Below are 53,468 nucleotides of genomic sequence, written 5' to 3'. Positions count from 1 at the left end.
TGACCCCGTCCAGGGCGACGATCAGCGGGTCCTCGCCGTCGTCGTACGCGGCCGCCGCCAGGTCCTCGGGGTGCGCGTACTCGTACGGCGGGACCTGGAGGACCAGGCCCTGGTGGTTCAGGCCGTTCGTCATCCGGTCCAGCTCGGGGCGCGGCGCCTCCATGAGGTTGATGCCACCGCGCTCGGCGGCGAGCTGCAGGGCCTCGCGGACCCGCTCGTCGTTGTCGATGAACTGCTGGACGTAGAGCGTCGACGCGGGGACGCCCTCACGCAGCGCCTCGACGACCGGGTTGCGGCCGACGACCAGCTCCGAGGTGCCCTTGCCGCCCCGGCCGCGCGGCGCGGGACGGCGTACCGTCTGCTTCGTCTTGGCGTTGGCGATGCGGTTCTTCTTGTGTCCCTTGCGCATCTCGGCGGGCGGGGTCGGCCCCTTGCCCTCCAGGCCTCGGCGCCGCTGGCCGCCACTGCCGATCTGCGCGCCCTTCTTGCCGGACATGCGGCGGTTGTTGGCTGCCATGGGTACCCGTCTCCGTAAGCTTCGATTCGTACGTACGTGTTATGCAGTGTGCCGCCCGGGGGGCCGGGCGGCACAGTCGATCTTGATTGACCGGTGGTCAGGACCTGAGCGTCCAGCGGGGGCCCTGGGGGCTGTCCTCGATCGCGAGACCGGACTGGTTCAGCTGGTCGCGGATGGCGTCCGCGGTCGCCCAGTCCTTGCGGGCCCGGGCCGACTCACGCTGGTCGAGGACGAGCCGGACGAGACTGTCGACGACCCCGTGCAGGTCTTCGCCCTTCTCCGCCGCGCCGGTCCAGTGCGCGGCGAACGGGTCGAGACCGAGGACGCCGAGCATGGCGCGGACCTCGGCGAGGCGGGCCACCGCGGCCTCCTTGTCGTCCGCGGCCAGCGCGCTGTTGCCCTGCCGGACGGTGGTGTGCACGACGGCCAGCGCCTGCGGGACGCCCAGGTCGTCGTCCATCGCCTCGGCGAAGGCCGGCGGGACCTCGGACGAGGGCTCCACCACTCCCCCGGCCAGCTCCACCACGCGCTGCGCGAACCCCTCGATCCGCGCGAACGCCTGCTCGGCCTCGCGCAGGGACTCCTCGCTGTACTCGATCATCGAGCGGTAGTGCGGGGTACCGAGGTAGTAGCGGAGCACGATCGGGCGCCACGTCTTGACCATCTCGGAGACGAGGACCGAGTTCCCGAGGGACTTCGACATCTTCTCGCCGCTCATGGTGACCCAGGCGTTGTGCACCCAGTACTGGGCGAAGTCGTCGCCGTAGGCCTTGGCCTGGGCGATCTCGTTCTCGTGGTGCGGGAAGATCAGGTCGAGGCCACCGCCGTGGATGTCGAAGGCCTCGCCGAGGTACTTGTGGGCCATCGCCGAGCACTCCAGGTGCCAGCCGGGCCGGCCACGGCCCCACGGCGTCTCCCAGCTGGGCTCGCCCGGCTTCACGGACTTCCACAGCGCGAAGTCCCGCTGGTCCCGCTTGCCGGTCTCGCCCTCGCCCCCCGGCTGACGGAGGTTGTCCAGCTCCTGGTTGGAGAGCTGGAGGTAGTCCGGGTAGGAGTGCACGTCGAAGTAGACGTTGCCGTCGGCCTCGTAGGCGTGTCCGCGCTCGATCAGCCCGCGCATCATCTCGATCATCTCCGGTACGTGCCCGGTCGCGCGGGGCTCGTACGTCGGCGGGAGGCAGCCGAGCGCGGTGTAGCCGTCGTTGAACGCGCGCTCGTTCTCGTAGCCGATCGCCCACCAGGGGCGGCCCTGGTCGGCGGACTTGGTGATGATCTTGTCGTCGATGTCCGTGACGTTCCGGATGAACGTCACGGCGTAGCCGCGGTATGCGAACCAGCGGCGCATGATGTCGAAGTTCAGGCCGGAGCGGATGTGCCCGATGTGCGGTGCCGCCTGCACGGTGGCACCGCAGAGGTAGATCGAGACACAGCCCGCGGTGAGCGGGGCGAAGTCACGGATCTGCCGGGCGTTGGTGTCGTACAGACGAATAGTCACGGCACCTAGGGTAGTGGGCCCGCGGGAGTGAGTGGGACCGGTCCGTGCGGCGCAGTGGGCCGGGCGCGGGATGCACTGCGGCTCCTCGCGCGGTTCCCCGCGCCCCCCGGGTGGGACCGGTCAGCTCCGTTCGACGACCAGCGCCGTCGCGATGGCCATCAGGCCTTCTTCCCTGCCCGGAAATCCGAGACCGTCCGTGGTGGCCCCGGAGACCGAGACCGGTGCCCCGGCCGCCGCCGAAAGGATCTTCTCCGCCTCGTCCCTGCGCTTGCCGATCTTCGGACGCGGCCCTACGACCTGTACGGCGACGTTCCCGATCAGGAATCCGGCGTCGCGGACGATCCGGGCGGCCTCCGTCAGGAGGGTCACGCCCGACGCGCCCGACCACTGCGGGCGGCCCGTGCCGAAGTGCCGGCCCAGGTCGCCCAGGCCCGCCGCGGAGAACAACGCGTTGCACGCGGCGTGCGCGACCACGTCCGCGTCCGAGTGACCGGCCAGACCCGGTCCCTCGCCCTCCCACTTCAGACCGGCGCACCACAGCTCGCGGCCCTCTTCGAAGGCGTGGATGTCGGTGCCGATGCCGACGCGCGGCAGGACGACCTCAGAAGCCATCGTTGAGCCTCCTGCGGGCCAGGACCGCCTCCGCGAGGACCAGGTCGAGGGGGCGGGTGACCTTGAAGGCCTCCTCGTGGCCGGGGACGACCACGACCCGTTCGCCGAGCTGCTCGACCATGCCGGCGTCGTCGGTGACGTTGCCGGTGACCGTCTCGTGGGCGCGCACCAGCGTCGCGCGGTCGAACCCCTGGGGGGTCTGGACGGCACGCAGGCGGGCCCGCTCGGGGGTGGCGAGCACCGGCTCCGGCTCGCCGGGGGCGGTGGCCGGCTCGACCTCCTTGACCGTGTCGGTGAGCGGGAGGGCCGGGACGACCGCGGGGGCGCCGTCGCGGACCGCCTGGACGACGGCGTCGACCGTGTCGACGGGGACCAGGGGACGGGCCGCGTCGTGCACGAGGACGATGTCGTAGTCGGGGGGCAGCGCGTCCAGGCCGAGCTTGACCGACTCCTGGCGGGACTCACCGCCCGGGACGACGAGGAAGTCGGTGCGGTCGGGCAGCGCGTGCGCGTCGAGCAGGGACTTGACCTCGGACGCGCCGTCGGACGGGGCCACGACGACGACCAGGGAGACCGCGCGGGATGCGGCCAGCGCGCGGACCGCGTGGATGAGCATGGGCGTACCGTTCAGCGCGCGTAGCGCCTTGGGAGCGCCCGGACCGAGCCGTACGCCCCGGCCGGCGGCGGGAATCACGGCGGCGGTACGCGGTTCCGTACCCCGTTCCGTACGCGAAGGACGCGAATCGTCAGACATCGGTTCCTGTCAGGTTTGTGTGCGGGCCTGGCGTGGGTATGGCCTGGGAAGTGCCGGGCGCGACGCCTTGACCGGACCCTTCCGTGACACTGGTCGAGCCAGCAGCCCGGGCCCGGCACGCTTAGTATCGGGGTTTCGCCGGGGTGGATGTTCCGCGAGCCGGCGCAGGGGTTTCCGTGAATTCCGGGCACGGACATGCCGCAGCGCCCGGCGACATATATGTCATCGGGCACCGCGGCATTCAGTGTGCGGAGTTTCGGTGTGTCGAGCTGGATCGCGTCAGGACGCGAGGACCTCGTCGAGCAGGGCCTCGGCCTTGTCCTCGTTCGTGTTCTCCGCGAGGGCGAGCTCGCTCACCAGGATCTGGCGGGCCTTGGCGAGCATGCGCTTCTCACCGGCGGAGAGTCCGCGCTCGCGCTCACGACGCCACAGGTCACGCACGACTTCCGCGACCTTGATGACGTCGCCGGAGGCGAGCTTCTCCAGGTTTGCCTTGTATCGACGGGACCAGTTCGTGGGCTCCTCGGCGTACGGCGCGCGCAGCACCTCGAAGACCCGGTCCAGCCCGTCCTGACCGACCACATCACGCACGCCGACGAACTCCGCATTGTCCGCTGGCACACGTACCGTCAGGTCACCCTGGGCGACCTTCAGCACCAAGTAGGTCTTGTCCACGCCTTTGATCTGGCGAGTTTCGATAGCCTCGATCAGCGCGGCCCCGTGATGGGGATAGACCACGGTGTCGCCAACCTTGAACGTCATGTGACAGGTACCCCTTCCGTGGCTATCCAGGGTAACACGGAAACCGGCGGTTCTGAATGGCGTTTTCGCAGGTCAGGGCATATCTCGGGGCTTGACAACAGCAACAGGAACGTGCTGCGGAGGCCTCCCGGAACCAGGTATTCGCAGGTCGGAGCGGCTCTCCGGGTGAGGAGAAACGTGCGCGTCACACACCTCCGGACGGCCGCCCAAGTGGCGGAACATCCCCATATGTCCGCTTCCAAGTGTACGACTTCCGGTACTCCGTTCGGCTGCCGATGTCGGATCGGAGACGTTTCCGGAATTGATCACAGGGGTCCGGCCGACGGTACGTGATCAATTTCCCCGACGGCCGCGTATTCCTTCACGGAAATTTTGCGCGCGGTGTCGCGAACGAGTTATGTGAATGCCTGACGAGCGCCCCCACAAGTGACCGAGGAGTCGCGTGTGGAGCCCTGAGGGTGCAGCCGCTCAAGAGAAGCAAGGGGCTTGGGGAGGGTCGGGTGCGGCCACGAGGGAACGGCTCGGTAACCTAAGGCCGCTGACAGACACTTAGGGCGGCTTTATTAGGGGGCCGCCCGTGCGTTCAAGGAGTTGCCGCCGCCGTGAGCAGCAGCCTTCGACGCGGCGCCCTCGCCGCCTCCGCCATCGCCGTCTCCGTAGCCGCGCTCTCCGCGTGCGGTGCCGGCAACAACTCCCAGACGCTGGAGATCAAGCCGGACAACGCCGCGACCAGCGTGGGCGACATCAAGGTCCAGAACGCGACCGTGATCACCCAGCCCGACCTCACGTCGACGGGCCCGGCCGTGGTCTCCGCGACCATCTTCAACACCGGCACCGAGCCCGAGACGCTCCAGTCGATCGTCGTCGCCGGTACCAACAAGGCCGCCGAACTGCACGCCACCAAGTCCCAGCCGCTGACCATCCCGGCCGGCGGCCGGCTGATCCTGGGCGGCGCGAACAACGCCTCCGCGGTGCTGGGCAGCAGCCGTGAGGCCGTCAAGGACGGCAACGCGCAGAAGGTCACGTTCACCTTCAGCAAGACGGGCGACGTGAGCCTGCGCGCGTTCGTCGTGCCGGCCGAGAGCTTCTTCACGGGCTGGGGCCCGAGCGCCGTCCCGTCGGCCACGGCGTCCTCGTCCGCCTCGGCCTCCGGCTCCCCGGCGGCGGGCGCCACGGCGAGCGAGAGCGCCAAGGGCAAGAACAAGGCGTCCGAGAGCGCCACCCCGAGCGACTCGGCGTCCGAGTCGACGAACGCGGGCTGAGCGGTCGTACGGCCAGCGCGAGAAGGGCGGCACCCCGAGGGGCCGCCCTTCTCGCGTCGGTCAGACGACCAGGTCAGCGGTTTACGGCTCGAACTTGTAGCCGAGACCGCGGACCGTCACCAGGTAGCGCGGCGCGCCCGGGTCGGGCTCGATCTTGGCGCGCAGTCGCTTGACGTGGACGTCGAGGGTCTTGGTGTCACCGACGTAGTCGGCACCCCAGACCCGGTCGATGAGCTGCATACGGGTCAGGACGCGGCCCGCGTTGCGCAGCAGCATCTCCAGCAGGTCGAACTCCTTGAGGGGGAGGTCGACCTTGGAACCGGAGACCGTCACCACGTGACGGTCGACGTCCATGCGGACCGGACCGGCCTCCAGGGCGGCCGGGGTGACCTCCTCCGGCTCCCCGCGACGGCGCAGGACGGCCCGGATACGGGCCACCAGCTCGCGGGAGGAGAAGGGCTTGGTGACGTAGTCGTCGGCTCCTATTTCGAGCCCGACAACCTTGTCGATCTCACTGTCCTTGGCCGTCACCATGATGACGGGGACGTTGGACCGGCCGCGCAGCTGGCGGCAGACCTCGGTGCCCGGCAGGCCGGGCAGCATCAGGTCGAGGAGGACGAGGTCGGCGCCGTTGCGCTCGAACTCGTCGAGTCCGTCGGGGCCCGTGGCCGCCACTGCGACCTCGAAGCCCTCTTTGCGGAGCATGTACGACAGGGCGTCGGAGAAGGACTCCTCGTCCTCGACGACGAGCACTCGGGTCACGGAAGGACCTCCGGGGCAGGAAGCGGTTCAAACGGGGACGACTCGGTGGTACCGGCCTCGTCATCGAGGTCGGGGTCGGGGTGCTGCGAGGCGCGGTCACGAGCCGCGCCCGCCTCCGGCAACCTGAGGGTGAACGTGGAGCCCTGACCTTCGGCGCTCCACACCGTGACCTCCCCGCCGTGCGAGGCGACCACGTGCTTGACGATGGCGAGACCGAGACCGGTACCGCCGGTGGCCCGTGAGCGGGCCGGGTCGACGCGGTAGAAGCGCTCGAAGATGCGCTCCTTGTCCTTGTCGGTGATGCCGATGCCCTGGTCGGTCACGGCAAGTTCGATCATGTCGCCGCCGGGCGCGCCGATCCGGCGAGCGGCTATCCCGACCCGGGTGCGGGCCGGGGAGTAGTTCACGGCGTTCTCGACCAGGTTGCCGAGGGCGGCGGCCAACTGGCCGCGGTTGCCCCAGACATGCAGGTCGGCGGTGCCGCCGGCGGCCATGGTGATCTGTTTGGTACCGGCCTGGTGGCGGCACCGGTCGATCGCCTCGGCGACGAGTTCGTCCACCCGGACGGGCTCCGCGTCCTCCAGCGGATCGTCGTTCTGCACTCTCGACAGATCGATGAGCTCCTGGACCAGGTTGGTCAGGCGCGTGGCCTCGATCTGCATACGGCCGGCGAAGCGCTGCACCGCCTCCGGATCGTCCGAGGCGTCCATGACGGCCTCGGAGAGCAGGGAGAGCGCACCGACCGGGGTCTTCAGCTCGTGGCTGACATTCGCCACGAAGTCGCGTCGTACCGCCTCGATCCTACGGGCCTCGGTGAGGTCCTCGACAAGGAGCAGGACGAGCCGGGAGCCGAGGGGCGCCACCCGCGCGGAGACGGCGAGCGCCTCTCCGCGTCCGGTGCCCCGCCGGGGCAGGTCAAGCTCGACCTGGCGTATCTCGCCGTCGCGCCGGGTGTCCCGGGCCATCTGGAGCATCGGTTCGACGGCGAGCTTGCCGCCACGCACCAGTCCGAGGGCGTACGCCGCCGAACTCGCCTTGACCACGATGTCGCCCTCGTCGAGGACCACCGCGGAGGAGCGCAGCACGCTCAGTACGGTGTCCACGCCCGGGGGCAGTACGGGGTCGGTGTGCAGAGAGGTCCTGGTCGGTCGCTTCTGGTCGCGTTCGCTCCAGCGGAACGCCAGCATGGCGATGACACCGGTGAGTACCCCGGCGATCGCTGCCGCTGCGGCGACCGCCGCGTTCACGTCCATGCAAACAGGTTAAGCAGGGGGTACGACATCCCCACAGTCCGCGAGGTGTCAGCTCGAACACTCGTCGCCCAGAGTTCACCTTGGAGCCAGTATTGGTTCATTTGCGATGGCAGAAACGGACGCGCGGGGATCAGAACATGGGAGCGTGGGGTTCGCAGCTGGTTTCGGCCACGGGCCCCGGCCCACGGAGCCCTAGAACACACGTACGAGAGGGAACCCTGATGCGGGACGCGTACCACGAGGAACTCGACTCGATCGGCGACAGCCTGGTCGACATGGCCAGGCTGGTCGGATCGGCGATCGGGCGCGCCACGACGGCGATCCTCGACGGCGACCTGAAGCTGGCCGAAAGCGTCATCGAGGCGGACCAGAAGGTGGACGAGCTCCACCACGACCTGGAGGCCCGCGCGATAGCCCTGCTGGCCCGCCAGCAGCCGGTCGCGACCGACCTGCGGATCGTCGTCACCTCGCTGCGGATGTCCGCCGACCTGGAGCGTTCCGGCGACCTGGCCCAGCACGTGGCCAAGCTGGCCCGGCTGCGCTACCCCGGGAACGCCATCCCCCACGACCTGCACGCGACCATCCTGGAGATGGGGCAGCTCGCACAGCGCCTGATGGCCAAGGCCGCCGAGGTGATCATCACCAAGGACGTCGACCTGGCGCTGCAGCTGGAGCAGGACGACGACGAGATGGACCTGCTGCACCGCACGATCTTCCAGCACCTGCTGGACGACCGCTGGCAGCACGGCATCGAGACCGCGGTCGACGTGACGCTGCTCGGCCGCTACTACGAGCGGTACGCCGACCACGCGGTCGCCGTCGCCAAGCGCGTGGTCTTCCTGGTCACGGGTGAGCACGCGGACGAGCTGCAGCCGGACATCCAGCCGGTGACGGGCATCGAGGGCGCGTAACGCCCTGGCGGATCCCCTGGCGATCCCCCCTGGAGGTCGCCGTGCCGGGTCCCCCGGCGGGTCGGGGCTCGCGAGGTGCGGGCCGGGCGGGCGGGCGCCCCTGTGCGCCGTTGATGCGCCCAGTGAAACGGGCATGAAATGGGCAGGGCACCACGCCCCGCCTCTAGGGACCTCTAGGAGGGATCCATGGCCGAATCCCCCAGCACCACGCCCGACCCCACCCAGCAGCGCGAGACCGAACAGCCCGGCGAGATCAAGAACCTTCTCGTCATCGGTGCGTGCGGGTGCGGCTCGGGCTGCGGCTGCGGCTGCCAGTCGGGCAGCCCCTGCCAGTGCGGCTGAGCGCACGTCCGACGAACGACGGCCAAGGGCCCCCGACTCCGGTCGGGGGCCCTTCGTCCTGGTCGCGCTCCGCCCTCAGGCGGGGGGGGCGGGCTCGGCCGTCAGGCGGCGGGCAGGGCGGCGAGCCAGTCGACGAGCAGCCGGTTGATCTCGTCGGGCCGTTCCTGCTGGATCCAGTGCCCGCAGCCGTCCAGGACATGTGAGGAGACCAGGCCGGGGAGCGTGACCGGGTACGCCTCTATGGCATCGGCCAGCCAGGTCGTGGAGGCGTCGAGGCCGCCGCCGGCGAACAGGGACGGCTGGGTGATCGGGGCGCCGTCGTACGCGGCGAGGTCCTCCCAGTCGCGGTCCATGTTCCGGTACCGGTTGAGCGCGCCGGTGAGTCCGGTGCGCTCGAACTCCCCGGCGTAGACGTCGAGGTCCCGCTCACCGAGCCACCCGGGCAGCCGGCCGACGGGGAACCGGTCCCTCAGGAGGCCCCCGGCACCGACGAAGTGGGGGTCGGGAGCGCCCGGCCCCGGCATGGTGTCGCCGGAGAAGGCGGCGTAGAACCCCGCGAGCCACCCCCGTACATCGGGCTCGATCTCCCCCTCGGCCCGCCCCGCCTCCTGGAAGTACGAGACGTAGAACTCCTCGCCGCCCATGCGCGCGAAGACGTCACTGGGCCGGGGGCCGCCGCGCGGCGCGTACGGCACGCTCAGCAGCCCCACGGCCCGGAAGACGTCCGGCCTGAGCAGCGCGGAGTTCGCGGCGATGGCGGAACCCCAGTCGTGGCCGACGACCACGGCCGACTCCTCGCCGAGCGCACGCACCACGAGGACGTTGTCCTCGACGAGTCCGGCCATCCGGTAGGCGTCCGGCGCGGCCGGTGCGCTGGAACGCCCGTACCCCCGCACATCGATGGCGACGGCGCGGTATCCCGCCGCGGCGAGCACCGGCAGCTGATGCCGCCACGAGTACCAGCTCTCGGGAAACCCGTGCACCAGCAGGACGAGGGGCCCGGCACCCTGCTCGACAAGATGAATCCGCCGTCCGCCACCGGAGACAACCCGATGCGTACCCTCCATGATCCCTCCTCGGTCTCGGCCTCGTCGCCTCACCACGGATCATGCGAGCACCGGGACCAGGACCACGAACACGTTTGCCGATCCGGCAAACCCGCGGGCCGTCACGAAGGGCTGCTGGTCACCCGCTACTTGACGTCGACGTAGTCGCCCGTGGCCGAGACGGCCGGAGTGGTGGCGGTGCCGGCGAACGAGTAGCGCCAGTAGCCGTCGGTCGTCGCCTTGCAGGTCGTCCTGAGGTTGCCGTGGCTGTCCGTGGTGATGGTCTTGAGGGTCTTGTAGGTGCTGGTCCCCTTCTTGCGGAACTGCAGCTTGACCTTCTGCCCGGTGTAGCCGGCGTACTTGTGGGTCTCCCAGTTCGCCCGGGTGAGGGCGCCGGTGACCGTGAGGGTCTTGCCCTTCCTGACCGGCTCGGGCGCGGCGTTGACGGTGAGCCTGGACAGGCGGCGGACCGTGGGAGAGGTCTGCCCGGCCAGTTCGGCGGTGCCGATCTTGCTCACGTCGGCCGGGTTCTGCGGCTTCTGGCCGTTGTAGGCGACCGCCCAGGCCACGGCGTGCCACTTCGCTCCGGCGTCCGCGTTGCGCAGGTCCGAGCGGGGGTAGATGTCGACCTTCCCCTTGCAGGACATGCCGGTGACGACCTTCTCGTACGACGACTCCGAGGAGGTCACGTCGCAGGTCGCCGCCTGGTCCCCGTAGAGGTCGCTCGTCGGCTTGCTGGCGGAGCCGCGGTAGAGGTCGAGACCGACGTAGAAGTCCGGAGCCGAGACGTCCACGTTGGTGGCGGTGAGGTTGAAGCTGTACGACACGTGCACGATGGCGTCCGTGCCGACGGACACCGTGGTCTTGCCGCCGGCGACCTTCACCTTGGAGAAGGTGACGGCCAGGGCGTAGGGCTGCTTGGCGGTCGCGGTGGTCGCCGTCGTCGCCGTGAAGGCGGTACGCCCGCCGGTGCCGCCGGCGGAGGTGCCGGTGAGCTGCCAGGGCCGTACGGAAGCCGGGGCATCGGCGGCGGTGGCGGTCGCGGCCGGAACGGCGACCAGGGTCAGCGCGGCGGCGCCGCAGGCGGCGGTGACGGCGGCGGTGGTGGTGCGAATACGCATGCGTTCTCCGTGTCAGGCGTTGGTATGTGACTGAGACACGCCAACCCGACGGAAGGTTGCGCCCGGCTTCACGATCCCCACCTCCGGCCGCCAACCCGCCCGCGCCCAGCGGGAGATGAGCAGCGCGGGCTCCTTGCTATGGTGCGCCAATGTCAACGATCAGGCAGTTCCAGGTCACCTTCGACTGCGCCGACCCCGCGCGTGTCGCCCGCTTCTGGTGCGAGGTGCTGGGGTACGTGATGTCGCCGCCCCGCGGATTTGCCACATGGGACGACTACGACCGCTCGCGGCCGCCGGAGGACCGGGGTTCGTGGTCCGCGTGCGTCGATCCCTCGGGTGCCGGCCCGCGGCTGTTCTTCCAGCGCGTCCCCGAGGGCAAGGTCGTCAAGAACCGGGTCCACCTGGACGTGCGGGTCGGCACCGGGCTGGTGGGCGAGGAGCGCCTGGCCGCGCTCGAGGCCGAGTGCGCGCGCCTGATCCCGCTCGGCGCCGTACGCGAGCGGCTCCTGCTCGACGAGAACGACTCGTGCATCGTGATGCAGGACATCGAGGGCAACGAGTTCTGCCTCGACTGACGGCTCATGGAGGGCGTCATCGATCCGATCCACCTGGCCGACCGGCCCGGCACCGGCGGACACAGCGTCTCCGTGGGCGTTCTGGGGCGCTTTCAGCCCGGAATCCTGACCGGACACGACTGCCTCGACTGCGAGATCGTCATCAGGGCGGAGTCCGTCGACGCCACCTCCTCGGTGCCCCTTCTCCCCGAGGACCCGGTGGACTGGGAGGAGGCCCTGGCGGCCCCGCAGCCGGGCCGGCCGGGTGGTTCGTGTCCGCACACCGCCGCGCGGGAGCACGGCATGCACGCGCTGAGGCACATCTACGCGTCGGGTCTCCTGGACGCGGGAGAGAGCATCAAGGCCGTGAGTGAGTACCTGGGGCACTCCGACCCGGGACCGACGCTGAAGGTGTACGCGCACCTCATGCCGAGCAGCCGGGACCGCGCCCGGAAGGCTCTCGGGCGAGCGCTCCGGCCGCAGGGCCCCACGGGCTGAGGTTCCAGGGAGGTTCCAGTACATGAAAATGCCTCCCATCCGTGCCGTTCGCGCAGGTGGGAGGCATGATCACGGAACCTACTTCTTCTTGCCCTGGTTCTTGACCGCCTCGATCGCTGCTGCCGCTGCCTCCGGGTCGAGGTAGCGCCCGCCCGGGGTGAGCGGCTTGAAGTCGGTGTCGAGGTCGTAGTGGAGGGGGATGCCCGTCGGGATGTTCAGGGACGCGATGTCGGCGTCCGAGATGCCGTCGAGGTGCTTGACCAGGGCGCGCAGGCTGTTGCCGTGGGCGGCGACCAGGACCGTGCGGCCGGTCAGGAGGTCGGGGACGATGCCGTCGAACCAGTACGGGAGCATGCGGACGACGACGTCCTTCAGGCACTCCGTCTGCGGGCGCAGCTCCGGCGGCAGCGTGGCGTAGCGCGCGTCGTCGAACTGGGAGTACTCGGCGTCGCGGGCCAGCGGCGGGGGCGGGGTGTCGTACGAGCGGCGCCAGAGCATGAACTGCTCCTCGCCGAACTCCGCGAGGGTCTGCGCCTTGTCCTTGCCCTGGAGGGCGCCGTAGTGGCGCTCGTTCAGGCGCCAGCTGCGGTGGACCGGGATCCAGTGGCGGTCGGCCGCCTCGAGGGCGAGCTGCGCGGTACGGATGGCGCGCTTCTGGAGCGACGTGTGCACCACGTCGGGGAGGAGGTCGGCGTCCTTCAGGAGTTCGCCACCGCGGACTGCCTCCTTCTCGCCCTTCTCGTTGAGGTTGACGTCCACCCAGCCGGTGAACAGGTTCTTCGCGTTCCACTCGCTCTCGCCGTGGCGGAGGAGGATCAGCTTGTACGGTGCGTCGGCCATGGGTCAGAGCGTAATCCACGTGTTCGGGGCGCAGAGCCGCCGCCCGGAGGCCGTCCCAGCCGTCGGACAGTTGACTGCTTTTGTTAATTGAGTGGCTCACCTGAGCAGGTCGAAAGTAAGGTCCGATCATCTCTAGCAGCACTTACGTCTTGCCCTGGGGGAGCCATGCCGTCCGTCGCCCTGCGACGCGCTGTCCGGGAGACCGTCGCCGGTCTGCCCCGTGAGTTCTGGTGGCTGTGGACCAGCACCCTCGTCAACCGGCTGGGCGCGTTCGTCGCCACGTTCATGGCCCTCTACCTGACGCTGGACCGGGGGTACAGCGCCTCCTACGCCGGTCTCGTCGCCTCCCTGCACGGCCTGGGCGGGGTCGTCTCCTCCCTGGCCGGCGGGGTGATGGCCGACCGGCTGGGGCGGCGGCCGACCCTGCTGCTCGCCCAGGGCTCCACCGCGGCGGCCGTCGCCCTGCTCGGGTTCGTGCAGGACCCCGTGGCGATCGCCGCCGTCGCCTTCCTCGTCGGCCTGGCCTCCAACGCCTCCCGGCCGGCGGTGCAGGCGATGATGGCCGACATCGTGCGGCCGCAGGACCGGGTACGGGCGTTCTCGCTGAACTACTGGGCCATCAACCTCGGGTTCGCCGTGTCGTCCATGGGGGCCGGGTTCATCGCCGAGGTCAGCTACCGCGCCGGGTTCCTGATCGAGGCCGGGATGACCGCCGTCTGCGCCGTCGTCGTCTTCTCCAAGCTGCCCGAGTCCCGGCCGGAGCGCGCCGCCAAGGGCAGCAGCGCCAAGGACGGCGAGGTCAGCCTCCGGACCGTGGTGCGGGACGGGCGGTACATGGCCGTCGTCGGGCTGTCCTTCCTCGTCGCCCTGATCTTCCAGCAGGGCTCGGTCGGACTGCCGGTGGCGATGGGCGAGGCCGGGTTCTCGCCGGCCGACTACGGCACGGCCATCGCCGTCAACGGCGCGCTGATCGTCGTACTCCAGATTCCGGTCACCCGCGTCATCGAGCACCGGGACCCGCGGTCGCTGCTCGTCGTCTCGTCCCTGCTCGCCGGGTACGGGTTCGGGCTCACCGCCTTCGCCGGGTCCGTCGGCGTCTTCGCGCTCACCGTGTGCGTGTGGACGCTCGCCGAGATCGTCAACGCGCCCACCCAGACGGGGCTGGTGGTGCAGCTCTCGCCGGTGCACGGGCGGGGGCGCTACCAGGGGATGTACACGATGTCCTGGTCGGCCGCCGCGCTCATCGCGCCGCTGCTGTCGGGTGTCGTCATCGACCGGTTCGGGGCGCGGTGGCTGTGGGGGGTGTGCGCCCTCGTGGGGACGGCGGCGGCTCTCGGGTACGGGCTGCTGATGCGGCGGCTGCCGGTGGAGCGGCCGGTGGCGGCGGCCGTGGCTTCGGCGAGTGCGGAGGCGGGGGTACGGGGCTGAAGCGCTGAGGTTCCGGCAGCGCCGGGCAGCACCACCCGGGGAGAGAGCCCCTGCCCTCGTACGACGAAGGGCAGGGGCTCTCCCACGGCTCCGTCAGTTCACGCAGCCCGGTACCAGGCCGGGGGAGCAGTTGGTCGGGATGTTGTGGGTGACCTTCGAGTCCATGACCGTGACCAGGGTGTCCGTGTAGACGCCCCCGGGGGCCGTCGTGGAGGCGTTGTCGCTGACGGTGCTGTGGTCGAGCGTGACCGTCCCCGAGGTGTTGTAGACGCCGCCGCCCTGGGCGGCGCCGTTGCCGTTCGCGCTGTTGCCGGTGACCGTGCTTCCCCTGAGGACGAGCACCGCGCCCGACGCATCGTTGAGGATGCCACCGCCCAAACCCCCCGGGCCGCCGACTACGTTGCCGTTGACCTCGGTCTTCTCCAGTGTCAACCGCTCCGAGTTGACGATCCCGCCGCCACCGCGGTTGACGGCCGTGTTGTTTGCGATCTTGCTTCCGCTGATCTTCATCCCGCCGTTATGGGTGGAGACACCACCACCGAGCTCGGTCGCCGTGTTACGCCTGATGAGGGTCGTGCGGACGGAGCCGTCGCCGCCGAGCTGGGCGAGACCGCCGCCCAGGACCCGCGCGTGGTTCCTGAAGAACTCGGAGTCCTCGACGTCCAGGGTCCCCGACGTGAACAGCCCGCCACCGCGTTCCGCGTTGTTGAAGGCCAGCCAACTGCGCCGGACGACCGCGGCGGCGCCCGCCTCCACCCACACACCGCCGCCGTCCCCCGTGGCGGTGTTGTCGCGCACGTCGACGTGCTCGAGCGTGAGCCTGCCCCCGTTGTCGACCTCGATGCCGCCGCCGTCCCCGGAGGCGCTGCCGCCGCGGACGGTGACGTCCTCCAGGCGCAGGTTGCCGGTGGAGGTGACGTGGAAGATGCGGAACAGGCCGGCCGTGGGTCCGTCACGGACGATCGTCGCGCCGTTGCCCCGGATCGTGAGGCTCTTGGCGATGGTCGGCAGGCCCTCGCCAGGGGAGTTCTCGGCGGTCAGATGGTAGATGCAGTCACGATGGAGGGACAGTGTCTCTCCTGCCGATGCGGTGGTGATGGCTGCGGCCAGCATCACCGCATCGCAGGGAACCTGCGTCCCGCCGCCCAGATCTACGGCGGTCGCCGGCCCGCCGGTCACGCCTGTGACGACCGCCGCCGCGACCGCTGCCATGCTGCTGAATCGGATGAGTCGCATATCTGTCAGATGCACCGTTCGCCACGAACCAAGACAAGTGTGATCATCGGATCACCCGCCTGCTTCAGATGTTTCCTCCGGTCGGCGGAGTCACGCACACCCGGCCCCTCACGGATGCATCCGTGCCCCCTTCAGCACCTTGTCCACCCCGTTCCGCGGTCCGTACACCGCGAGCCCCACCAGGTCCAGCTCCGCCGTCGGTACCGCCCGGACCGCCGCACGGTTGTCCCGGTCGTTGCCCGTGGCGAACAGGTCGGCGGTGAACACGGCCCGGGGCAGAGCCCGGCTCAGCGCCCGCTCGTGCGCCGCCCTCATCGTCTCCTTCGTGCCCTCGAAGACCAGCACCGGCTGCCGGAACATCGGCAGGTACGCCACCGAGTCGGCGTCCTCGTACGGCTCCCCGACCACCTCGGGGACCGTCGCACCCAGGCCGCTGACCAGGAACGCGGTGACATTGAGGCGCTGCCAGGGCTCCAGGTCGTCCCGGAGCAGCACGGCGATCTTGGTGTCGAATCGGACGTCGGGAGACGCGGGCGCGAGGGGTTCGGTGCTCATGGCACGAGACTGCCGATCGTCCCGCGGCCTCGTCTTGTACGTTGTTTGCATGGCCGCCCGGCAGCACCTCACGGAGGAAGTCACCGCCTGGCGCCCCCGGGTGCCGGGCGTCACCGAGGTCTTCCACGCGCACTTCACCGAGTACGCGTATCCGATGCACGTCCACGACGCCTGGACGCTGCTGATCGTGGACGCCGGCGCCGTACGGTACGACCTCGAACGGCATGAGCACGGCACCCCCGACGACACCGTGTCGCTGCTCCCCCCGCATGTGCCGCACAACGGCTCCCCCGCCACCGCGGACGGCTTCCGCAAGCGCGTGGTGTACCTGGACGGCACCCTCCTCGGCGACGAGCTCATCGGCGCGGCCGTCGACGGACCCGACCTGCGCGACCCGCTGCTGCGGCGGCGCGTCGGGCAGCTGCACGCCTCCCTCGCCCGCCCCGGCGACGAACTGGAGGCCGAGAGCCGGCTCACCCTCATCGGCGACCGGCTGCGCGACCTGCTCCGCCCCCGGCTCACGGCTCCGCCGAGGCCCCCGGATCCGGTCCTCGCCGGTGCCCTGCGCGAACTCCTCGACGAGCGGGTCGGCGAGGGGCTCGCCCTGGCGGAGGCCGCACGGCTGCTGCACGCCCACCCGGCCCACCTGGTCAGGGCGTTCAGCGCCGCGTACGGCATCGCCCCGCACCAGTACCTGATGTCCCGCCGGGTCGGCCGTGCCCGCCGGCTGCTGCTCGACGGCGTCCCGCCCGGTGACACGGCCACCGCCACCGGCTTCTACGACCAGGCCCATCTCACCCGGCACTTCAAGAAGCTGGTGGGGGTGCCCCCGGGGCGCTACCGGGACAGCGCACGCTGAGCCTCGTACAGGTTCCGCGGCCGTACCGCGTCCCAGGTGCCGTACAGCTCAAGGCGGGAGTGCAGGTCGCCGGTGAAGTCCGGTACGTCGATCTGGTCGAACTCGGTCACCTCGTTCAGGCCGACCGTCGCGGACCAGGGGGCGAGGCCGTCCAGCCGCATCAGGCCCGCACGGCCGTTGGTCACGCGCACGTTCCAGTGGGTGAAGCGGGCACCGAAGAGCGGTCCCGCGTTGGCGTCGCCGCCGTGGCGGCCGTCGTTGTCGACCGTGATGTCGGTGCGGACGTTGGCGAAGGGCAGGCCGCGATGGGAGTCGAAGGTGCCCATCCGCATCTCGCCGCGCGACCACACGTTGTGCGACGACAGGCCCTCGACGTTGATGCCGTGCAGCTGGGTGTCGGAGGGGGCCGGGACCGTGCGCTGTTCGACCGTGAAGTCCTCGACGAGGTTGTCGTGCGAGCCCTCACGGCAGAAGTAGGGGTGGTGCTCGCCCCGGCCGCCGACCCGGGTGCGGCGCAGGGTGCAGGCGGAGGCGGCGACCAGGCCGAAGCCGTTGTCGACGTTGCGGACCGCGACGTCGTCCACCCAGCAGTCGTACGCGCACTGCAGGACGACCCCGTTGTAGCCCTTGTCGAGGAGATGCGGGGACTGCGGGGTCTCGACCACGTCCAGGGTGAGCCCCTCGACTCCGGATCCGGTCAGCTCCCGTACGTGGGTGGTGAGTTGGGGGTTCCACTCGGGCCGGAGGTCCAGCGGGAGCGGGCGCTCCAGCGTCACCCGGTGTCCGCGCACGGCCGCGATCCGGACCGGCCATTCGTAGGGGACGTACGACAGCAGTTTGGTCTTGTCCTCCCAGGAGTACCCGGCCGGGCCGGGGCCGTCGCCCGACATGTGCCGGAGGAGGGTGTGGGCGGTGTCGTCCGAGACACGGAGCAGGACCAGCCGGCCTTGGCGCAGACGGGAGGGGTCGGCGACGGTGACCGTCCAGTCGCCGCGGCGGGCGGGAGAGACCGTGGTCAACTGCTCCCACTCGTCACGTTTGTTGCCCGTCCAGCCCTCGAACGGCCAGTCCCGCGCCTTGATCGCGGCGGTCAGGGAGTCCCAACGGGCCTTGGGCGCCAGCCAGATCAGACCGCCCGCCCAGGACCACGCCGATTTCGTGCCGCCGTAGCGGGAGCCGTAGGGGCCGATCAGCTCGGTGAGGTTCTTTGTCGCGTGCAGCGTCGTACGGCCGCTGCCGGCGCCGCGCAGCACCACGTCGTCGTAGGCGAGACGGACCAGGCCGTCGATGCGGAAGGTGCCGGGCGGGATGGTGACCGTGCCACCGCCGGCCCTGGCGGCAGCGGCGATGGCACGGTTGATCGCGGGAGCGCAGTCGGTGACGCCGTCGGCCACCGCGCCGTACGCGCGGACGTCGGCCACCACCGGAGGACGGCGGATCCGGGCCGCTCCGGCCCGGCCGATGTACGGGATCTGCGGGTGGGTGAAGGGGGTGCGGGTGAACTCACGCCAGAGGGAGGGGACTTCACCGCCCGATGCCCCCGCGGTGGCGGCCGAGGCCCGGCCGGGGGCGCCCGCCACGGCGGTCGCCGCGACCGCCGTGGCGCCGGTGAGGAGGCTCCGTCTCGTCATGCCGTGGTGCGCGGTGCTCATCGCGTACGTCCTTCCCATGGCGGCTTTGCGTGGCGGCTTTTCATGGTTGTGAACGTTGTTCATATCTGCGTTGGGCGCGAGCATGCCACGACACCCCGCCGTCTTGAAAGAGGCGTGCAGGGATCGATCAGGCCAGGTCTGGACCTGAACTCAGTCGGCGGGGCGTTCGATCAGGTGTGTGAACGCGTCCAGATTCCGCGTCGACTCGCCCCGGGACACCCGCCATGCGTACTCCTTGCGGATCGCGGCGGCGAAGCCCAGCTCCAGGAGGATGTTGAAGGCTCCGTCCGCCGCCTCCAGGACCTGGCCGAGCAGGCGGTCGATCTCGTCGGGGGTGACGCAGGCGAGCGGGAGCCGGGCGGTGACGTAGACGTCGCCGAGCCGGTCGACGGCGTAACTCACGCTGTACAGCTTGAGGTTGCGCTCCAGGAGCCAGCGGTGGACGGCCGGTTCGTTCTCGTCGGGGTGCCGGATGACGAAGGCGTTCAGGGAGAGGGAGTGCCGGCCGACCAGGAGGGAGACGGTCGTCCTCAGCTTGCGGGTGCCGGGCAGCTGAACGACGTAGTTGCCCGGCCCGGGGCTCTCCCACTCCAGTTCGGCGTCCTTCAGGACCCCCTCGATGACCTGCGCGGCCCTGTCCACATCACCCATGCGCCGAGCGTACGCGACGGCGGTGGGACTGGGTCGCGGCCATGTAGACGTCGGCGGTGGCGACGGCCGCGGTGTCCCAGCCGAAGCACTCGGCGTGCTGGGCGGCGGCGTCGCCGAAACGGTTCGCCAGGGACGGGTCGTCGGCGAAGCGGCGCAGCACGCGCGCGTAGTCGGCGGGATCGTGACCGCGCACCAGGAAGCCGGTCTCGCCGTCCCGTACGGCCACGGGCAGACCGCCGACCGAGGCGCCGAGGACGGGGGTGCCGGCCGCCTGCGCCTCTATCGCCACCAGGCCGAAGGACTCGCTGTAGGACGGCATGACGAGCACGGAGGCGGCCCGGAACCAGTCCGCGAGCTGCTCCTGTCCGACCGGCGGGCGGAACCGGACGACGTCCGCGATGCCGAGCCGCGCGGCCAGCTTCTGCAGGCCCTCCGGCTTGGCGAGACCGCTGCCGCTGGGGCCGCCGACGATCGGCACGACGATCCGGGAGCGCAGCTCGGGGCGCTCGTCCAGGAGCACGGCCACGGCCCTGAGCAGCACGTCGGGTGCCTTCAGGGGCTGGATGCGGCCCGCGAAGAGCGGGATCAGCGCGTCCTGGGGAAGGCCCAGGCGGGCGCGGGCCGCCGCCCGGCCGTCGGCGGGACGGAAGCGTTCGAGGTTCACGCCGGGGTGGACGACGGCGACCTTGCCCGGGTCGGCGCGGTAGTGGCGTACCAGTTCGTCGGCCTCTTCGGAGGTGTTGGCGATCAGCCGGTCGGCCGCGGACACGATCTGGGTCTCGCCGATCACGCGGGCGGCGGGCTCGGGCGTGTCGCCGTCGGCCAGGCTGGCGTTCTTGACCTTGGCCATGGTGTGCATCGCGTGCACCAGGGGAACGCCCCACCGCTGGGCGGCGAGCCAGCCGACGTGGCCGGAGAGCCAGTAGTGCGAGTGGACGAGGTCGTAGTAGCCGGGGCGGTGGCCGGCCCAGGCCTGCATCACGCCGTGCGTGAAGGCGCACAGCTGGGCCGGGAGGTCCTCCTTGGCGAGTCCCTCGTAGGGGCCGGCGTCGACATGCCGGACGAGGACCCCGGGGGCGAGTTCGACGGTCGGCGGGAGGCCGCCCGAGGTGGCCCGGGTGAAGACCTCGACTTCGATGTTGATCGCGGCGAGGCGCTGCGCCAGCTCGACGATGTAGACGTTCATGCCGCCGGCGTCGCCGGTACCCGGCTGGTGGAGCGGTGAGGTGTGCACGGAGAGCATGGCGACGCGGCGGGGCCTGCGGTGCAGCCGAAGCCGTGAGGGGGCCGCCGGAGAGCGACGCCCGAGCCTGCTGACGTACTGGCTCACGTGGCGGTCCTCCTAGTTGCGGGCATGCCTGTCGGAGGGTGTGGGGGACCCTCCGACCCACTGCAACGCGGAGGGGTGGATTCCCATTCCACGGAGTGGAGTTTTTACCGGGGTATTACCCGGCATCGCTCAACCGTTCGAGGGTGACGCACCCCGTGGCCCTGCCGGGGCGCTCTACCCTCGTACGCATGAACGCCCGCGCCGCCTCCCTCCCCCACTCTCGGCTTCGCTCGAGCGGGGGAACCCCCATCGTGGGGACGGTGACGCGCGGGACCACGAACCCCAATCGGCTACGCCGCATGGACCGGTGGATCGCCGTCACGCACGGCGCCGCGCTGCGTCGCGCCGCCGACCCCCTCGCCGTCGACCTCGGGTACGGCGCCGCCCCCTGGACCGCCGTCGAGCTGCTCGGGCGGCTGCGTACCGCCGCACCGCGCGCGCGGGTCGTCGGGATCGAGATCGAGCCCGACCGGGTCGCCGCCGCGAAGCCGTACGAACGGGACGGGCTGGTCTTCCGGCACGGCGGCTTCGAGATCCCGGTCGCCGGGCGGCCGTTGCTCGTCCGCGCGGCCAACGTGCTGCGGCAGTACGACGAGAGCGAGGTCGCCGCCGTCTGGGCGCGGCTGTGCGCGCGGCTCGCCCCGGACGGGCTGCTCGTCGAGGGGACCTGTGACGAGATCGGGCGGCGCCATGTGTGGGTCGCGCTCGGGCCCGAGGGGCCCCGGACGGTGACCTTCGCGACCCGGCTCGGCTCCCTGGAACGGCCGTCGGACCTCGCCGAGCGGCTGCCCAAGGCGCTGATCCACCGCAACGTGCCGGGCGAGCCCGTGCACGCGTTCCTGCGGGACTTCGACCGCGCCTGGGCGGCCGCCGCGCCCTACGCGTCGTACGGCGCCCGGCAGCGGTGGATCCGGGCGGTGCGGGACCTGTCCGGCGACTGGCCGGTGACGGACTCGGCGAGGCGCTGGCGGCAGGGGGAAGTGACCGTGACGTGGAAGGCATTGGCCCCCTCGGACTGACGCCGGCGGGCCGGGAACGATCTCGGTGAGGCGTTCGTCACAAAGGCGGGGAGATCGTCATGCCCGGGGGAAAAGCGGGGAGGAACCCAGCGGTCACTACCCCTGTCGGTTTGCGGCGTGACATGGCACGATCCCCGCGTATCGGAAGTTACTGACGGTCAATCAGTTCTGGGGGTCGGTCATGGGACCGGACAAGCACGGCGTCCGGGCGGGCGGGCGGCGCGGAATCCTGGCGACGGCCGTGACCGTGGTCTGTGCGGTGACCGTACTGGCGGCGCCCGGCACGGCGTTCGCGGCACCGAGCCCCACCCCCTCCCCGAGCGGCTCCGCCGGCGCCTCCGCGACTCCCGCGCCCGACAAGGACCTTGAGGCCGTACGGGAGAAACTGGACGATCTCTACCATGACGCGGCCGTCGCCACCGACGCGTACAACGCCGCCGAAGAGGCAGCTGACAAGCAGTCCGCCGAGATCGTCGACCTGGCCAAGAAGATCGTCAAGGGACAGCGGAGGCTCGACGGCCTGAAGGCGCGGGCCGGCCGGGCGGCGGCCGCCCAGTACCGCACCGGCGGGATGCCCGACAGCGCCAAGCTGCTGCTGAGCGACAACCCCTCGCAGTTCCTGGACGGGGCCGGCCGGGTACTCCAGGGCGAGCGGGCCACCAAGGCCCTGATCAGGGAACTGACCCTGACCCAGCAGGACTTGAAGCAGTACGCGGCAGACGCGGCCGACCAGTGGGACAGGCTGGAGGCGGGACGCAAGGCGAAGGCCGCCGCGAAGAAGAAGATCCAGCAGCGGATCGCCGCCGCCGAGAAGCTCCAGTCGACGCTGGAGAAGAAGCAGAAGGAGCGGCTCGCCGAGCTGGAGCGGGCGGCCGCCTACAAGGCGCAGACCGCCTGGCTGGACACCGGGATACTCGACGAGATCCACAGCAAGGCGTCCGCGGCGGGCCGCAAGGCGGTCGCGTTCGCCACCGCCCAGATCGGCAAACCGTACGTGTGGGGCGCGGAGGGCCCGGACTCGTACGACTGCTCCGGACTGACCTCGCAGGCCTGGGCGAGCGCCGGGCGGCCCATCCCGCGTACCTCGCAGGAGCAGTGGAAGCAGCTCAAGCACGTCGACGTCAAGGACATGCGCCCCGGCGACCTGATCATCTACTTCGACGACGCCAGCCATGTCGCGATGTACGTCGGCGACGGCGCGATCATCCAAGCCCCGCGCCCGGGGCGGACGGTGTCGGTCGGCGGCGCCGGGGCGATGCCGATCCTCGGGGTGGTACGGCCGGACGCCTGAGCACTGCCAGGAAGTTTAGGTGTGATGTCCCTTTCGTGAGCTGTGCCATGTGACCCAGTACACGCCAACCCCCTTGCAAACCCGGGCACCACGTGACCTTCGTCATCCCCGCCGGGCGGCCTTCTTGTCCAACTCCGGTACGGCACGCGGCATATGCCAAAGGCCTGAGACAGAGCGACGGGGCTCACACCATTCCGTTGCGGTGGCCAGTACCGCTATGGTCCCCGTCGGGTGGGTCGAGGTCCCTCGCCCCGCCATGCCCTCGGGGGGAGGGAAGGAACCCAACACGATGCCCGTACCCGTACCGCGGCAGAGAGCGATCCCGGCCGTGGAGAGTGGTCAGGCGCCGGTCGCCGTGCCCGCACAGGGCGGCGGCCCCCTCAAGGAAGAGGCCAACCGCACGGAAGCCGCCCCGCCGAACAGCGGCGGCACCACTCTCACCATGCTGCTGATCGAGGACGACCCGGCCGGCTCGCCGATCCTGCCCGAGTTGCGGGACGCCTCCGGCACCTCGATCCGTGTCCGCACCGCCCGCAACCTCACCGAGGCCGAGCGGCTGCTGACCGACGACGTCCACTGCATCCTGCTCGACCTGGCGCTGCCGGCGCCCGGCCGGGCCGACGACGACGCCGACGAGCTCGCCGTGCTCAAGCACGTGCTCAAGCTCGCGCCCCGGCACGCCGTGCTCGCGCTCACCGCCTCCGGTGACGCCGAGCGCGGCGCCGAGGCCGTGCGCGTCGGCGCGCAGGACTACCTCTTCCGCGATGAGCTGGACGGCCGGCTGCTGAGCCGCGCCATCCGGTACGCGGTGGAGCGCAAGCGTTCCCTCACGGTCGAGCGCAAGCTCGCGGAGGGGCGGATGCGGGCCCAGGAGAACCGCCGCCTGGAGCGGGGGCTGCTGCCCACACCGCTCCTGGACGGCTCCTCGCTGCGCTTCGCCGCCCGCTACCGCCCCGGCCGCTCGCGCGCGCTGCTCGGCGGCGACTTCTACGACACCGTGCGCACACCCGACGGGACCGTGCACGCCATGATCGGTGACGTCTGCGGGCACGGCCCCGACGAGGCCGCGCTCGGCGTGGAGCTGCGGATCGCCTGGCGGGCGCTGACCCTGGCGGGGCTGTGCGGCGACGAGCTGCTGGGCACGCTGCAGGAGGTGCTGGAGCACGAGCGCTCCGACGAGGAGATCTTCGCGACGCTCTGCACGGTCGACATAGCACCGGACGGCCGCCGGGCCGGGCTGTGCCTGGCCGGGCACCCCGCGCCGCTGGTCGCCCGGCCCGGACGGCCCGCGGAACTGCTGCCGTACGAGAACAACGGCCCGGCGCTGGGGCTGCTAGAGGGCGCCCGGTGGCCGCGGATGCAGGTGGAGCTGGGCGCCGAGTGGAGCCTGATGCTCTACACCGACGGCCTGATCGAGGGCCGCGTCGGTTCGGGCGGGGAGCGGCTCGGTCAGGAAGGGATGCTCGAGATGGTGCGCCGGCAACTGGGCCAGGGGCTCAGCGGGGAGGCACTGCTGCGGGCGGCGGTGAACGAGGTGCGGGAGCTGAACGGGGGCGAGCTGACCGACGACGTCGCCCTGGTGCTGCTGGATCGGCAGGCCTGAGCCGCGGAGCGAGCCGGCACCGCGCCCCTTCGGGGACGCGGTGCCGGACGCGCGCTCGGTAGGTGTCGGGGTCAGCGGCCGCCGTTGTACGGGCCGTAGGGGCCGTCGCTGCTGCTGCCGCCACCTCGGCGGCGGCCGAAGCCCCCGCCGGAGACCTGCCTGAGGGCGGGGCGCACGTCGACGAAGAAGACGATCGTGGCCACCAGGCCCGCCAGCTGCAGGAAGAGCATGGGCACCAGCAGGTTCACCGCGACCGCGATGCCGAGGATGATCAGCCAGAAGCCCTTGTTCTGCTTGTCCGCGGCCCGGTACGCGTCGTCCCGGAAGAGCGCGGCCATCACCAGCGCCACCACGGCGAGGACCAGCATGGCGAGGTAGAGCAGCCCCAGAAAGCTTGAGAAGCCCTGCATCAGCACAACGTCCACCACCCGTTTCGGCTTGTTCCTACGCGGCCACCGTACCCGCTGGGCCGATCCCGCTACCCCGATAACGGGCCGGACATCCGAGGAGTGCCCGGCCCGTGCGGTTCCCCGCCCCGCCGGTTACTTGGCCGGCGGGGTGGTCTTCTTGACCGGGGTCGCCTTGCGGGGCGCCGGGGCCTTCTTGCCGCCGGCGCCGGCGCTGGCGCTGGCGGTCGGGGCCTTCTTGACCGCTACCGGCTTGGCCTCGGCGGCCTTCGGCCGCTCCGCCTTCTTCTCGTCGGCCTTGACCGCGACCGGCTCGGGCTTGCCCTCGACGGCGATGGCCAGGTCCTCGATCTCCTCGGCCGCGTCGCCGCGCCAGGTCTTCACGGCCTGCTCGCCGTGCTCGGCGACCTTCTCGTAGGTCTCGCGGGCCTTGACGGCGTACTCGGCGGCCACGCCGACCTGGCGCAGGGCGAAGTCCTGGGCGGACTCGCCGAGCTTCTTGAGGTCGCCGTCGAGGGAGACGATGAAGTCGTTGACCCGGGCCTGGAGGCTGGCCTGCGCCTCCTTGGCCTTGGCACCGGCCTCCTTGGCACGGGAGGCGGCCTTCTCCTGCACGGCCTTCGGGTCGGCGTTGCGGACGGCCTCGATGCGGGCCGGGGCCTCGGCGCGCAGCTGCTCGACCAGGCCGGGGACCTTCCTGGCCTGCTGAAGGGCGAGGTCGGCGGTGCCGGCGGCGAAGTAGAACGGGGTCGGGTCACTGAGGGTCTTGCGCAGATCGTCGGTGATGGCCATGGTGATGGTCCTCCCGGATTCAGGTTCGGCTGAGGGTTTTGTGGTCCGCGGCGTGGCGGTCGGCGCGCTTGGCCGGCTCATCCGGCCGTCCGCCCCGGACCGATCTCGCTGCCGGCGTCACTGCCGGTACCGCTGTCGGCGTCACTGCCTATGTCACTGCCTGTGTCACTGCCGGCCTCGCTGCCGTCGCCCCGCCCACCGCCGGCCTCACTGCCGGCGGCACTCGCGCTCTCCTCGCCCGACCCGAAGCCGTTCTCCTTGCGGAACGACTCGTAGATCTGGAGCAGCACCTGCTTCTGCCGCTCGTCGAGAGTGGGGTCGGCGAGGATGACCGCACGGGTCTCCACCTCGTTCAGATCCCGCTCGGCGTCGAGGATGCCGGCGCGGACGTACAGCGTCTCGGCGGAGATCCGCAGGGCTTTCGCGACCTGCTGGAGCACCTCCGCGCTCGGCTTGCGCAGCCCGCGCTCGATCTGGCTCAGGTACGGATTGGACACCCCGGCGGCGTCGGCGAGCTGCCTGAGCGACAGCTGCGCGTTGCGCCGCTGTTCACGCAGATACTCACCGAGATTGCCGACGTTGAGCGATGCCATACCCCCACCCTGCCTCATCCTCGCTAACAATTGCAAGCACCCGCTTGCAAAAGTGTGCCCGCGTGTCGCCCCGCCGGTCCCGGGGCGAGAGGACTGTCCTGTCTCTGCGATGTGTAGGCAGTCCCGCTCTTCTGTAGGCATGTACAGCTGGGTCCCGGTCATGTGTAGGCGAGTTCTGGAGTGTTCCGGTCTTGTGTAGGTACGGCGAGCACCCCGCTTCTACGGTCGAAGTGGCTGGTCGATGTCGTACCGGAGGCCCGGGATGGATGCGGATGAGGTGTCGGCGGAGGACATCGAGCTGGAGTACGTCAGCACAGCCGGGGTCCGCGAACGGGGGCCTCTGAGCCGGTTGTGGCCGGTGCGGTTCGAGTCGGTACGGCCCGAGCGCCGGTTCCCGGTTTTCCGAGGCCAGGGCAACTGGTGCGGCTGGTACTGGTCGGCGACCTGCGGCGGGCATGTGGGCTATGAGTCGTGGCTGGAGCGCGACCACATGCCGATCCCCGTCCCAGGCAGGGCGCCAGTCAGCGCAGGCTGATGCAGAACGGATGCCCAACTGGATCGGTGAGGACCCGCGCCTTGTCGCCATGCGGCTGGTGATCCGGCTTGCCCGCACCCAGCTCCAGCAGCCGGATCTCGGCCACCTCCAGGTCCTCATCGACCTTGAAGCAGATGTGAAGCTGCTGAGGAACGATCTGGTCAGGCCAGCTCGGAGCCCGGTAGTCGTCGACTCGTTGAAAACCGATCAAGAGTCCGTGCTCACCGTTGAGGCCCGCGAAGTCGGTGTCCGACTTCGGATGCAGTTCAAGGCCGGTGGCCTGCTGATAGAACGCCGCCAAAGCCAGCGGATCAGGGCAGTCGAGCGTTATCGCAACCAGCTTCATCTGCAGGGACATGGCGCCTCCGGGCCGACCAGTGGACTTCCGCGATGAACACCCTAGAGGCGGCTGCCTACAGTTGAGCGGGACATCGACCGCCAGCCCGTCCCACTCAACCGTAAGCACTGCAGATCAGAGCTTCGCCCTGCCCACAGTTATCTGGGACAGGACACGTCGACCTGTCCCGCTGAAGGTGGGCCGGTCTCGGTCTGTCCGAATCGTCTGGTCCTGCGTCCCGGTCGACCTGGGCCGTCTACCGATCCGTCTCGCTCTTTCCGAGCCACCGCCGTGCCCGGTCCCTACGGTCGTCGTACCTGATCAGCGCGAGTGAGGGTGGCTGGTGGGGCCTGTACGCACGAGGCCCCTCCCGGATATGACCGAACGCGAGTACTTCGCCGGCGTCGGCCGACGTCCCGGCATGCTCGTCGGCAAGACCTCCTTCCACATGCTGACCGCGTTCCTGACCGGTTATGACCAGCACGCTCTCCGGCACGGTGGACCCGGGCTCACGGGCTGGCACGAGTGGCTCGCGGCCCGTCGCGGCCGCGGCCGCAACCACGCCCGGCCTGGCCAGGTCCTCCACATCGCCCTCCCGAACGGCTGGGACGGCTTCTGGAATCTTCCGCCCGAGGACGAACAGCACGCGATCAAGGTCCTGTTCGAGCTCCTCGACGAGCTCGCTGCCGAGCGCGCGGCAGCGCAGGACTCACAGACCTCGGGTGGGGTGAGACGCCGCGCCGAACCGCGTCTCACTCAGGACGAACCACTGCCGGTCAATACCTCGTCATGGTTCACCCCGACGGAGACGGGACCCCCGTCGTCTGAGTAGCAGAGCTCATGCGGGCCGTGGAGCCGGCTGACAGGCTCCGTTTCATGACGAGGGGCCGAGGGACGCTGACGGCGCTGCATCTCTTCCAGGTCTGGGCGGCGATGACGGCCACGGTGCCGACGCTCGGCTTCGCGCTGGTGCTGACGGGCTGGGGCGGCGGCACCGGGGCGGCCCTGCTGGTTCTCGCGCTGGGCACGCCGCTGCTGGTGGGCCTGCTGGCCCTCGTGGGCACCTCGGCCAGGACCCTGGTGCCGCTGTGCGGCTCGGTGGGCGGGCGGCTCGGCTGGGCGGCCCTGGTCTTCACCCTCGGCACCCTGGGCGTGCTGGCGGGTGTCGCCGCGTACAGCGGGGACGTCGGGCTGGGGAGTGCCGGGGCCCGGGTCGCGCTGACGGGGGTGCCGTACGCCGTCGCCGCCGCGCTCCTCGTGCCGGGCCGGTGGGTGCGGCTGGGCGCGGTGGCCGTGCTGGCGGCCGGTGTCGGCTACTGGGGCTTCGTCGGCCCGGCGCAGGCGGAGCGGCACCGGCAGACGGCGGAGACCGCGCGCTACCGGGAGCATGCGGAGCTGCTGTATCTGGGCGCTCCGCCGCCCGGAATGCGGGTGTCCGACGCCCGGGTCGGGGCCGCCTACTTCACTGTCGCGTACCGCGCCGTACGGGAGGGGTACGACCTCTCCTACACGGGGCTCACCGTGCGGCCGGCACGCTCCCCGGCACCCCGGTGCCCCGAGCCCGCGCGGAAGGCCGTGACCTGCACCGTGGACGCGCACGGCGAGATGCGCACGGTCGAGCGCATCACCGGCGGGGTCCGAGCCGTCACCCTCGCCCGCCGGCACGGCGGCAGCGAGGTCGAGATCAGCAGCCAGTCCCTCGACGAGGCCGGCCTGCGGCACGTCCTGGACACCCTGCATCCGCTGTCGGACACGGAACTGGAGAAGCTGATGCGCGAGAAGGCGATCACCCAGGGCTACTGAGCCGTGCCGGTCCTCACCCGCCGCCCCCGGTTCCTCCCCCGAGCACGCTCTGGCAGGACGCCCAGGCAGGCCGGCTCAGCAGGGGGCGGAAACGGGTGAACAGGGCGAGGAGATCCGGACCCCACGTCTCGCGGAAGGACGGGTCCACGCCGGCGAGGTCGAGTTCGTTGGCGGCCGTCAGCTCGGCGAAGTCCCGGCGGGACCCCGGATCCGGAACACGGGCGCGGCCGGTGAACCGGTCGTGGACCGGAGCGTCGGCGTCCGGGAACGCCGGGTACGTGGCTTTCCGGTCGCAGGAGCCGTAGAGGTACACCAGGGCTTCGGCCTCCGTGCCGATCACCGCGGCGAGTTCGGCACGACGGCCGACGGGCAACAGCGCCGTGGGGAAGCCGTCGGTCCCGTAGAACGCGTGGCACAGGCCCGCGAGCCGGAGTGCGGGACGCGCACCCCATGCGGCGAGCTGCTCCTCGACGCGTCGCAGATGCGCGAGCAGAGTCCCGCCGGGATGGGCGGTCCCGGCGGCCCCGAGGTCCCGCAGGAGGACGACGGCGGCCCGGCTCGCGGCGACGGGGTCGGGCACGGGCACAGACGCAGGCACATGTACAGGCACAGGCACGTCGGACACGATCGGGATCCTTGACCGTTCCCCGCCCGACGTCAACCACGCGTCCTCAACTGGGCGTTCTCAACCGCGCGCCCTCAACTGTGCTCTCTCAGCCAGGACTTCAGGGCGTCCAGGTCCACCGGTGTCAGGCCGAACTCGTGGTCCACGCGGTGGAGCAGGGCCGGGCCGCGGTGGTGGGTGGCCACCCAGGCGCGGTCCGCCTCGGTGATCTCGTCGTCGATCCAGATGAACGGCCGCTCGCCCGCCCACTCCACCAGCGGCCGCGTCTTCCAGTGCAGCAGGGTGGGCGGCTCGTCCTCGTCCGGCCACTCGACGACGGGCAGCGGGGGCAGTCCCAGCCACGGGGCGACGCAGGCGTTCGCGTCGTCCATCCAGGTGGTGGCCCAGACGAGCTGGCAGCCGAGTGCGGACAGCCGCGGGCCCAGCGCCGGGTCGATACGGGTGACCAGCGGGTTCAAGGGCGCGTGGGCGGTCTCGTAGGCCGGGTACCGGTGCCCCTCGGGGGCGCCGAAGGGGATGAGGGTGCCGTCGATGTCCAGGAAGATAAGCATCGGGGACACGATCCCTCAAAACGGCAGCGGCCTCGCGTGCACCACGTCCAGCCTGGTCACCGCACGGGTCAGGACGACGTACAGCCGGTGCAGCCCGCGTTCCTCGCCCTCCGCCACCGCCGCCGGTTCGACCGCCACCACATGGTCGTACTCCAGGCCCTTGACCAGGCTCGCCGGGACCACGGCCACCCTGGCGCCGAGCTGGTCCGCCTCGGCCGGTTCGATGCCCGCGGCGGTGAGCGCGGCACGTACGTCGGCGACCTGCGCGTCCGCCGCCACGACGCCCACCGATCCCTCGCGGGCCAGAGCCTCCCGCACCGCGGCGACCGTGGCGGCCGGCACGTCCCGCGTCGGACGGATGGTCAGTTCCCCGTCCGCGCGGTGGGAACGGGCCGGGGGCACGTCCGTGTCCAGGCGTGCCAGCAGCCGGTTCGTCAGGTCCACCACCGCCGCCGGAACCCGGAACCCGGTGGTGAGCGGCACGACCGCCGCGTCCGGTTTGCCCAGGTGGCCCAGTACGGTGTCCCAACTCCTTGCGGACCAGGGCGTGGTGGCCTGCGCCAGGTCACCGAGGACGGTGAGCGAGCCGAAGACGGCGCGGCGGGCGATCGCCCGGCACTCCATGGGGGACAGGTCCTGGGCCTCGTCGACGACGATGTGGCCGTAGCCCTCGGGGTGTTCGACGAGTCCGGCGATCTCGTCGAGGAGGACGAGGTCGGCGGCTGACCAGTGGGCGGACTTGTACGAGCGCGGTGGGCGGGGCCAGCGCAGGGCCTGTTGTTCGGCGGGGTCGAGGAGGCCGTCGGCCGCCCGCGCCAGCACCTCGGCGTCCGTGAGGAGTCCGGCCAGCACCTCCTCCGGGCGCACCTTCGGCCAGACGGTGTCCAGGCAGGCGCTCATCGCCCGTGACCGTTCCAGGCGACGGGTCCAGGCGGCCGGCTGCGGTCCGGCCCGCCGTTCGGCCTGGAGCTGTACGGCCCGCATCGCCCGTCCGCGCACCCGCTCCCGCCCGACGGCGTACGGCGGTTCCTCGCGCCGTACCGCGGCGACGATCCCGGTCAGCGCGGCGGCGGACACCCGCCAGGTGTAGGTGCCGTCGGAGAGGGAGAGGGGGTGGACGGCCTCCGTGGACACGTGGGCGTACAGGGCGCGGCGCAGGACCTCGGCCATCCGGGGGTCGTGCTTGAGCGCGGCGGCGCGGGCGGAGTCGGCGCCGGTGGCCGGATGGCGGGCGATCTCCTCGTGCAGGGTGGCCTGCCGTACGCCGGTCTCGCCCAGGGCCGGCAGCACCTCGGAGATGTACGACAGAAAGGTGCGGTTGGGGCCGAGGATCAGCAGGCCGGAGCGGCGGATGCGCTGGGGGTGGGTGTACAGGAGGTAGGCGGCGCGGTGCAGGCCGACGGCGGTCTTGCCGGTGCCCGGGGCGCCCTGGACGCAGACGGAGTCGGTGAGGCCGGCGCGCACCAGGTCGTCCTGGTCGGGCTGGATGGTGGCGGCGATGTCCCGCATGGGGCCGACACGAGGCCGTTCGATCTCCCGGGCCAGGAGGGTGCCGGGGCCGGACTCGCCCGTGGCCAGCCGCTCGTCCTCCCATCCGGTGAGGTCGGCGGAGTCGCCGCGGCTGCCCGGGGCCCAGCCGAACCGGCGCCGTACCGCGACGCCCTGGGGTGCGTCGGGGCCGGCCTGGTAGAAGGCCCGGGAGACGGGCGCCCGCCAGTCGACGACCAGGGGCGGGGCGGTCGGCTCCGCGCTGATCCGCAGCCGGCCGATGCGGTAGCTCTGGCCGGCGTGCTCGCCGGACCCGAAGCGCAGCTTGCCGAAGAACAGCGGGCCCTGGGGCAGCTCGCCCATCTCCTTGGCCCGGCTGCGCAGCCGGTACCCGAGGACCTCGGCGTCGGCACCGGAGGCGGAGACGTCCTCACCGGTGACGACGTGCTCGGCGGCGCCTTCGACCATGCGGGCGAGGGCGGCTCGGCAGGTGTCGTGGTACGAGCGTTCGCGGTCGAGTTCCTGCTGGGCGGGTTCCTGCTGCATGGAGGACAGCGTAAGCGAGAAAATGCAACCCGGTTAAATTTTTAACCGGGAAAATCCGGAGTCCCCGGCTGTTCCTGAGCCCCCTGGAGATCCCCCAAGGCCCTCTCCAGCCGTCCGAAGGCCCGCTCCGCCGCCAGCACCGCGTCCTCCCGCACCTCCTCGACCCGCTCCCCGGCCACGATCCGCCGCCAGTTGTCCTGCGCGAGGATCCGCTGTACGGCGATGATCTGGCCGGCGGCCAGCCGGGCGTCCAGGGTGCCGCCGAGGGCCTCGGCGAGCGCGGCCTCGGACCGCTCCAGATAGATGTGCTGGCGGGCGACGAGGGTGGCGGTGCTGTTGAGGAGGGTGTGGAAGGCGAGGACCTGGGGGTGGTCGTTGAGCCCCGTGACGGGGTCGTTGCGCCGGAGTCCGTCCAGGAAGCGGGCCCGCAGCGCGCCGACCGGGGACCCGGCCCCCGCGACCAGCCGAGCGGCCTCGGTCTCGTGGTCGGCGATCCGGTGCAGGACCAGGTCCTCCTTGACGGGGAAGTACCGGAACAGCGTCGGCTTGGAGATACCGGCCGCGGCCGCCACCTCGGCGACCGGCACCGCGTCGAACCCCTTCGCCAGGAACAGCCGTACGGCGATGTCCGACACGTCCTCGTACATCCGCCGCTTCTTGCGCTCACGCAGGCCCATCTCACCCATGGGTCGAGCCTACGCAGCGGCGGTCAGGCGAGGGCGCGGGCGAGGTCTTCCGGGCGCCGGCCCGGCAGGCCCAGGGAACCGGTCGCGGCCGCCAGGGTCATGGCGTACGAGTCCACCGCGCGCCGTACGTTCGGGGCGTCCAGGCCGGCCCCGGTGACCAGGCGGTCCAGGTCGACGTAGGCCGAGCGGACGATCTCGATCCAGCGGTAGACCCGCCAGTCCCGCTCCCAGTCGCGGGTGAACCTCGGCTCCAGCACTCGTTCCCAGCGGCGGAGCATCCGGTCCCGGATCTCCGGCCGGGTCGGGGTCAGGTGCATGTGCCGGACCAGGTCGTAGAGCGGGTCGCCGACCAGGGCCATCTCCCAGTCGATGACGGTCAGGGCGAGCGCGTCGTCACGGCGGACCAGGTTCCAGGGGTTCAGGTCGCCGTGGAGCAGGGCCGGGTCACGGTCGCTCACCCGGTGCCGGGCGAGGATCTCACGCAGCCGGGGGGCATCCGGAAGCCCGAGGAAGCGGGCCAGTTGCTGGGACTCCCTGGGGAGGCTGGCGACCAGGGCGACGAGTTGGTCGCACAGCCAGCCGTAGAAGACGCCCATTTCGTCGGCGACCGGGTCGACCTGCGTGTAGTCGACCCCGGTGAGCGCGGCGAGCTGGTCGACGAGCCCGTCCGCCTCGTGCGGACGCAGGCCGTGCACGGGGTGGTCGGGTCTGCGGCCGAGGTCGCCCGGTCCCTCGTAGGTGTGGATGGCGAAGCGGTCCCGGGAGTAGGCGCACAGGTAGCGCGCCCGGGTCTCCCCCAGGGCCAGCACACGGGGGGCCGCCACCGCGACCCCGGAGCGCTCGATCGCCCGCAGTACGGCGTGCTCACTGAGGTAGCTGCGCTCCAGGCGGCGGAAGTGCGGCACCTTGCGGCGGACCACCACCGGGAAGTCGATGTGGGGCACCCGGATGACCGAGTTGAGGTGCGCGGTGCCCTTGAAGACCTGGCCGGCCGGTGTCGCGCCCTCCAGGAAGAGCGCGGCCCGCACCGCGGAGTGCGGGAAGTCGGGGCGCTCGGGGACCCGCCGGTCCTGCTTCCACTCGATGACGTCGGTGATCCGGCCGCGCGGGGCGGGGCCCTCGGCGGGCGTGGACGCCGCCCAGCGGAACAGGATCCGCTCGATCTCCTGGTCGCCCGGGACCGTACGCAGCCGCAGTGGCTCGGCGGCCGTCTCCAGCGCCTGCCGGACCGCCGCGGTCGCGGCGTCCAGGCTGTTCTGGTCGAAGGACCCCCCGAGGGACCGCGCGGCCCGCATCACGTCCGGGTAGACGGACTGGGCGCGCTCGAAGTCCACGTAGTGCCGCAGGTCCTTGGCCGCCCCCTGGGTGGCGGCAGGCCGCACCGCCCGCATGGCCTCCGTCCACGTGTCGACGACCTCGTCCCACTGCTGGGCCGGGTACTGCATGCGGACCAGATGGGTGGCGAGGTCGTGCAGGGGGTCACCGAAGGTGGCCAGCTCCCAGTCGACGCAGGTGGGGGACGCGTCGCCGGACTCGGACACGATCAGGTTGTCCCGGTGGAGGTCGGCGTGGAGGAGGCTGTACGGACGCCGGGTCATCCAGGGCACCCGGTCGGCGAACCGGAGCAGGGCGTCCTCCGGGATGCCCAGCGCGGCGAACAGCCAGCCGAACGCCGGGCCGTTGGCCTGGCGGATCTGGAGGTCCGCCATCCGGGCCAGGGTCCGCAGGAAGGCCTGGCTGTCCGAGTGGTTCCGGGGCCACATCGACGGCAGCGGCGGCAGCGCGGCACCGCGCACCTGGGTCGTCCCGGCCATCAGCCGGGCCAGGGCCTTCAGCAGCACGGTGTCCACCGGCTTGCCGTTGGCGCAGATGCTGGAGAGCGGAACTCCCTCCACATAGCTGTGGATGGTGAAGCGATTCCCCTCGAAGAGGCACTCGGGAACATTGGGCAGCACGCCCTGCAGCGCACCCAGGATCCGGGCCTCGTTCGCCCACGTCCGGATCACCACGGACAGGGCGTCGGGTCTGCGGACCCGGACGATCACCGCGGTCCCGGGCGCCCGGCGCAGCAGCCGGGCCACCGGCTCGTTCAGCGGAAGGACGTAGTTCTGGTTGTGGAAGCCGCTGCTCGCCAGCCCCCGCTCCGCCGCATGCCCCCGGAACGCCTCGTACTCGTCGTCGAAGAGGGGTCTGCCGGCGTCTCTCCCGGTCACGACAGGGGGGACGGGTGGTGCACCCACTGGTCGCTCCGGGGTGGTTCGCGCGTGGTCCGCGGGGATCGAGTAGGGGAAACGGTATTGCCGGGTGACACGTACCACGAGCCGGGGCGCCGCGAAGTGACCCTGACGGGTGGTGGGCACTCAGCTGTACGGTCGCCGGTCGGTACGGTCGCCCGGGGTCGGTTCTGTCACCTTCCCCATTACGCACGAACCCGAGCGGTTGCTCAGTCGACTGCGGCAGAGTAGCGCAGCGGAGTCCTCCTCCGGATCATCTTCGGACGGTGTTCACCCGGCGAGGAGATTCCAGACTGCCTCGAACCATCTGGTGGTGTTGGCGACGAAGGTCGAGCCGGGTGAGGTCGGGTTCGCGTCGCGGACGTGGTGGGTGAGGGAGGCGCCGAAACCCAGGACGTCCACGGACTCGACCTCCGTGCCGTCACCGAGGGTGATCTTGCGCAGAATGGGCTCGTAGAAGCCGTGCAGGACCTCGTCGTGGTTGATGACGTAGAGCTTGAACGTCGGGGTGAGCTCGGCCCGGCGCACCTCCACCTCGACCTCCGGCACCAGTTCGTCGGCGTGCAGCTGTTCGAGGACGGCGAGCAGGGAGTCGGTGTGGACCTTGGTGATGGCGCGCAGCCGCTCCGGCAGCCGCGGATCGTCCTTGTCGTCCCTGGCCCGGGGGTACGGCATGGGGTGCTGCGCGGCCGGCAGGATCATCCGCAGGGCGATCCGCCGGGGTGAGATGTCGCCGGTCCGGATCCGCTCCGCCTGGATGCGGATGTGGGCGTCCATGCTCTCCGAGGTCAGCGTGTAGATGTCCAGTGTGACCTCGTCCTGCTCGAAGGCCTCGCCGATGAGCGGGCCGAGGGTCACCGGGTGGTGCCGGGAGCGGCTGGCCCGAGGGGCGGAGGACTGTATGTGCTGGCGCATCACGACCCGTGAGCGCTTGCCCCGGCCGGACTCGATCCAGCCCTCGCTGCTCAGTTCGCGCAGTGCCCGTCGCACGGTGTCGCGGGCGACCCCGAACTCCCGTGCCAGTGACTCCTGCGACGGCAGGGGGGAGTCGATGGGGTAGGCGCCGTCCGAGAGCCGGACCCGGAGTTCCTCCGAGACCCGCTGAAAGGCTCCGGCGCTGGTCGGCTGTTTCGTCACATCCCGTACGTACCGCTCCGCAACCCCCGGCAAACAACCCCCAGTCAGGCAACTCCTCAGTCAACTTTCGTGTTACTGGATCTAGTTGACCGGGCATCTTTCCCGCAAGTCGTCAACTTCTCAGTCAACTGGTCACCTTGGGAGGTTGACGGAAAGCCGTGAGGCAAGGGGGGTGAAGAGCCGTGACCGTCCGGGTGTTCGGAGTCGACCTGCAGATCGACAACCTCGGTCAACTGGCCTTCTGGGTCACCGGATTACTGGTGTCCCTGACGGCATGGCTGCGCAGGCGCCGACGGTGGGGGCGGGAACTGCCGGCTAGTCCCGCAGCAGCTCCAGCAGCGGCTCCAGCGAGCCGACGACCCGGTCCGCGCCGGCCGCGGTCAAAAGCTTGGCTTTCCGTTCGTTACGCGCGTAGCCCAGGAACGGCACCCCGGCCCTCCGGGCCGCCTCCAGGTCGGAGGGGGAGTCGCCGATCATCAGGGCCGCGGCGGGGGCGGCGCCCATCGCGTTGAGGGCGCGGTTGAGGCAGTGCGGGTCGGGCTTGAGGCGGTGCAGGTCCTGGGTGCGGCCGTAGATGTGCGGGGCGAAGCAGGGGGTGAGGCCGCGGTCGTCGAGGTAGGCGCGGACCACCCGGGGCGAGTTGTTGGTCGTCACCGCCATCCGGACGCCGCCCGCGCGCCAGGTCTGGATGAGGACGTCCGCGTAGGCCGTCGGCATCGCCGTCGCGGTGGCCCGCAGCTCCTCCTTGGTGAGACGTTCCTCCAGCTCGGTCACCAGGTCGCTGCCGGGATGCCTGCGGTCCACGGCACGCAGCACGAGGTGCGGGTCGAGGGAGTCGCGCTCGGTCTCCGTGACCAGGCCGCGCAGGCCCCGGCTCGCCAGCCACTCCACCAGGCCGTCGGCCACGGTCTCCGCCGAGTGCCCGGCGAACAGACGGCAGATCGGGCCGTCGAAGTCCCAGAGGACGACGCGGGCACTTCTGATCAGTTCCGCGAGCCTTTCGGTCTGGTTCTCGCTGTCGGTCGCCACCAGTTCAGTCTGCGTCGCATCAGAAGTCACTAGGAGAGTGTCAGGTCCGTGGTGATGGTTTCCCAGAGGGCGTCGAACCACTTCTGCGATTGCTCCACGAACGCGGCGTCCCGGTGACCTGCCCGCTTCTCGAAGGAGAAGAGCAGGGACTCGGAACCGACGGCGTCGTACATCTCCAGCGTTCCGCTGTCGGTGAGTTCCTCGCGGCGCGTGACCATGTAGTACCCGAACAGCGCCTCCACGCCGTTGAGCAGATACAGCTTGGCCGGCGGGGTGAACGGCAGGGCCCGGAAGGTGACGTTCACGTCGATCTTGTGGGTGGAGCGCAGGGACTGGAGGTTGTACTGGAGGACCTGGCCCTGCGCGTTGCGCATGCCCAGCCAGCGGTTGTGCACGGCGTCGTCGTCGCCCTCGACCGGGACCGGGAACGCGAGGTTGATGTCGCGGCCGGGGAGCAGGACGCGGACGTCGATGCTCTCCGGGTGGATCCGGCCCTCGTGGATCAGGCGCAGGGGCTCGGCGAGCGCGGGGAGCAGGCTCTGGGCGGTGAGACAGGCGGCGTCGATGCGGACGCGCGGGGCGGCGAACGCCTGCGTCATGCGGGGGCCGAGGCCGACCATCGTCGGCTGGGGCTCGCCGAGCGGCCGGGAAGCCGGCTCGGCGACGCGCGGCGGGCTGCCCTTGGTGACGTTGGTGAGGAGACCGTCGTCCTGCAGGACCCGCAACGCCTGGCGTACGGCAGGGCGCTCCACGCCGAACTCCTCGGCGAGCTCGGCCTGGGTGGGCAGGCGGTCACCGACCTTGAGCTCCCCCTTGCGGATGCGTCCCCGCAGGGTGTCGGCGATCTCCTGAGGTGTGCTGCCGGCGTTCACTGCCACGTTCTCCTGGGTCACGACCAAACGCTACAACTCTGATCCATCTACCGGGAGTTGTTTGAAGATTGGTTATAAGTCATAGCCAACTGGGAACAACTTAATCAGAGTTGGTTACCAACTTGATTAAGTTGGTGGAAGCTTTGCTTCCCGACGATGGGGGAACCGACATGCCCGCCGCTCTCACCCTCTTGTCCGCCGTCTTCGTCGTCGGCTTCGAACAGATGGTCCAGTCGAAGTATGGTGCCACTGGCATTATCGGTCTGCTGTTGCTCACCGTGGGCATCAAGGCCAAGAGTCCTGCGGTCAGCTCTGTCGGCGCGGTCCTGCTCGCCCTGCTGCTCACCGGTCCCGCACTGTGAGAAGAGGCCTCAGGCCGTCAGCTGCAGCTCCGAGCTGATCGTCTCCCACAGGGCGTCGAACCAGCGGGCGGACTGGTCCACGAACGCGGTGTCCCGCAGGCCGGCGCCCTGCTCGAACGCGAAGAGCATCGACCGGGTGCCCTCGGCGTCGTACGTCTGCAGGTGCTCGTGGCCGATCTCCCGCTCGTGGCGCCCCAGCGTGTAGTACGCGAACAACGCCTCCACCCCGTTGAGCAGGTACAGCTTGACCGGCGGGGTGAACGGCAGGGCCCGGAAGGTGACCCGGACGTCGATGCCGTGCGTGGCGCGCAGCGCCAGCAGGTTGTGCCGCAGCACCTGGCCCTGGGCGTTGCGCTGGGCCAGCCAGCGGTTGTGCACCGCGTCCTCGGCGGAGGCGTCCAGCGCTGTCGGGAACGCGAGGTCGATGTTCCGGCCCGGCAGCAGCACCCGCACGTCGATCTTGGCCGGTTCCAGGCGCCCCGCGTGGATGAGCCGCAGCGGCTCGCCGAGCGCGAGGTTGAGGGAGACCGAGGTCAGGCAGAGCGCGTCGATCTCCACCTCGGGGGCCGCGAAGGCCGCCTCTATCCGGGAGGCGAGGGCCACCATGGTGGGCTGCGGCGACGCCTCCGGGCCGACGGCCAACCGGACAGGGCCCGGATCAGGGGCGACCGTCGCCGGTGCGCCCTTCGACACGTTGGTGAGCAGGCGCTCCGACTGCAGGATGCGCAGCGCCTGCCGTACGGCTCCCCGCTCGACGCCGAACTCGTCGGCCAGCTTGGCCTGCGTGGGCATGCGCTGGCCCGGCCGCAGCACCCCTGACCTGATCCGGGTGCGCAGTACGTCGGCCACCGCATGGTGGGACACCTGAGGCCGCTGTGACCTCTCCCGCCCATTGGCGGAGGCGTGTTCCGGCTCCACGGACAAACAGTACAACTTCCCGCCATCTTTCGGCAGTTCACGGGAAGGTGGTTATGAGTCGCTTCCAAGCGGAGATAAGTAAAGTGGAGTTGGCCGCCAACTTCAGCAACATGGTCATACTTCATCGGTGGTTGGCCAACAGGGTTCCCTTCCGGAGGGGAGCCGGGAGCCCGGTCAACCAGGGCAGCCACCGAGGCGCACGACCACCGCACCGCACCTGAGCACAGTCACAACTGAACACCGACAACCGAACACCGCCGGACCCGCACAGCCACAACTTCACAGCTCGAACGGCTCGCTACGGATGAGCACATCGGAACAACTGAACAAGGTGATTCAGGCACTGCCACCGCACGGAAGGAGACCGTCTCAGAAGATGTCCGGGCACCAAGGCCGCCCGGGCGTGCGCAACAGGGCGTCGGCCTTCCGGACGGCGCCCACTCGCGTTTCCCGGACCCGGCCGAGGGCGTGCAGCCGCGCCACGGACTGGTCGCCGAGCCAGACGGTCGCCAACTCGGCGACGTCGAGGACGAGCTCCGGGTCCTCGGCGGTCGGGGCACAGGTCGCCCGGCCGGCGGACGCCGCCAGCCGGAACCGGCCGCCGGCCAGTCCCTGCCGGTCCACCACCTCGAGGACCAGCGCCCCTTCCGCGTCGTACGTCCGCGCCTCCAGGGCCCGTACGACGTCCAGGATCCGCACCCACAGCCAGTCCGCCTGCGAGGTGATCCGCGCGGCGCGCGGGTCGGGGAGGTAGTGCGGCAGCAGGTCGTCCGGTGACCGCCAGCCGCTCTTCACCCTGGTGATCCAGTCGATCGAACACAGGTAGTGCCACAGGGCGCGCTCGGCCGCGGGCGTGGCGCCGAGCAGCCATTTCACCGTCGCCGTCTCGTCCGGCTGCTTGCCGTGCCAGGTGTCGTCCGCCGTGTACGCCACCAGCCCCTCGACAGCACCGTCCGCCGACCGGTAGGCCGCGTGGAACGGCTCGGTCCAGTCGGTTTCGAAGCGGACCGCGCCGGTGCGCAGCTGCCACCACAGCTCGCTGCGGCTGACCGCGCCGGGCGTGCCCCGGCGGACCCGTTCGTGCAGCTCGGGGCCGAGCTTGCGGACGTCCTCGGCATCGAGGAGGTCGATCCGGGCGCCGTCCTCGGGGGCCGACCAGCGGGGGTCCAGGCCGGTGCGCCCGACCTCGACCGTCCACTCCGTCAGCGTGGTCGCCGGACCGAAGCCGTAACGGCCGTAGATCGGGTACTCGGCGGCGATCAGGGTCGCGACCACGTCTCCGCGTTCCTTCGCCGCCGCGAGGTCCTTGCTCATCATGCGGGTGAGCAGGCCGCGGCGGCGGTGGGTGGGCGAGACCGTGACGTTGGAGATGGCGTCGGCGGGGACGGTAGCTCCGCCGACGGCGGTGAGCTCCTGGTCGAAGGAGCGGAACGTGGCCACGCAGCGGGAGCCGTCGAAGGCACCGAGCAGCCTGCCCGGCACGAACTGCTTCCGCCGGGCTTCGAGTTGGTCGGCAGTGAGGGTGGGCTGCTGAAGGAAGCCGGTGTTCAGGGCGCGGTGCCAGTCCTCCAGCTCGGGTTCGGTCACGGGGCGGACTTCGACGGCGTCGGTCATGACAGCACGGTAGGTGTTCGGCCGGGGTGCTGCCGATCTAATTTCCAGGAGCCGGGCCCTACGTCAGCAGATCGTCGACCTGGGCCTCGCCCTCCCGGTAGCGCCTGGCGATCTCGCCGCTCGAGTCGTCCGCCGTTCGTTGCAGGCGCTGCCGCCGCCTCGACACCTCCTGCTCGTAGCGGACCAGGCGGCCCATCGCCGTCGTCAACTCCGTGTCCGTGCGGGCCTGGAGGTCGGAGAGTTCCACCTCCGCCAGCATGTCGGCGGCCAGCCGGCCGTACTCCTCGTTGTGCGGGGTGCCCAGGGTGACGTGCCGGGCCGAGGAGCGGTGCCGGGCCGGGGCGTCGGTCAGGATCTCCGGGAGGCGGTCCACGACGGCCGCCGCGCCCGCCGGGGAGCGGCGGGCCAGTTCCGCCCGCAGGATGTCGATACGGCCCTGGAGCAGCCGTCGGACATAGCTGAGGTCCGCCTCGTCGCGTTGCGCGTCCCGGCGCAGGACGCGCAGTTCGGGCAGGCTCAGGCAGGTCAGGTCGTGCTCCGGCGGCTCCGCGGGCAGTGCGATGCCCTCGCCGCGTTGTGCGGGCGGCCGGGGCAGGCTCTGCGTGCCCTGCGTCTTCAGTCGCCCGGTACTCGGTGTGCTCATACGCCTCTACCGTCCCCTCGACCGGTCTGTGGAAGCATGGTGCCACCCCAAGTGGCCGCAATGTGACCGAGTGCCCCCGAACGGCCGTAGATGTGAAGTTAAGGATCCATAATGGACCCCCCGTGGAGGCCTGCGGGGCACCGGGCATGATGGTCCGCATGCGAGCTGTGGTTCAGCGGGTGGACGGCGCCAGTGTGGTCGTGGACGGCGAGACGGTCGGCGCGATCGAGGGCGAGGGGCTGTGCGTGCTGGTGGGCGTGACCCACGACGACACCAAGGAGAAGGCGGCCCAGCTGGCCCGGAAACTCTGGTCGCTCCGGATGCTGGCCGAGGAACGGTCGTGCAGTGACATCGACGCGCCGCTGCTGGTGATCAGCCAGTTCACGCTGTACGGCGATGCCCGCAAGGGGCGGCGGCCGACGTGGAACGCGGCGGCGCCGGGCGACGTGGCCGAACCGCTGGTCGAGGAGGTCGTCGCGCAGTTGCGGGCGCTCGGGGCGACCGTGGCGACCGGGCGGTTCGGGGCGCAGATGCGGGTGTCACTGACGAACGACGGGCCGTTCACCGTCCTGCTGGAGATGTGAGCAGTTCCCGGCAGTCACGGGCCGGGCCGGCCATGCCGGGTTCCTCCGCCGTGCCGAGCGCGCTCCTGGCCAGGTCGTGGGCGGTGGCCCGGGCGGCCGCCGCCAGGGCGAGCAGGCCGCCGCCGGCCCGCAGGGCGGCGCCGCAGCTTCGGCGAGGAGCCCGCGTTCTCATCCGCGTTGCAGGTGAACCTCTGGCCTTGGCGAAGTCCTTCAGGGCCTGCTGCTGCACATCCGCGTTCCGCGAATCCAGCCACCACATTCACTCCCGGCAGGCGCGCGGCGACTCGGCGAACTCCTTCGGCGGTTTCGCCACGGGCGCCGCGCCGCCGAGGGCACGCCACCCGTCGGGGCGAACGCGTGCACCCCGTATCCACCTGGTCGCCGCCCGTTGCCCGTCAGGGGGTGTCAACGGCACGTCTCGAAGCGTACTTGCGGAGATTCACCGCTGGTGGACCGGTCCCCGCAGCGGGCCTACGGTTCGACGATCACTTCCTGCGCGGCCGCCGTGTCCCCCGCGACCAGCCGGGCGTCCACCGGGACGTTGCGCTTGACGAGTGCCAGGGCCACCGGACCCAGTTCGTGGTGGCGTGCGGACGTGGTCACGAAGCCGATTTTGCGGCCGTCCTCGCCGTCGTCCGCCAGCCGGATCTCCGTGCCGTGCGGCGGCAGGTGCACATCGCTGCCGTCCAGGTGCAGGAAGACCAGGCGGCGCGGCGGCTTGCCGAGGTTCTGCACCCGGGCCACGGTCTCCTGGCCCCGGTAGCAGCCCTTCTGCAGATGAACCGCGGTACCGATCCAGCCCAGCTCGTGCGGGATGGTGCGGTGGTCGGTCTCGAAACCGAGGCGGGGACGGTGGTTCTCCACCCGGAAGGCCTCGTAGGCGAGGAGGCCGGCCGCCGGGCCCGCCTTCGCCGCGTACGACTCCAGGTCCGCGCGGGGCAGGAAGAGATCACGGCCGTACGCCGTCTCGCGGACGACGGCTCCCTCCGGGGGCTCGGCGATCGAGCCGGCCGGGAGGTGCACCACGGCGAACTCGGCGGTCCGGTCGGCGACTTCCACCCGGTAGAAGAACTTCATCGACTCCAGGTAGGCGATCAGCGCCTCCGCGGTGCCGGGCTCCACGTGGGCCCAGACGGTGGTGCCGTCGTCGACCAGGTACAGCGCGTGTTCGATGTGGCCGTGCGCGGAGAGGACCAGCGCCTCGGTGGCCTCGCCGACGGGCAGCTCACTGACGTGCTGGGTGAGCAGGAGGTGCAGCCAGCTCAGCCGGTCCGCACCGGTGACGGCCACCACTCCCCGATGGGAGAGGTCGACGAAACCGGCGCCGTCGGCGAGGGCGCGCTGCTCGCGGAACAGGTCGCCGTAGTGGGCGGCGACGCCTTCGTCCACGCCCTCGGCGGGCACGGCGCCGGGCAGGGTCAGCAGGGGGCTCTTCATGGGAGTAAGCCTACGACTCGGTAATTGAAGTCTGGACGGTTGCGGCCTTGGCTCTCTTGCGGGCGCAGTCCTGGCAGCGGCCGAAGATCGCGAAGTGCTTCATGTCGGTCTCGAAGCCGAAATCCCGCCGCAGCTTGGCGGTGAACTCCGCGGCCACCGTCACGTCCGCCTCGATCACGTTCTCGCAGTCGCGGCAGACGAGGTGGATGTGATGGTGCCGGTCGGCGAGGTGATACGTCGGCGCCCCGTGCCCGAGGTGGGCATGGCTGACCAGCCCCAGCTCCTCCAGGAGCTCCAGGGTCCGGTAGACCGTGGAGATGTTGACCCCCGACGCGGTCCTCCTCACCTCACCGAGGATCGCGTCGGGCGTCGCGTGCTCAAGGGTGTCCACGGCTTCGAGCACGAGTTGCCGCTGCGGCGTCAGCCGGTAGCCGCGCTGCCTTAGGTCGCTCTTCCAGTCGGTGCTCACCACACCGAAAGTCTAGGACCACTCGGCCGTGACCACTTGGCGACTACTTGAAGAAGGCGATGCCGTCGTCCGGCATGTCGCTGGGGAGGGCCTTGGCCCAGCGCTCGACTTCCTCGGGCGTGACGACCTTCTTCAGGTGCGCGGACATGTACGGGCGCAGCTCGACCTCGGGGGTCTGCTTCTCGCCCACCCACATCAGGTCGCTCTTGACGTAGCCGTACAGGCGCTTGCCACCGCTGTACGGAGCGGAGGCGGCGGTGCGGGCCACGGCGTCCGTGACCAGGTCGATCTGGGGCTTCTTGTCGGCCATCTCGCCGTACCAGATCTCGATCACACCGTCGTCGCGGGTCATGGTGACCTCGACCCTGCGGTTGGCGTCGATGCGCCAGAAGCCGTGCTCGGTCTCCAGCGAGCGCACCTTGTTCCCGTCGTTGTCCAGCACCCAGGTCTGGGAGTGGTACTCCAGGAAGTCACGCCCGTCGTGGCTGAAGGTGGCCTCCTGGCCGAAGTTGCACTTCTCCGAACCCGGGAAGTCGTGGACGCCCGCACCGGCCCACTTGCCCAGCAGGAAGGCGAGCGGTACCAGGTCCTTGTGCAGGTCGGACGGAATCTCGATCATGACGGCGGTTCCTAGGCGGTGGGGATCAGCGCTGGCCCTGGTACAGCTTCTTCACGGTCAGTCCGGCGAAGGCGATGACGCCGACGCAGACCAGGACCAACAGGGTTTCGAAGAAGATCTCCACAGGTGCTCCTTGAGCGAGGGTGGGCATACGTACAAGAGCCGGGCCCCAGCTTACGCGGCCGGGGCCCGGGACTCCTGGCGAGGTACGCCCCCCGGGCTCAGGACAGCAGCTCGCTCTGCAGGGTGACCGTCTGCTCGAAGGGGACGGCGAGCGCGCCGCCCTTCCGGGACTGGACGATCACGCCGACGGTGTCGCCGGTGGCCAGGAAGGCCTGCCGGACCTGCGCGGCGCCGTACGGCTTCAGTTCCGTGTACGGGACCATCAGGACGTCGTCGCTGCGGGCCTTGCCCGGGAACTTCTGGTCGAGTTCGTACTGGTCGCCGTCGCGCAGTGCGTAGGCGGGCGACGAGTAGCTCATGAACTGGTGGTTGAGCAGATCCTCCGCGACGGCGGCCGTGTCGAACTGGAGGAGGTAGATCCGGGTGTGCGTGCCGTCGGTGGTGGTCCAGCCGCGTGCGGTGATGTGCCGCAGGCCGTGGTCGACGAGCTTCTGGCGCAGTCCGACGCGGTCGGCCGCGGTGAACTCCGCGAGGAACGTGCTGGTCGGCAGCCAGCCGTCGGCCCCCTTGAGCGCCGTGTCGGCGGTGGCGCCGGCCGGCGCCGGGAGGACCAGTTTCCGCAGGTCGGCGAAGTGGCTCCCGGCCGGGTTACGGACGTCGTCGTTCGGCCCCGGCTTCCCGGGCGGGAGCGGCGGCCGTACCAGGGTGGGGTACGTCCAGCGCCCGTCGGAGTGGCTGCCGAGCCCGGGCACATCGGTCCGGTCGGCCCGCGTGACGCCGTAGGCCGTCCCGGCCCCGGCGACCGCGAAGGCGGCGACGGCACAGACCCAGCGGAGCGTGGCCCGCAGCACGCGCCGGTCCTTCTTCGGGGGCGGGGGCGGGACCTCGCCGAGGCCCTCGAGGTCTTCGAGGTCCTCGGGGACCTCCGGCCGGTTCGTGTCCGTGGTCATACCGTCGCCCCCGGCTCCTTGATGCGGTCGAGCTGTGCGCGGAGCATGCCGGCCGCGCTCTCCTTGTCCAGCGGCTTGCCCCCGGTCGCCGTGGCGGTGACCAGGATGTCGCCCACGTAGCCGGTGCAGAACATCGAGTCGAGCTTCTCGTCCGAGTCCGTCGGCGGCAGGAAGCAGGAGGTCGAGTCCTTGTACCCCTTGACCTCCGGGCCCTTCCGGAACACCTTCAGCGCGTCGAGGAGCTCCTGCTGGACGGTCGCCATGGACCGGACCGTCCGCTGGTTCCCCATCCGGGCCAGCACGATCTCCATCGTGTACTGGTGGCCGGACGTCCCGGCCGTGTTCACGTAGCTGCGCATCGCCATGCCCTTGACCGGGTTCCGGTCGAGCTGCCGCTCCAGCGCCTGCCGCTGCGAACGCGGCAGGTCCTTGATCGACTGCTCGCGCAGCAGGGTCGCCTGCCTGCCGGACAGTGCGACGTCCGACCCGAACTCGGCCGTGTCCGGACCCCGCCGGTAGGTGTCGGTGCCGTACGGCAGCAGCATCCCCTGAAGGCCGCCGGGGCCGGCCGCCTTGCTGTCCTTGACGGCCTTCGGCATGCTCCACAGGGGAGCACCGGGGTCACGGTCGGCGCCCCGGACGGTGACGACGGTGCCGGCGATCCCGGCCAGCACCGCGGCGGCCAGGACACCGGCGCCGGCCACGTGGGCGATACGGCGCCGGCCACGCGTCCGCGTCTCCGCACCCGCGGGCTCCACATCATCGGCGACGCCCGCACCGACGGCACCCGGCTCGGCGACCGCCGCGTCGACGGCACCCGGCACCGCGGCACCCACGTCCGTGGCACCCGGCGCCGGGGCGGCTGTGAGGGCGGGGAGTTCGGGTGATTCCGGGTTCTCGGTCACAATCGCTCCATCTGCCGCTTCGCCAGATCCAGCACCTTCGTCCTCGGGATCGGCTTCGTGTCGTAGATCCAGATCTCCATGGCGATGTCCCCGCGCCACGCGTACGCCTCGGCGGAGTACTGGCTCACGCCGTAGAAGACGTCGGGCTTCCCGTGGACGTATGCCCTGCCGTCACCCGTGCCGGGGATCGGCCAGCTGTCGGTGTCATCGGCCTGGTCGGCGAAGTAGTACGCGTTGTCCGCCGCGTCGGCGGCCTCCGTACCCGTCTCCTGCTGGCGGTACTGGACCAGCCGGATCTCGACGTCGAGGTCGCCGTTCTCCCGCCAGTCGGTGACGGCCGCCCGGCGGAACTCCCTCGTGCCGACCAGGTTGCGGAAGGCTTCGGCCGGGTACTTGTACGTCTCCGCGAGCTCACCCGCGTCCATCCACCCGTCGCTGCCCGGCGGGTCCTGCCACGCGCGGGCCCCGTTCGGCCTGCTCAGCAGCAGCTTGCGCAGGTCGCCGTCGACCTTGACCTTCCGGTCCTGGGCCGCCGAGAGCGGCTCGGGGCCCGCGCCCTCGGCCTGCGCGACGGACGGCTGGGAGAGCGGCGGCAGGGCGGTGGGCTCGCGGCCGGCCTGGACCAGGTAGCCGACGCAGGTGCCGGCCACGACGCCGAGCACGGCGGCGGTGGCGATCAGTACGCCGGTACGACGGCGCCCTCGCGGTCTTTCGGGTGGTGTGTCTGGCGCGTCCAACGGACCCCCTGGGGAGACGGGAGCGCGGATTCCTTGATCCGCGCGTCACAGGAGACCCGTGGCCCACTCACTGAGTTGTACAACGATGAATCACGATCAGGACACCGCCGCGAGCCAGGCGGCAGCCGCCGCCATGAGCAGCAGCGTGCCGTTGAGGGCGACCTGACGGTCCCCCGTCCGCAGGTGCACCCGGATCGCGCCGAGTTGCAGAACGACGAACCCGATCGCGGCGGCCACGGCCGTCCAGGGGGCGACGCCGGTCAGCCGCGGGAGCACCAGGCCCAGCGCGCCGAGCAGCTCCACGGCCCCGAGCGCCCGCACGGCCGGCATCGGCATGCCGTCCACCCACGCCATCAGCGGCCGCAGCCGCTCCCGGCTCCGGACGGCCTTCAGCCCGCCCGCGTAGAGGTAGAAGAGGGCGAGCAGTCCGGCGACCGTCCAGTAGGCGGCGCTCATGAGGCGGGCTCGGTGGCGTAACGGCTCATCACCTCGGCGTTCGCCCCCGGGGTCAACGGCTCTCCGGACGCGTACAGGTCCCGCAGCTCCCGGAAGTACCCCACGTACAGGCCGGGGGTGAACGTACTGAGCATGACCGCCGGGGCGTCGGTGACGTTGGCGAAGGTGTGCGGGGCTCCGGACGGCACCATCACCAGGGTGCCCGCGGTGGCGTCGTGCTCGTCCTCCCCGACCGTGAACCGCACGGAACCGGAGACGACGTAGAAGCCCTCGTCGTGCCCGGCATGCCGGTGCTGCGGCGGCCCGGGGGTGTGCGGCGCGAGCACGGACTCGGCGACGCCGAGCCGGTGGCCGGTGGTACGGCCGTCCTCCAGCACCCGCATCCGTGTGGTGCCGAGGACGAGCACCTCGCCGTCGTCCGGGCCGACGACGGACACGGCGGGATCATCGCGGTGGCCGCGGTGGTCGTAAATCGTCATGCCCCGATTCGACGGCCGGGACCGTACGGCTGTCCAAGACCTGTTCCGCCCCCTCGATACCCGATCGGTATCGTGGCTGCATGGAGCGGATCGAGCTACGGACCCTGCGCTATTTCGTGGCCGTCGCGGAGGAACTCCACTTCGGCCGGGCCGCCGCACGGCTCCATATGAGCCAGCCCCCGCTGAGCCGTGCGATCAAGGGGCTGGAGGGCGAGGTCGGCGCGGCCCTCTTCGAGCGGTCCCCGGCCGGTGTCAGTCTCACGCCCGTCGGAGCCGTGCTCCTCGACGAGGCCCGCGCGCTCCTCGACCAGGCAGACAGGCTGCGGGTGCGGGTCGCCACGGCGACGGGTGCCGCCACGCTCACCGTCGGCCTCCTCGGCGACAGCACGGATCCCGGGGTACGCCGGCTCGCCCGCGCCTACCGCGACCGCCACCCCGGCGTCGGGATCCGCATCCGCGAGACCGACCTCACCGACCCCACCTGCGGACTGCACGCCGGACTCGTGGACGTCGCCCTCACTCGCGGACCCTTCGACGAGACGGGCCTGGTGGTGCGGGAGCTGCGGGCCGACCCGGTGGGCGCGCTGCTCCGCGCCGACGATCCGCTGGCCCGCCGGCAGAGCCTGACGCTGGCCGACCTCGCCGACCGGCAGTGGTTCAGGTTCCCGGAGGGCACGGACGGCCGCTGGCAGTCGTACTGGAACGGCGGAGTGGTGCGGGAGGGGCCGGTGGTGCGGGCGATCCAGGAATGCCGGCAGGCGGTGCTGTGGAACGGCACGGTGGGCATGACGACGACGGGCCACGAGCCGGGCGCCGGGCTGGTGACGGTGCCTGTCGTGGACATGCGGCCGAGCCGGGTGGTGGTGGCATGGGTCGCGCAAGACGCCAATCCTCTGCTACGGCCGTTCGTTCAGGTGGCGATCGACGCCTACCGCGACCACGACCTGGGGGATATCCCCCGCCCGGATCCTGGGGTGGACCGGATCGCGCCCCGGCCGGGGCGCACATAGCGTTCGGCCATGATGCAGACTCCGCGAAGGCTCCTCGCCCTGGCCCTCGGTGCCGCCGCCCTGCTCTCCTCCGGGGTGGCCGCCGCCTCATCGCCCAGGGACTCCTTACAGCGGGACACCGAGGCGATCCACGCCCTCGGCGTCAGCGGTGTGCAGGCCCGCGTGACCGCGCCCGACGGCCGGCAGTCGGTCGCCACCAGCGGCACCGCCGATCTGGACACCGGACGCCCCGTCCCCGCCGACGGCTACTTCCGCATGGCCAGCACGGCCAAGACGCTGGTCGCCACCGTGGTCCTCCAGCTGGAGGCCGAGGGCAGGCTGTCCCTGGACGACACGGTCGACCACTGGCTGCCGCACGTCGTCCGGGAGAACGGCAACGACGGCCGCCGGATCACCGTCCGCCAACTGCTCCAGCACACCAGCGGCATCCATGACGACCTGCCCGGATACACCACGCCGGAGGAGTACTACCAGCAGCGCCACGACGTCCACGGCCTCCGCCGGCTCGTCGCCCGTGCCGTGGCCCACGCGCCGGACTTCCCGCCCGGCGAGGGCTGGGCGTACTCCAACACCGGGTACGTCCTGCTCGCCCTGATCGTCCAGGAGGCCACCGGCCACCCCGCCCACCAGCAGATCGAGGACCGCGTCCTACGCCCGCTCGGCCTCGACCGGACCCGGTGGCTGGGCACCTCGCCGGCGCTTCCCCGGCCGCACGCCCAGGCCTACCAGTACTTCGGCCCCGGCTCCCGGGTGGACGTCACCGACCAGATCCCGGTGGACCCCGAGAACCTCTCCTGGGTCACGACCACCCGTGACGAGAACCGTCTCCTCCGCGCGCTGCTCGCGGGCCGCCTGCTCCCGGCGCGCCAGCTGGCCGAGATGAAGCGGACGGTTCCCGTGAACGCGGAGGTCCAGCAGCTGTGGCCCGGCGGCCGATACGGACTCGGCCTGGTCGAACGGCCGCTGAGCTGCGGCGGAAGCTACTGGAGCCACGAGGGCGGGGACGGCGGCTACATCACCCTCAACGGCGTCACCGGCGACGGCAGGCGCAGCGCGGTGGTCTCCATGTCCGAGGCCCGCGGCGACACCCCGGACCACATCCTGGCCCAGGAGAACGCCGCGAGCGCCCTCATCGACCACGCGCTGTGCGGGTGACTCCGCCGACGAAGGCCGACCAGGCACGGGCCCCGAAGACCAGCGCACCGCGCTCGGGGGCCTTGCTGTCACGGACGGGGACGAGGGAGACGAGGGAGGGGTGAATCGCGGCGACTTCGAGGCACTGGCCGCCGTCGGAGTTGCTGTAGCTGCTCTTGCGCCACGTGAGACTGCTCAAGTCGATGACCCGCACGGCACTTCCTCCAACCTACGCAAGATGAACGTCCGCGACTCGGCGGGGCTCAACGCCAGGTCACGTACGGCATCATAGGTGCGGTGGAGGCCCTCAACCCTGTTTGTTTCCTCTACCAGTTCGCCCCGTACGTCGTTTTCGGCATACGCGACGGTGCGGCCTTCGGACAGCCGCAGGAACATCACGTCGGTGCTCGCCAAGCCGTGCAGCCCCGTACCGAACGGCAGCACGTGCAGCGTGATGTTCGGGCGCTCTCCCGCTGCCACCAGGTACTCCAGTTGCTCGCGCCATTCCCAAGGGTCACGCAGTGAGTTGCGCAGCACGGCCTCCGAGAGGATGACGCGAAACGGTGGGGCGTGGTCGCCTTCGAGTACGGCCTGCCGTCCGATGCGCGCGACGACCTGCTGCTCCAACTCCTCGTCCCTCAAGCCTCCCGCCGCCAGCGCCTCCCGTACGTAGGCGGGCGTCTGCAGCATCCCCGGCGGACGGCTCACCGCGTAGTGCCACAGGCTCGTCGCCTCGGCCTCCAGGACCATGTACCGCCGGTACTGCTCCTTGAACTGCGAAGGATCCCCGACCGCCAGTTCCCACAGGGCCAGCAACAGCCCCGGCGCCCCGTAGTACTGGTCCAGCGCCTCGACGATCTCCGGGCTTCCCAGGCTCCGGCCGCTCTCCATCTTGCCGAAGTTGGAGGCGTCCCAGCCCAGTTCCCCGGCCAGCTCCCTCAGGCTCACTGCCCGCTCGGCCCTCAGGTGCCGTAACTCCTCCGCGAACCGTTGCCTGGGCTCCTGACTACGCCCCGTCACCACCCGCCTCTGCGGCACCGCACCCCTCCCTGGTACGCCATGGAATTTGTGGAATTAGCGCCGCCAGACGGGGAAGAACCGCTCGCCATCGGCGTGCCGACGCCACCTCCGGGCCATGCTCGTAGCAGCCTCGATACCCAGAGTAGTCCAACTGACGCATTTCGTATAGATGTTGGACGAAAGGAGCAAATGCCATGGAGCCCGGAACCCTGTTCTATGACACCGCCACCGACCAGGTCGGCGAGTACCGGGACCAGTTGGGGCCGTACGCGATGCTGCGTCCCGTCGGCGGCGGCAGGGAGTGGCAGGCCGATCCGGCGGTGCTGCGACCGGCCACCGACAGGGAGCGGCTCAGTGCCGGCGTGCGCGCGGCGAACGACCGCAGTACGTGGTGCGTGCCGTCGAGCCCGGACGACCTGAGCCGGCCGCCCCGGCCCGTCCCCGGCTGCGCCGATTGCGCGGATCTCGTCGGCAGCCGGGAGACCGCGCTGGTCGTGTACGACCACAGCGCGGCCACCGACGCGAACGTGCTGCTCCGGCAGCACCAGCGCGCGGAACACCAGCCTTGACGCCACCCGATTACGCTGCACGTATGGCGAAGAAGCTCGTGATCAAGGTGACGGCCGGGGCGGACGCCCCGGAGCGGTGCTCGCAGGCGTTCACGGTGGCGGCGGTGGCCGTCGCCAGTGGCGTCGAGGTGTCGATGTGGCTGACCGGGGAGTCCGCGTGGTTCGCGCTGCCGGGGCGGGCCGCCGAGTTCGAACTGCCGCATGCCGCTCCGCTGCCCGACCTGGTCGACTCGATCCTGGCCGGCGGCACGCTCACGCTCTGTACGCAGTGCGCGGCCCGCCGGGACATCACGGAGAAGGACGTCATCGAGGGCGTACGGATCGCGGGTGCGCAGGTCTTCGTGCAGGAGGCGATGGCGGAGGGGACGCAGGCGCTCGTCTACTAGGGCAGGCCCCGGGACCGCGCCTCAGGGGCGCGGGGAGCCCGCGTCGTCGTACCGCCGGCGGGCCGCCTCGACGTGGTCGAGGTGGCCGGCGGACCAGTCGACGAGGTGGGCGAAGAGCGGAGCGAGGGTGGCGCCGAGCTCGCTGATCTCGTACTCGACACGTGGCGGCACCTCGGGGTGGTAGGTGCGCACGACCAGACCGTCGCGCTCCAGCCGGCGCAGCCGCTGGGTGAGCACCTTCGGCGTGATGCCCTTGATACGGCGTTCCAGCTGGACGAACCGCTGACGGCCGAAGGTGTGCAGGGACCACAGGATCGGCGTGGTCCACCGGCTGAACACGATGTCCACGACCGGGGAGACCGGGCACGCCAGCTCGGGGTCGGACAGGGCGTCGGGTGCCGCCCGTCGGGTCTCGGTCGTCATGAGCCGCACCCCTCTGAGGTAGTCACTTTCCTCTAGGTACCTACTATACCGGCGCTGTTAGCGTCGCTGTCGTCGCGGAAGACCACCGGAAAATACGGGAGCTGGACATGATCGTGGTGACGGGTGCGACCGGGAACGTGGGCCGGTCGCTGGTGGCGGCCCTGGCGCGGGCCGGGGAACGGGTGACGGCGGTGTCCCGGGGGATCGCTCCCGTGCGCCTGCCGGGCGGGGTCGTGCGGATACGGGCCGACCTGGCCGAACCGGAGAGTCTGCGGCCCGCGTTGGCGGGTGCCGAGGCGCTGTTCCTGCACGACGGCGGCACGGGCGGACACGGGTTCGACGCACGGGCCGTGCTGGCGGGGGCCCGGGACGCGGGGGTGGCGCGGGTGGTGCTGCTCTCCTCCCAGGGCGTGGTGACCAGGCCGGACTCCCCTTCGCACGGCGGGGCGATGCGGGCGCTGGAGGACGCGGTGCGCGAGTCGGGCCTGGCCTGGACGATCCTGCGGGCCGGCGGCTTCGCGTCCAACGCCTACGCCTGGGCGGAGTCGGTGCGCACCGAGCGGACCGTGGCGGCGCCGTTCGGTGACGTCGGGCTCCCGGTGGTGGACCCCGCGGACATCGCGGAAGTCGCCGCGGTGGCGC

Annotated in this window: 62 protein-coding genes (2 of these 62 running past the window's edge); 20 read left to right on the top strand and 42 right to left on the bottom strand. The window is 70.9% G+C overall.

From position 1 onward, the window contains the following. The 5 genes from rlmB to ACZ4O3_RS39460 form a co-directional block, all read right to left on the bottom strand. Positions 1-517, bottom strand: partial view of a 23S rRNA (guanosine(2251)-2'-O)-methyltransferase RlmB gene (rlmB, locus tag ACZ4O3_RS39480; RefSeq protein ID WP_362724812.1) — the 5' portion only. Its footprint begins 425 nt before the window's first position; the window shows 517 of its 942 coding nt (coding positions 1-517); its start codon is at positions 515-517; the stop codon falls past the left edge of the window. A gap of 97 nt (positions 518-614) precedes the next feature. Further along, positions 615-2,012: a cysteine--tRNA ligase gene (cysS, locus tag ACZ4O3_RS39475; RefSeq protein ID WP_467727029.1), complete on the bottom strand. Its 1,398-nt coding sequence runs from the start codon at positions 2,010-2,012 to the stop codon at positions 615-617. Positions 2,013-2,132: 120 nt separating this feature from the next. Next, positions 2,133-2,624: a 2-C-methyl-D-erythritol 2,4-cyclodiphosphate synthase gene (gene ispF, locus ACZ4O3_RS39470; RefSeq protein WP_362724819.1), complete on the bottom strand. Its 492-nt coding sequence runs from the start codon at positions 2,622-2,624 to the stop codon at positions 2,133-2,135. Next, a complete protein-coding gene (ispD, locus tag ACZ4O3_RS39465) occupies positions 2,614-3,378 on the bottom strand; it encodes a 2-C-methyl-D-erythritol 4-phosphate cytidylyltransferase (RefSeq protein WP_362724822.1) in 765 nt (254 codons plus the stop codon). Before ispD ends, ispF begins: the two co-directional genes overlap by 11 nt. 279 nt (positions 3,379-3,657) lie before the next feature. Further along, on the bottom strand, positions 3,658-4,140 hold the full coding sequence (locus ACZ4O3_RS39460; protein ID WP_003953493.1) for a CarD family transcriptional regulator: 483 nt from the start codon (positions 4,138-4,140) through the stop codon (positions 3,658-3,660). A gap of 602 nt (positions 4,141-4,742) precedes the next feature. Between ACZ4O3_RS39460 and ACZ4O3_RS39455 the strand changes: the two genes are divergently transcribed. After that, positions 4,743-5,402, top strand: a complete 660-nt coding sequence (locus ACZ4O3_RS39455; RefSeq protein WP_467727027.1) for a copper chaperone PCu(A)C domain-containing protein — start codon at positions 4,743-4,745, stop codon at positions 5,400-5,402. 81 nt (positions 5,403-5,483) lie between these two features. Here ACZ4O3_RS39455 and phoP read toward each other — a convergent pair whose 3' ends face one another. Then, on the bottom strand, positions 5,484-6,155 hold the full coding sequence (gene phoP, locus ACZ4O3_RS39450) for a two-component system response regulator PhoP (RefSeq protein ID WP_018568744.1): 672 nt from the start codon (positions 6,153-6,155) through the stop codon (positions 5,484-5,486). Positions 6,156-6,160: 5 nt separating this feature from the next. Further along, complete coding sequence (phoR, locus tag ACZ4O3_RS39445; protein WP_362715719.1) at positions 6,161-7,417, bottom strand: two-component system sensor histidine kinase PhoR; 1,257 nt, start codon at positions 7,415-7,417, stop codon at positions 6,161-6,163. 221 nt (positions 7,418-7,638) lie between these two features. On the opposite strand from phoR, the gene phoU reads away from it, so the two are divergent. Both phoU and ACZ4O3_RS39435 read left to right on the top strand, forming a co-directional pair. Continuing rightward, positions 7,639-8,328: a phosphate signaling complex protein PhoU gene (gene phoU, locus ACZ4O3_RS39440; protein WP_362715716.1), complete on the top strand. Its 690-nt coding sequence runs from the start codon at positions 7,639-7,641 to the stop codon at positions 8,326-8,328. A 186-nt stretch (positions 8,329-8,514) separates the two neighbouring features. Then, positions 8,515-8,670 carry a hypothetical protein gene (locus ACZ4O3_RS39435; protein ID WP_362715713.1) on the top strand — a complete coding sequence of 52 codons (156 nt, stop codon included), beginning with the start codon at positions 8,515-8,517 and terminating at the stop codon, positions 8,668-8,670. A gap of 101 nt (positions 8,671-8,771) precedes the next feature. On the opposite strand, the gene ACZ4O3_RS39430 is transcribed toward ACZ4O3_RS39435, so the two are convergent. Then, on the bottom strand, positions 8,772-9,737 hold the full coding sequence (locus ACZ4O3_RS39430) for an alpha/beta fold hydrolase (protein ID WP_362715710.1): 966 nt from the start codon (positions 9,735-9,737) through the stop codon (positions 8,772-8,774). A gap of 125 nt (positions 9,738-9,862) precedes the next feature. Further along, complete coding sequence (locus ACZ4O3_RS39425; RefSeq protein WP_467727025.1) at positions 9,863-10,837, bottom strand: hypothetical protein; 975 nt, start codon at positions 10,835-10,837, stop codon at positions 9,863-9,865. Positions 10,838-10,986: 149 nt separating this feature from the next. On the opposite strand from ACZ4O3_RS39425, the gene ACZ4O3_RS39420 reads away from it, so the two are divergent. Next, entirely contained in the window at positions 10,987-11,412 is a 426-nt protein-coding gene (locus tag ACZ4O3_RS39420; RefSeq protein ID WP_362715705.1) for a VOC family protein, read from the top strand. A 6-nt stretch (positions 11,413-11,418) separates the two neighbouring features. Continuing rightward, positions 11,419-11,889, top strand: coding sequence for a DUF5959 family protein (locus ACZ4O3_RS39415; RefSeq protein ID WP_467727023.1), 471 nt, complete (start codon positions 11,419-11,421; stop codon positions 11,887-11,889). A 78-nt stretch (positions 11,890-11,967) separates the two neighbouring features. Here ACZ4O3_RS39415 and ACZ4O3_RS39410 read toward each other — a convergent pair whose 3' ends face one another. Next, positions 11,968-12,729, bottom strand: a complete 762-nt coding sequence (locus tag ACZ4O3_RS39410; protein ID WP_362715699.1) for a phosphoglyceromutase — start codon at positions 12,727-12,729, stop codon at positions 11,968-11,970. Positions 12,730-12,894: 165 nt separating this feature from the next. On the opposite strand from ACZ4O3_RS39410, the gene ACZ4O3_RS39405 reads away from it, so the two are divergent. After that, positions 12,895-14,157 carry an MDR family MFS transporter gene (locus ACZ4O3_RS39405; protein WP_467727021.1) on the top strand — a complete coding sequence of 421 codons (1,263 nt, stop codon included), beginning with the start codon at positions 12,895-12,897 and terminating at the stop codon, positions 14,155-14,157. A 93-nt stretch (positions 14,158-14,250) separates the two neighbouring features. Here the strand turns inward: ACZ4O3_RS39405 and ACZ4O3_RS39400 are convergent, their stop codons facing one another. Then, positions 14,251-15,369, bottom strand: coding sequence for a right-handed parallel beta-helix repeat-containing protein (locus tag ACZ4O3_RS39400; protein WP_467727019.1), 1,119 nt, complete (start codon positions 15,367-15,369; stop codon positions 14,251-14,253). Between the two features lie 132 nt (positions 15,370-15,501). After that, positions 15,502-15,999 carry a DUF2000 domain-containing protein gene (locus ACZ4O3_RS39395; protein WP_362715694.1) on the bottom strand — a complete coding sequence of 166 codons (498 nt, stop codon included), beginning with the start codon at positions 15,997-15,999 and terminating at the stop codon, positions 15,502-15,504. Here ACZ4O3_RS39395 and ACZ4O3_RS39390 point away from each other — a divergent pair. Further along, positions 15,998-16,807, top strand: a complete 810-nt coding sequence (locus ACZ4O3_RS39390) for an AraC family transcriptional regulator (protein ID WP_362715692.1) — start codon at positions 15,998-16,000, stop codon at positions 16,805-16,807. The two genes, ACZ4O3_RS39395 and ACZ4O3_RS39390, sit on opposite strands and share 2 nt — an antisense overlap. On the opposite strand, the gene ACZ4O3_RS39385 is transcribed toward ACZ4O3_RS39390, so the two are convergent. From ACZ4O3_RS39385 to mshA, 3 genes are all read right to left on the bottom strand, one after another. Continuing rightward, positions 16,786-18,459, bottom strand: coding sequence for a glycosyl hydrolase family 28-related protein (locus tag ACZ4O3_RS39385; RefSeq protein WP_467727017.1), 1,674 nt, complete (start codon positions 18,457-18,459; stop codon positions 16,786-16,788). The two genes, ACZ4O3_RS39390 and ACZ4O3_RS39385, sit on opposite strands and share 22 nt — an antisense overlap. Before the next feature lie 150 nt (positions 18,460-18,609). Beyond that, positions 18,610-19,110 carry a type III secretion system chaperone family protein gene (locus tag ACZ4O3_RS39380; protein WP_467727015.1) on the bottom strand — a complete coding sequence of 167 codons (501 nt, stop codon included), beginning with the start codon at positions 19,108-19,110 and terminating at the stop codon, positions 18,610-18,612. Continuing rightward, a complete protein-coding gene (gene mshA / locus ACZ4O3_RS39375; protein WP_362715682.1) occupies positions 19,103-20,440 on the bottom strand; it encodes a D-inositol-3-phosphate glycosyltransferase in 1,338 nt (445 codons plus the stop codon). Before mshA ends, ACZ4O3_RS39380 begins: the two co-directional genes overlap by 8 nt. 251 nt (positions 20,441-20,691) lie before the next feature. On the opposite strand from mshA, the gene ACZ4O3_RS39370 reads away from it, so the two are divergent. The 3 genes from ACZ4O3_RS39370 to ACZ4O3_RS39360 all read left to right on the top strand — a co-directional run bounded on the left by ACZ4O3_RS39370 (position 20,692) and on the right by ACZ4O3_RS39360 (position 24,353). Further along, the gene (locus ACZ4O3_RS39370; RefSeq protein WP_467727013.1) at positions 20,692-21,459 is read left to right on the top strand and encodes a class I SAM-dependent methyltransferase; all 768 of its coding nucleotides are present in this window, start codon (positions 20,692-20,694) and stop codon (positions 21,457-21,459) included. Between the two features lie 181 nt (positions 21,460-21,640). After that, the gene (locus ACZ4O3_RS39365; RefSeq protein WP_467727011.1) at positions 21,641-22,750 is read left to right on the top strand and encodes a C40 family peptidase; all 1,110 of its coding nucleotides are present in this window, start codon (positions 21,641-21,643) and stop codon (positions 22,748-22,750) included. A gap of 289 nt (positions 22,751-23,039) precedes the next feature. After that, complete coding sequence (locus tag ACZ4O3_RS39360; protein ID WP_362713486.1) at positions 23,040-24,353, top strand: PP2C family protein-serine/threonine phosphatase; 1,314 nt, start codon at positions 23,040-23,042, stop codon at positions 24,351-24,353. A gap of 71 nt (positions 24,354-24,424) precedes the next feature. Here the strand turns inward: ACZ4O3_RS39360 and ACZ4O3_RS39355 are convergent, their stop codons facing one another. From ACZ4O3_RS39355 to ACZ4O3_RS39345, 3 genes are all read right to left on the bottom strand, one after another. Then, on the bottom strand, positions 24,425-24,763 hold the full coding sequence (locus tag ACZ4O3_RS39355; protein ID WP_384987262.1) for a DUF2516 family protein: 339 nt from the start codon (positions 24,761-24,763) through the stop codon (positions 24,425-24,427). A 132-nt stretch (positions 24,764-24,895) separates the two neighbouring features. Next, on the bottom strand, positions 24,896-25,552 hold the full coding sequence (locus tag ACZ4O3_RS39350; protein ID WP_467727009.1) for a hypothetical protein: 657 nt from the start codon (positions 25,550-25,552) through the stop codon (positions 24,896-24,898). A 77-nt stretch (positions 25,553-25,629) separates the two neighbouring features. Continuing rightward, on the bottom strand, positions 25,630-26,145 hold the full coding sequence (locus tag ACZ4O3_RS39345; protein WP_362713490.1) for a helix-turn-helix domain-containing protein: 516 nt from the start codon (positions 26,143-26,145) through the stop codon (positions 25,630-25,632). A 262-nt stretch (positions 26,146-26,407) separates the two neighbouring features. Between ACZ4O3_RS39345 and ACZ4O3_RS39340 the strand changes: the two genes are divergently transcribed. Continuing rightward, the gene (locus ACZ4O3_RS39340) at positions 26,408-26,680 is read left to right on the top strand and encodes a hypothetical protein (RefSeq protein ID WP_467727007.1); all 273 of its coding nucleotides are present in this window, start codon (positions 26,408-26,410) and stop codon (positions 26,678-26,680) included. Here the strand turns inward: ACZ4O3_RS39340 and ACZ4O3_RS39335 are convergent. Beyond that, entirely contained in the window at positions 26,667-27,038 is a 372-nt protein-coding gene (locus ACZ4O3_RS39335) for a VOC family protein (RefSeq protein ID WP_467727006.1), read from the bottom strand. The genes ACZ4O3_RS39340 and ACZ4O3_RS39335 overlap by 14 nt on opposite strands. A gap of 355 nt (positions 27,039-27,393) precedes the next feature. On the opposite strand from ACZ4O3_RS39335, the gene ACZ4O3_RS39330 reads away from it, so the two are divergent. Both ACZ4O3_RS39330 and ACZ4O3_RS39325 read left to right on the top strand, forming a co-directional pair. Then, entirely contained in the window at positions 27,394-27,849 is a 456-nt protein-coding gene (locus ACZ4O3_RS39330; RefSeq protein WP_467727004.1) for a hypothetical protein, read from the top strand. A 44-nt stretch (positions 27,850-27,893) separates the two neighbouring features. Beyond that, a complete protein-coding gene (locus tag ACZ4O3_RS39325; RefSeq protein WP_467727002.1) occupies positions 27,894-28,820 on the top strand; it encodes a hypothetical protein in 927 nt (308 codons plus the stop codon). 13 nt (positions 28,821-28,833) lie between these two features. Here ACZ4O3_RS39325 and ACZ4O3_RS39320 read toward each other — a convergent pair whose 3' ends face one another. From ACZ4O3_RS39320 to ACZ4O3_RS39285, 8 genes are all read right to left on the bottom strand, one after another. Next, positions 28,834-29,400 carry a DUF6817 domain-containing protein gene (locus tag ACZ4O3_RS39320; RefSeq protein ID WP_362713496.1) on the bottom strand — a complete coding sequence of 189 codons (567 nt, stop codon included), beginning with the start codon at positions 29,398-29,400 and terminating at the stop codon, positions 28,834-28,836. Between the two features lie 119 nt (positions 29,401-29,519). Then, a complete protein-coding gene (locus tag ACZ4O3_RS39315; RefSeq protein ID WP_362713498.1) occupies positions 29,520-29,996 on the bottom strand; it encodes an HAD domain-containing protein in 477 nt (158 codons plus the stop codon). Positions 29,997-30,011: 15 nt separating this feature from the next. Beyond that, a complete protein-coding gene (locus ACZ4O3_RS39310) occupies positions 30,012-32,030 on the bottom strand; it encodes a HelD family protein (protein WP_467727000.1) in 2,019 nt (672 codons plus the stop codon). Positions 32,031-32,071: 41 nt separating this feature from the next. Continuing rightward, a complete protein-coding gene (locus ACZ4O3_RS39305; RefSeq protein ID WP_362713502.1) occupies positions 32,072-32,716 on the bottom strand; it encodes a TetR/AcrR family transcriptional regulator in 645 nt (214 codons plus the stop codon). A gap of 23 nt (positions 32,717-32,739) precedes the next feature. After that, positions 32,740-34,929 carry an aminoglycoside phosphotransferase family protein gene (locus ACZ4O3_RS39300; RefSeq protein ID WP_362713504.1) on the bottom strand — a complete coding sequence of 730 codons (2,190 nt, stop codon included), beginning with the start codon at positions 34,927-34,929 and terminating at the stop codon, positions 32,740-32,742. Between the two features lie 291 nt (positions 34,930-35,220). After that, the gene (locus ACZ4O3_RS39295; protein WP_362713506.1) at positions 35,221-36,087 is read right to left on the bottom strand and encodes a winged helix-turn-helix domain-containing protein; all 867 of its coding nucleotides are present in this window, start codon (positions 36,085-36,087) and stop codon (positions 35,221-35,223) included. Between the two features lie 315 nt (positions 36,088-36,402). After that, positions 36,403-37,116, bottom strand: coding sequence for an HAD family hydrolase (locus ACZ4O3_RS39290; RefSeq protein WP_467726997.1), 714 nt, complete (start codon positions 37,114-37,116; stop codon positions 36,403-36,405). Between the two features lie 29 nt (positions 37,117-37,145). Continuing rightward, positions 37,146-38,015: a FadR/GntR family transcriptional regulator gene (locus ACZ4O3_RS39285; RefSeq protein ID WP_362713510.1), complete on the bottom strand. Its 870-nt coding sequence runs from the start codon at positions 38,013-38,015 to the stop codon at positions 37,146-37,148. Positions 38,016-38,158: 143 nt separating this feature from the next. Between ACZ4O3_RS39285 and ACZ4O3_RS39280 the strand changes: the two genes are divergently transcribed. Next, a complete protein-coding gene (locus tag ACZ4O3_RS39280; RefSeq protein WP_362713512.1) occupies positions 38,159-38,350 on the top strand; it encodes a hypothetical protein in 192 nt (63 codons plus the stop codon). Positions 38,351-38,359: 9 nt separating this feature from the next. Here the strand turns inward: ACZ4O3_RS39280 and ACZ4O3_RS39275 are convergent, their stop codons facing one another. The 3 genes from ACZ4O3_RS39275 to ACZ4O3_RS39265 all read right to left on the bottom strand — a co-directional run bounded on the left by ACZ4O3_RS39275 (position 38,360) and on the right by ACZ4O3_RS39265 (position 41,525). Beyond that, the gene (locus ACZ4O3_RS39275; protein ID WP_362713514.1) at positions 38,360-39,274 is read right to left on the bottom strand and encodes a winged helix-turn-helix domain-containing protein; all 915 of its coding nucleotides are present in this window, start codon (positions 39,272-39,274) and stop codon (positions 38,360-38,362) included. 363 nt (positions 39,275-39,637) lie between these two features. After that, positions 39,638-40,882, bottom strand: coding sequence for a GNAT family N-acetyltransferase (locus ACZ4O3_RS39270; RefSeq protein ID WP_362713516.1), 1,245 nt, complete (start codon positions 40,880-40,882; stop codon positions 39,638-39,640). 58 nt (positions 40,883-40,940) lie between these two features. After that, positions 40,941-41,525, bottom strand: coding sequence for an RsiG family protein (locus tag ACZ4O3_RS39265; protein ID WP_362713518.1), 585 nt, complete (start codon positions 41,523-41,525; stop codon positions 40,941-40,943). A gap of 158 nt (positions 41,526-41,683) precedes the next feature. Here ACZ4O3_RS39265 and dtd point away from each other — a divergent pair, with 158 nt between their 5' ends. Further along, complete coding sequence (gene dtd, locus ACZ4O3_RS39260) at positions 41,684-42,109, top strand: D-aminoacyl-tRNA deacylase (protein WP_362713520.1); 426 nt, start codon at positions 41,684-41,686, stop codon at positions 42,107-42,109. On the opposite strand, the gene ACZ4O3_RS39255 is transcribed toward dtd, so the two are convergent. From ACZ4O3_RS39255 to ACZ4O3_RS39215, 9 genes are all read right to left on the bottom strand, one after another. Further along, complete coding sequence (locus ACZ4O3_RS39255; RefSeq protein ID WP_467726995.1) at positions 42,087-42,281, bottom strand: hypothetical protein; 195 nt, start codon at positions 42,279-42,281, stop codon at positions 42,087-42,089. The genes dtd and ACZ4O3_RS39255 overlap by 23 nt on opposite strands. A 299-nt stretch (positions 42,282-42,580) precedes the next feature. After that, the gene (gene ygfZ, locus ACZ4O3_RS39250; RefSeq protein ID WP_467726993.1) at positions 42,581-43,546 is read right to left on the bottom strand and encodes a CAF17-like 4Fe-4S cluster assembly/insertion protein YgfZ; all 966 of its coding nucleotides are present in this window, start codon (positions 43,544-43,546) and stop codon (positions 42,581-42,583) included. A 10-nt stretch (positions 43,547-43,556) separates the two neighbouring features. Then, positions 43,557-44,018, bottom strand: coding sequence for a Fur family transcriptional regulator (locus ACZ4O3_RS39245; RefSeq protein WP_362713526.1), 462 nt, complete (start codon positions 44,016-44,018; stop codon positions 43,557-43,559). Positions 44,019-44,058: 40 nt separating this feature from the next. After that, positions 44,059-44,634, bottom strand: coding sequence for a heme-binding beta-barrel domain-containing protein (locus ACZ4O3_RS39240; RefSeq protein ID WP_362713528.1), 576 nt, complete (start codon positions 44,632-44,634; stop codon positions 44,059-44,061). A 221-nt stretch (positions 44,635-44,855) separates the two neighbouring features. Next, positions 44,856-45,707, bottom strand: coding sequence for a hypothetical protein (locus ACZ4O3_RS39235; RefSeq protein WP_467726991.1), 852 nt, complete (start codon positions 45,705-45,707; stop codon positions 44,856-44,858). Further along, a complete protein-coding gene (locus ACZ4O3_RS39230; RefSeq protein ID WP_467726990.1) occupies positions 45,704-46,612 on the bottom strand; it encodes a hypothetical protein in 909 nt (302 codons plus the stop codon). The genes ACZ4O3_RS39235 and ACZ4O3_RS39230 overlap by 4 nt, the downstream gene beginning before the upstream one ends. Then, positions 46,609-47,349 (bottom strand): hypothetical protein, encoded by a 741-nt coding sequence (locus ACZ4O3_RS39225; RefSeq protein WP_467726988.1) that lies wholly within the window; start codon positions 47,347-47,349, stop codon positions 46,609-46,611. Before ACZ4O3_RS39225 ends, ACZ4O3_RS39230 begins: the two co-directional genes overlap by 4 nt. 96 nt (positions 47,350-47,445) lie before the next feature. Beyond that, a complete protein-coding gene (locus ACZ4O3_RS39220; protein WP_362713536.1) occupies positions 47,446-47,805 on the bottom strand; it encodes a DoxX family protein in 360 nt (119 codons plus the stop codon). After that, entirely contained in the window at positions 47,802-48,284 is a 483-nt protein-coding gene (locus ACZ4O3_RS39215) for a cupin domain-containing protein (protein WP_362713538.1), read from the bottom strand. The genes ACZ4O3_RS39220 and ACZ4O3_RS39215 overlap by 4 nt, the downstream gene beginning before the upstream one ends. 89 nt (positions 48,285-48,373) lie before the next feature. Here ACZ4O3_RS39215 and ACZ4O3_RS39210 point away from each other — a divergent pair, with 89 nt between their 5' ends. Both ACZ4O3_RS39210 and ACZ4O3_RS39205 read left to right on the top strand, forming a co-directional pair. Then, positions 48,374-49,294, top strand: coding sequence for a LysR family transcriptional regulator (locus tag ACZ4O3_RS39210; RefSeq protein WP_467727034.1), 921 nt, complete (start codon positions 48,374-48,376; stop codon positions 49,292-49,294). Positions 49,295-49,303: 9 nt separating this feature from the next. Beyond that, a complete protein-coding gene (locus ACZ4O3_RS39205; protein WP_467726986.1) occupies positions 49,304-50,449 on the top strand; it encodes a serine hydrolase domain-containing protein in 1,146 nt (381 codons plus the stop codon). Here the strand turns inward: ACZ4O3_RS39205 and ACZ4O3_RS39200 are convergent. Next, positions 50,424-50,627, bottom strand: coding sequence for a DUF397 domain-containing protein (locus ACZ4O3_RS39200; protein ID WP_467726984.1), 204 nt, complete (start codon positions 50,625-50,627; stop codon positions 50,424-50,426). The genes ACZ4O3_RS39205 and ACZ4O3_RS39200 overlap by 26 nt on opposite strands. After that, positions 50,624-51,466: a helix-turn-helix domain-containing protein gene (locus ACZ4O3_RS39195; protein WP_467726982.1), complete on the bottom strand. Its 843-nt coding sequence runs from the start codon at positions 51,464-51,466 to the stop codon at positions 50,624-50,626. Before ACZ4O3_RS39195 ends, ACZ4O3_RS39200 begins: the two co-directional genes overlap by 4 nt. A gap of 176 nt (positions 51,467-51,642) precedes the next feature. Between ACZ4O3_RS39195 and ACZ4O3_RS39190 the strand changes: the two genes are divergently transcribed. Together ACZ4O3_RS39190 and ACZ4O3_RS39185 are read left to right on the top strand one after the other, a co-directional pair. Further along, the gene (locus ACZ4O3_RS39190; protein ID WP_467726981.1) at positions 51,643-52,017 is read left to right on the top strand and encodes a hypothetical protein; all 375 of its coding nucleotides are present in this window, start codon (positions 51,643-51,645) and stop codon (positions 52,015-52,017) included. Between the two features lie 23 nt (positions 52,018-52,040). Further along, positions 52,041-52,403, top strand: a complete 363-nt coding sequence (locus ACZ4O3_RS39185) for a DsrE family protein (RefSeq protein ID WP_046732507.1) — start codon at positions 52,041-52,043, stop codon at positions 52,401-52,403. Between the two features lie 21 nt (positions 52,404-52,424). Here ACZ4O3_RS39185 and ACZ4O3_RS39180 read toward each other — a convergent pair whose 3' ends face one another. Further along, complete coding sequence (locus ACZ4O3_RS39180) at positions 52,425-52,826, bottom strand: winged helix-turn-helix transcriptional regulator (RefSeq protein ID WP_362713548.1); 402 nt, start codon at positions 52,824-52,826, stop codon at positions 52,425-52,427. Positions 52,827-52,933: 107 nt separating this feature from the next. Here ACZ4O3_RS39180 and ACZ4O3_RS39175 point away from each other — a divergent pair, with 107 nt between their 5' ends. Further along, positions 52,934-53,468, top strand: the 5' portion of a protein-coding gene (locus tag ACZ4O3_RS39175; RefSeq protein WP_467726979.1) for an NAD(P)H-binding protein. Its footprint extends 311 nt past the window's final position; 535 of the gene's 846 nt are visible here — the first part of the coding sequence; its start codon is at positions 52,934-52,936; its stop codon lies off the right edge, out of view.

This window comes from Streptomyces sp. NPDC026515, assembly GCF_055567595.1.
The sequence above is the reverse complement of the archived record's forward strand: the minus strand, read 5'-3'. Positions and strand labels throughout refer to the sequence as shown.

Bases quoted from the DNA above. Each gene is read 5' to 3' on its own strand.
- ispF (WP_362724819.1), bottom strand. From the start codon at position 2,624: ATGGCTTCTGAGGTCGTCCTGCCGCGCGTCGGCATCGGCACCGACATC.
- ispD (WP_362724822.1), bottom strand. From the start codon at position 3,378: ATGTCTGACGATTCGCGTCCTTCGCGTACGGAACGGGGTACGGAACCG.
- ACZ4O3_RS39460 (WP_003953493.1), bottom strand. From the start codon at position 4,140: ATGACGTTCAAGGTTGGCGACACCGTGGTCTATCCCCATCACGGGGCC.
- phoR (WP_362715719.1), bottom strand. From the start codon at position 7,417: ATGGACGTGAACGCGGCGGTCGCCGCAGCGGCAGCGATCGCCGGGGTA.
- phoU (WP_362715716.1), top strand. From the start codon at position 7,639: ATGCGGGACGCGTACCACGAGGAACTCGACTCGATCGGCGACAGCCTG.
- ACZ4O3_RS39435 (WP_362715713.1), top strand. From the start codon at position 8,515: ATGGCCGAATCCCCCAGCACCACGCCCGACCCCACCCAGCAGCGCGAG.
- ACZ4O3_RS39430 (WP_362715710.1), bottom strand. From the start codon at position 9,737: ATGGAGGGTACGCATCGGGTTGTCTCCGGTGGCGGACGGCGGATTCAT.
- ACZ4O3_RS39425 (WP_467727025.1), bottom strand. From the start codon at position 10,837: ATGCGTATTCGCACCACCACCGCCGCCGTCACCGCCGCCTGCGGCGCC.
- ACZ4O3_RS39420 (WP_362715705.1), top strand. From the start codon at position 10,987: ATGTCAACGATCAGGCAGTTCCAGGTCACCTTCGACTGCGCCGACCCC.
- ACZ4O3_RS39415 (WP_467727023.1), top strand. From the start codon at position 11,419: ATGGAGGGCGTCATCGATCCGATCCACCTGGCCGACCGGCCCGGCACC.
- ACZ4O3_RS39410 (WP_362715699.1), bottom strand. From the start codon at position 12,729: ATGGCCGACGCACCGTACAAGCTGATCCTCCTCCGCCACGGCGAGAGC.
- ACZ4O3_RS39405 (WP_467727021.1), top strand. From the start codon at position 12,895: ATGCCGTCCGTCGCCCTGCGACGCGCTGTCCGGGAGACCGTCGCCGGT.
- ACZ4O3_RS39400 (WP_467727019.1), bottom strand. From the start codon at position 15,369: ATGGCAGCGGTCGCGGCGGCGGTCGTCACAGGCGTGACCGGCGGGCCG.
- ACZ4O3_RS39390 (WP_362715692.1), top strand. From the start codon at position 15,998: ATGGCCGCCCGGCAGCACCTCACGGAGGAAGTCACCGCCTGGCGCCCC.
- ACZ4O3_RS39395 (WP_362715694.1), bottom strand. From the start codon at position 15,999: ATGCAAACAACGTACAAGACGAGGCCGCGGGACGATCGGCAGTCTCGT.
- ACZ4O3_RS39385 (WP_467727017.1), bottom strand. From the start codon at position 18,459: ATGAGCACCGCGCACCACGGCATGACGAGACGGAGCCTCCTCACCGGC.
- ACZ4O3_RS39380 (WP_467727015.1), bottom strand. From the start codon at position 19,110: ATGGGTGATGTGGACAGGGCCGCGCAGGTCATCGAGGGGGTCCTGAAG.
- ACZ4O3_RS39365 (WP_467727011.1), top strand. From the start codon at position 21,641: ATGGGACCGGACAAGCACGGCGTCCGGGCGGGCGGGCGGCGCGGAATC.
- ACZ4O3_RS39360 (WP_362713486.1), top strand. From the start codon at position 23,040: ATGCCCGTACCCGTACCGCGGCAGAGAGCGATCCCGGCCGTGGAGAGT.
- ACZ4O3_RS39355 (WP_384987262.1), bottom strand. From the start codon at position 24,763: ATGCAGGGCTTCTCAAGCTTTCTGGGGCTGCTCTACCTCGCCATGCTG.
- ACZ4O3_RS39350 (WP_467727009.1), bottom strand. From the start codon at position 25,552: ATGGCCATCACCGACGATCTGCGCAAGACCCTCAGTGACCCGACCCCG.
- ACZ4O3_RS39345 (WP_362713490.1), bottom strand. From the start codon at position 26,145: ATGGCATCGCTCAACGTCGGCAATCTCGGTGAGTATCTGCGTGAACAG.
- ACZ4O3_RS39340 (WP_467727007.1), top strand. From the start codon at position 26,408: ATGGATGCGGATGAGGTGTCGGCGGAGGACATCGAGCTGGAGTACGTC.
- ACZ4O3_RS39335 (WP_467727006.1), bottom strand. From the start codon at position 27,038: ATGTCCCTGCAGATGAAGCTGGTTGCGATAACGCTCGACTGCCCTGAT.
- ACZ4O3_RS39330 (WP_467727004.1), top strand. From the start codon at position 27,394: ATGACCGAACGCGAGTACTTCGCCGGCGTCGGCCGACGTCCCGGCATG.
- ACZ4O3_RS39325 (WP_467727002.1), top strand. From the start codon at position 27,894: ATGACGAGGGGCCGAGGGACGCTGACGGCGCTGCATCTCTTCCAGGTC.
- ACZ4O3_RS39315 (WP_362713498.1), bottom strand. From the start codon at position 29,996: ATGCTTATCTTCCTGGACATCGACGGCACCCTCATCCCCTTCGGCGCC.
- ACZ4O3_RS39310 (WP_467727000.1), bottom strand. From the start codon at position 32,030: ATGCAGCAGGAACCCGCCCAGCAGGAACTCGACCGCGAACGCTCGTAC.
- ACZ4O3_RS39305 (WP_362713502.1), bottom strand. From the start codon at position 32,716: ATGGGTGAGATGGGCCTGCGTGAGCGCAAGAAGCGGCGGATGTACGAG.
- ACZ4O3_RS39280 (WP_362713512.1), top strand. From the start codon at position 38,159: ATGCCCGCCGCTCTCACCCTCTTGTCCGCCGTCTTCGTCGTCGGCTTC.
- ACZ4O3_RS39270 (WP_362713516.1), bottom strand. From the start codon at position 40,882: ATGACCGACGCCGTCGAAGTCCGCCCCGTGACCGAACCCGAGCTGGAG.
- ACZ4O3_RS39265 (WP_362713518.1), bottom strand. From the start codon at position 41,525: ATGAGCACACCGAGTACCGGGCGACTGAAGACGCAGGGCACGCAGAGC.
- dtd (WP_362713520.1), top strand. From the start codon at position 41,684: ATGCGAGCTGTGGTTCAGCGGGTGGACGGCGCCAGTGTGGTCGTGGAC.
- ACZ4O3_RS39255 (WP_467726995.1), bottom strand. From the start codon at position 42,281: ATGAGAACGCGGGCTCCTCGCCGAAGCTGCGGCGCCGCCCTGCGGGCC.
- ygfZ (WP_467726993.1), bottom strand. From the start codon at position 43,546: ATGAAGAGCCCCCTGCTGACCCTGCCCGGCGCCGTGCCCGCCGAGGGC.
- ACZ4O3_RS39240 (WP_362713528.1), bottom strand. From the start codon at position 44,634: ATGATCGAGATTCCGTCCGACCTGCACAAGGACCTGGTACCGCTCGCC.
- ACZ4O3_RS39235 (WP_467726991.1), bottom strand. From the start codon at position 45,707: ATGACCACGGACACGAACCGGCCGGAGGTCCCCGAGGACCTCGAAGAC.
- ACZ4O3_RS39220 (WP_362713536.1), bottom strand. From the start codon at position 47,805: ATGAGCGCCGCCTACTGGACGGTCGCCGGACTGCTCGCCCTCTTCTAC.
- ACZ4O3_RS39215 (WP_362713538.1), bottom strand. From the start codon at position 48,284: ATGACGATTTACGACCACCGCGGCCACCGCGATGATCCCGCCGTGTCC.
- ACZ4O3_RS39205 (WP_467726986.1), top strand. From the start codon at position 49,304: ATGATGCAGACTCCGCGAAGGCTCCTCGCCCTGGCCCTCGGTGCCGCC.
- ACZ4O3_RS39190 (WP_467726981.1), top strand. From the start codon at position 51,643: ATGGAGCCCGGAACCCTGTTCTATGACACCGCCACCGACCAGGTCGGC.
- ACZ4O3_RS39185 (WP_046732507.1), top strand. From the start codon at position 52,041: ATGGCGAAGAAGCTCGTGATCAAGGTGACGGCCGGGGCGGACGCCCCG.
- ACZ4O3_RS39180 (WP_362713548.1), bottom strand. From the start codon at position 52,826: ATGACGACCGAGACCCGACGGGCGGCACCCGACGCCCTGTCCGACCCC.